Below are 57,671 nucleotides of genomic sequence, written 5' to 3' on the forward strand. Positions count from 1 at the left end.
CTGACCCGTTCGACGCTCGTGCGGATTCTCAAGGAATCAGGGCGGCTGGAAGAGTTCTTCGTGGACCCGCAGCGGTTCATGGACGCCGTGGCCGCGATCATCAAGCACGAGCTGCATCGGCTGCTTGTGGACGGCATCAAGTACGAGAAGCTTCCGGGCAGCGGGGCCGACGCTGAGTGGGAGATGATGCTTTTCAAGAACGAGGAACTCATCAACTACCTGACGGCGCTCCAGGTGACCCATTCGGTCTACGAATACGTCGTGTACGACTCCGAGGTCGAGCGCGAGTTCGCCCGCAAGCTCGATCAGCGCGAGGACATCAAGCTCTTCGTCAAGCTCCCGAACTGGTTCGAGATCGACACCCCCGTCGGCAAGTACAATCCGGACTGGGCCATCGTCAAGCAGGACGGCGCCGCGTTGTACCTCGCCCGTGAGACGAAGGGCACAAAGGACTTCCTGAAGCTCCGCACGTCCGAGGCGGACAAGGTTCGCTGCGGACAGAAGCACTTCGAGACTCTCGGCGTGCCATTTGCCGTTGTGGTTTCGGCGGATGAGGTTTAACCCGTCAAATGCCCGCACACTTCCTCGACGAGCTCGCGGTTGCACCGGTGTCCGCCATCGCGAATGCGACGGCGGAGCTGGGCGCGATACTGGGCGATCGAGTGGGACCGATTGTGGAGTACGAGTTCTACCGGCGCAATGGCGGCAGCCACCTGCCGCGACTGTCGGATCACACCCAGTCACGCATCGCGCATCAAATCGCCCGCGTTCTTGACGGCAATACCGCGCCCGCGGTGAATCACAGCCTTCAAGCAGTGGCCGCCGACGTGATCGGGATTCCGGTGGAGCTGGGACGCGACACCGCGTGGACTGCGTTCCTCAAGCGCGCCGAACTGATCGCCCGCGCGGTCGGGTTCGCAGACTCCGTTGCGGCCGGGCTCATCGGTGCGATCCACGAGCTTGCCGACAACGTGATCCAGCACAGCGAAGCCCCGACCCCCGGGGTCGCGGCCTTCGCCAGGACGGCATCTTCGTTCGAGTACGTCGTCGCCGACTCGGGTATCGGCATGCTGGCCAGCTTGCGAAGGGCATCCGAGTTCCGATCGCTACGGGACGACCTGGAGGCGCTCCCGCTGGCGGTGACGCCCGGGGTCTCAAGGCACGGCCGCGGCGTGGGGTACGGCTATGGCTACCGGGCAGTGTTTCTGCCCCTCAAAGCCGCACACGGCACCGTTCGCCTTCGATCGGGACATGCCGTGTTGGAGATAGTGGGGGCCGGCCCCCGCCCGGATCAAGGCCGTTGCTCGCAGAGGCCGCACCATCAAGGGGTAGTGGTCTCAGTGGAAATCTCCCCAACCGCCAGCATCGGGGCTTGACAGGCTCCCCGCGGTCGCTATTCTTCATTCGTTCACATGAAGGTCTGCGGAACCATCCCGGTCTCAGAACTCGCCCGGTCAGCCGACCTCGCCGGCGCCGCCGACGGTGCCGTCTGGCTTCAAGCGGGAAGGCAGCGTGTTGACGCCGCTCAGGCCGGGCTGCACGGCATCGACTTTTCCGGCGTGCGGATCGCAACCGTGAGTTGGCTACGCGAAGGCATCCTGGCGTTGCTCAAGTACGCGGTTGCGGTGCGGCCAGACCTTCGTTTCGTGGCGACCGGCCTGTCGGAGATTGTCCGGGAGGAGCTGGAAGTCGCCTTGGAGGCAACCGGCGGCGTCCTGATCGCCGCCGACATCAGCCCGGACCGGGTTCTGACCGCTCCGATCGTACTGGGTCGGCTCGATCCCGCGCTCCATGACACCTTGCAGGCTGTTGAAGGCCAGCTTGAGTTCGACGCCACATTCGTGTCACGGGCAATTCCCGGCGTCGGCCTGTCCGCCGCGAATAACCGACTCGCCGCATTGGAATCGAAGGGCATTCTTGTGTCCGAACGCCGTGGCCGGTCACGGCACTATCGGCCTCTCTTGGAGAATCTCCGCTATGGGTACCGAAATGATCGCCAAGGCGACGGACAGCTTCGAGCGCAAGCAGCGGAGATGCCTGGACCTGCTTGACGAACCCACACTCTTTACCGGCGTGCCGAAGCTCTCTCTTGCGCTTGTCGCGACGCCACGAGAAGGCCACGCGTTCAGTGTCGGCGACGAGTGCCGCCTCGCGCTCGATGCGAACCGCCGTTTGCTCGTGGTGCAGGGCGTGACGGTGGTGGGCCACGTGGAAAACCCTCCATCAAGCGTCATCGACATGATGCAGGGACCATGCCCAAGCGCGTTCGGACAGGTGAGCAGGATGTTCACCCTCACTGGCAAGGCGGAAGTGCAGCTGGAGTAGCCATGAACCAACCGCAAATCGCAACGCCGCTGACTGTGCGCGGGAAGAGGCTTGCCGACCCGTCGCTTTGGCATCAGCCCGGCGAGGAGATCAAGCTCGGCTGTTCAACCTGCCCGGAGCTCCGGCACTGCGGCGGTTTGAGCATCACCGCTCCCGCGTTCAGTTGCATGGACTTGTGCTGTGGCCAACCTGCGAACTGTCGCCGGTATGTTTGTCCCAAGCAACGACGCTACAGCACGCTCGTCAACGAGGCCGGCGGACTGGAATTGCGCCCATACAAGGGGCGTGTTACGCCCATGCTGGCGCTACCCGAGCATGTTCCCTGCATCTTGGACGCGGGAGATTTGGCGGGCCCGCTGCCGCTCTCCGTCGTCGCGCTCTCCCTCTACGCGATGATCGACAGCAAGTCCGGCCTTCCTCGCTTCGATTCCCGACAGGACCTCCTCGCGAGGTTCAAGATCAGTCCGGACGCCCGAATCGTGATCACCGCCACCGGCAAGGATCGCGATGTCGAACGGTTCTGGCATGTGTTCCGGGCGAAGAAGACCGCTGAGATCCTTCGGCTGCTGCGGCCCGCCCTGATCGCAACCCCGAACTTCTCAATGCACGCCGACACGGTGCGCCACGACAATCTTGTGAGCATGGCTCGAATCGCGTCATGCTTCGAGGAGTTTGCGGCGGCCGGCCTGCCGACCGCCGTGCATGTCAACGGACGAACGCCGCACGATTTCGCTCGCTGGATCGCCTACCTGAACGCATCGCCGTCAATCTATGCAGTGTCGTACGAGATGGGGACGATGGGACGCTCGGCTCCGCGTCGTGCATGGCACGCGGCCCAGCTCGCTGAGCTGGCACGCTCGGTTCAACGCCCGTTGAGCCTGTTGCTGCGAGGCGGGTTCCAGCACATTCCAGAGCTGTCCGAAGCCTTTGCCCGGGTGATCGTCGTAGATACGTCCGCCAACATGAAGGCAAAGATGCGCCAGAGTGCCCGCCGTGTCGGAGGCCGACTGGTTTGGAGTGCGAATCCGACCCCCGCAGGTCAGCCGATTGACGAGCTTCTTCTGCACAACGTCCGCGTATGCGGCCGATCGGTTCGGCAGTCCGCCCGTTCCCAAGTACAGAGTCCCGCCGCCGCCTACTCGTTTGCGAAAGCAGCCCCGGCGTTTAACAACTGACCTGGTTGATGAAGCGGGAGACGCGGCCCCTCTCCCGCTCCAAACCTCACCCTCTACCCCCCACGAGCAGGGTTGGGTCCGCGGCCGCGGAGGAGAAAGGCCTTGCCCGACGAGCTACCAACAAGCATGGAATCCCTGTTCGCCGAGCTGCGCAAGCAGACCGAGGCCAGCCAGGAGACGCACAAGGCGGTCGTCGAAGCTCCGGAATACCGAGCGGAGCTGGCCCGACTGGATCGTCTCATGTTCGACTTCATTGCGACGCTTCGCTTGTGCTGGTTTGCCACGACCAGAGCGGGCGATTGGGTCGACAAGTCACTGTTCATGCGCAGCATTGACGACCTCATGCAATCGGCCGTCCTGGTCCGAATGGCGGTCCATGAAGGGGCTCGGAACTCCGCTCGGCGCGAGTTGCGCTACATGATCGAACTGGCCATCAAGGCCCTCTTTGTCGATCAGAAAATGCCCACATCCCCGCTTGAGCATCGCCTTGTCTTCTTCGACCGGAAGTTGGATCCTGCCTCCATCACGCCCGTCAAGGAGCTGTCGTTCCACAACCTCACAGCTCCCGACGCTGAGCGGGTGGTCAAGAAACTGTTGGCCGCCTATTCCCGTGCGTGTGAATACGTCCACCCATCTGTCCGCCAGATCGAGGAGCGATTGGAACTGGCCGCCAAAGGCGTCAGTCCTGGGTTCGAGACGGCGGCCGAGCTACGCCAGTCAAATGACGAAGTGTTCGAGGGCTACTCCCTCGTCCTCGTCCTTTTGTTTGAGGCAATCGGCAGTTCCTTCGCGGGCGATATATGGGAAGCCGGCGGGCTTAGCGACCGAGAAGACTGGGTCTTTCACGGTCACCCGCTTGTCGCGGAAATTGACGCGTACTTCGACTACAAGGCCGAAAGGCAGGAGCGACTCCAAGTCATCAAGGACCGCCGAGCTAATCGTCTGGCTTATGCTAAGGCGGTTGATTGGCCGGTACTCAAGAGTCGTGATGCTCGCGGACCTTCAGATGGAAGGTCTTCCGAGGCAGCCGATAGACGGCAATCGCCATGACCCCTGCTCAGGCGTCCCTGAGCAATCGGGGGGGTCGCTATCCGCGTTTCACGGTTTCACGGCCGAGCAGACCCTTGATTCCGGGCTCCCAGGCCCGAATTCCCTCCACGAAGAGTTCAACTGGCGTACTGTCGCCCCGACTCCTCACTCGAAACGGAAGGCCACAAGGCCTTCCGTTTCTTCGTTTCGTCATCGGGTCTCCGCAGCCGAGACGCTGCAATCGAACCTCAGCGGCGAAACTCGCAGGCTCCGCTGCGCAGCGTCTCGTCTGCGCGGATGGGCCTCGGGCCCGCTCGCTGAAGGCGGAGCGCCTTCGCTCGCGATCCCATCGGCCCCTCCGCAGGATCTGGATCGCGGGGCTTGCGCCCCGGCGATGGCAAATCCTGTCGCCCCGACTTTCAGGACAAGGAAGATCCACTTGATGCACGCATCGAGTGGGTTTTCATTGCACCCGTCCGATTGGGATCGGTTCAAAACGATCGCACATGTTTCGAACATCGCGCGTTCAACCATTGAGATTGGCGCGGAATCGCGGACTCAGGAGTTCAAATCCTGTCACTCGCTTCGCGTTTGGCGTGCCGACGCGTGACATTGTCTGCAATGGCTCCGGGGATAGGACATACAAACCGGCACTTCTAGTTGCCCTCGCGCTTGAACTCGAAGCGCCGCGGGGTGCCGCCCTTGGTGAAGCCGATCGTGGCGGTCAGGGAACCCTCGGCAGAAAGTTCGTACACGATGCGCTTCGGGTAGTCGTGGCGCGGGTTGTCGAACACGGCGCGCGTGCCGCCCAGTTCCGTAAGCACGAATTCGGTCGGCTTCGCCCCGCCGGGCTGCGCGATGTAGACCAGCCCGCCGTCGTGCTCGATGATGCGCAGATACTCGAACGCGCCCATCTTGCCGCCCTTGACCGTGCGCGACACGGCGAGCATCGCGCCTCCCAGCGGCGGAGTCCATCGCTCCTCGATCGATATCGCGCCCCCCTCGCCCCGCGTTCCAACCCAAGCGCCGGCCAGCCAGAACAAGTCGCCAATCGTCGCCTTGGCCGGCGTGGGCAGCGGGATGTCCTGCGCGTGGCGGTAGAGCCCAACCGATTCAAACGGCAGAGTTGATTCGAACGACCCGGTCGACTCGTACGCAGAGCGAACGAGCAGTCCGTCGGTCGTCATGCGGAAATCCCGCCGGATAAGCCCGTCGGGCGCCTTGTCCGGCCCGCGCACGAACTCGATCTGATATTCGAACGTGCCGTCCTTCCATGAGCCGCGGTAGCGAGCGCTCCTTTCGGACTCCGCGATCTCAGTGACCGAACCGTCGAGCGCGACGCGCACATCGCGGCGCTGACCGCCATGGCCCCACACCAGGATGACCGCGCCCTCCTCGACGCTCAGCGTGAACGCGTTGCTCATGGGTGGCCCCAACTGCTCGAGGGTGCGGCCCTCCGTGCGGTCCTCCAAGTAGATCCACTCGCCGTCCAACGCGCGCAAGCCGTCGGCTTGGGCCGTCTGCGTCGAAGGCGAACTCGAGGCCTGCGTGGGGGCCGCGTCCGAGGCCATCGCAGTCGAGAGCGCGTCGACGATTCCGAGGGTTGCGAGAAATGCGAGTGCTGTGACGAGCGAAGTGAGCAAGCGCATGGAGGAATCTCCTATCGAGTCGCGAGTCGTGCGAACGGCGCACCTGCGTTGCGGCGAACTCGAGCCGCGCGTGGCTGCCTGCTAAGTGGCGCAATGTACCCGCCGGGCGGCGATCTGAAGCCCCCGGAGGCGGCTTCAGCGCCCCCGGGTGGGCGGGCCGATTGGATCACTCGACCATCGACATCAGCCGCTCAAGTTCAAGAACCTCAATTTCAGCGCAGGAACGCAGGAAAAGTTCAACTGGAGTCCACTCACCCCGATTCAGAGGAGTTATGGCTTCGGCAAGCGCCGGTGTCTGTGTCCCTGTGCGTTAAGGCGGTAGGCTACCGGATATGGCGACCAAAGATCCGCGCGTCGATGCGTATATCGAACAAGCGAACGACTTCGCCAAACCCATTCTGGTGAAGCTGCGGGCGATGGTGCATCAGGGCTGTCCCGACGTCGTCGAGACCATCAAGTGGGGCGCGCCGGCCTTCGAGTACAAGGGCCCGTTCTGCGGCATGGCGGCGTTCAAGAAGCACTGCGCATGCGGATTCTGGAAGTCCGAGCTGATCTTCAAGAACAGGAACTCCAGCGCCGCGAAGTTCGGCGACAAACTGAGCTGGGGAGTCAAGGTAAAGGACCCGGCCGCTGCGCGCATCACGGATGTCAAGGACCTCCCCTCAGATGCGGTGCTGCTGAGGATCATCAAAGAGGCCAGGAAACTCAATGACGAGGGCGTCCGGTTGCCGCCGCACAATCCCAGGCCCACGCCCCCGCCTCTGCCGAAGGACTTCAATGCCGCGCTGAAGAAGTCGAAGCAGGCCACCGCGAACTTCGAGGCGTTCTCACCCAGTCACAAGCGTGAGTACATCGAGTGGATCACCGGCGCCAAGCGCGTGGAGACGCGCCGGTCCCGCATCGCCACCGCAGTGGAGTGGATAACGGAAGGTAAGTCGCGGAATTGGAAGTACCAAAGGACATAGTCGTCCGCCAATGTGCACCCGTCGGGTTATCCCGGTGGAACGCCTTCACGGTTTCACGGCAGAAAAATCGGCGATTCTGGCCCCCAGGAGCGGATTCCCTGCACGAAAAGTTCTATTTGCGTACTGTCACCCCGATTTCACGGCTGTCCGGGTTGTGGCACACGACTTGCTGAGTCGTTCGCACTCAGAGCATCAGTATCGAGGGATCGCGAGCCGTCGTGTCATGGGCGTCTCTCCTGACTTCTTTGTCGCGCTCGGAGTCAGAGGTGCAGCAGCAACTTGGCGGTGGTGAAGTAAATCAGCAGGCCGGTGATATCCACCACAGTGGTCAGCGCCGGTGTGGAAACGACCGCTGGGTCCAACCGGAGGGCCTTGGCCAACATCGGCAGCCCCGCTCCGACGATCGTCGAGATCACGGTTTGGATCGAGAGCGCCACGGAGATGACCCAGGCAAGCTGCATCAGCGTGTACCCGGCGGGGAGTTCGGTGCCCCCGGAGAGGAAGAGAACCTTGCCGAACGCCAGAGCGCCCAGCAGCGTGCAGAGCATCAGCCCGATCGCGGCTTCCTTGAGAACCACCCGCCACCAGTCGCGAGCCGTCACCTCGCCGACCGCCAGGGCCCGCACGACCACTGTTGCAGCTTGACTGCCGACATTGCCCCCGGTGTCTGCGACCATCGGCATGTAGAACGCCAGGATCACCAGCGTTGTGAGCGCGTCCTCAAACCCGTGGATGACCATTCCCGAGATCAGTCCTGCGGCCGCCAGTCCCACGACCCAATAGACGCGCCGGTTGAAGTGCCTCCAGGCGGGCGTGGTCATGTACGACTCGTCGCCCTTTGGCGGCGCGACTGCGCCAATTCGGGCGAAGTCCTCCGTGACCTCGCGGCGGACGGCGTCGGCCACATCGTCGTGCGTCACGATCCCGACGATTCTGCCGTCGGAGTCCACGACGGGGAGCGCCAGCAGGTTGTACTCCTCAACGATCTGGGCGGCCCTTTCCTCGGAGTCGCTCGCGGTGACGCGGAGCACATCCTCGTGCATCACTTCGCTGATGCGCGCTGCGGGCGGAGCAAGAATCAGGTCCTTGAGTGAGACGAAGCCGATGAGCCGCCCAGCGCCATCGGTCACATAGGCGTAGTAGATGGTCTCCTTGCGCGGGGCCTGCACGCGAAGTTCCGCCAGGGCATCCGCCACCGTCATGTCCGGGCGAAGCGCAGCGAAATCCGTGCTCATGATCGCGCCCACAGTGCCCGGCGTCTGGGCGAGAAGCCTTCGCACATCTTCGCGGGCCGCCTTGTTGAGCAGGGGCAGCAGCTCTTCGCGTGCATACTCGCTCAAACGACCGATCAGATCGGCGCGATCGTCGGGCGGCATGCGCTCCAGGATGGCGGCGACATCGCGTCGGTCGGCCTGGTCGACCAGTTCATCCTGTACGGGCGGCTCCATCTCTGCGACCACCGCCGCGCGGGCGTCAATCGGCAGGGCCGCTAGCACCCGCCAGCGCTCCGCCGGGTCCAGGTCGCCGACGCAGTCCGCTACGGTGCGCGGATGCGTGTCGCGCGCCACCGCCGCCAACGCGGAGAGGTCGTTGGCCTGCAGCATCTCGCGAATTTCAGGAGTGAGAAGAGGGTTCCGCATGCCTGCCTCCTTCCGACGCGCCGGTCGGACGAAGGGCATACCTTGCGGCCGAACTCGGAGTCAGACCAGTTCGGGTCGATTCCTGTCGCTCATGGTCTGTGTGATGGCCGGAGCTTCACTGACGATCGAACTTTTTGGCCATTGGGGAATCAGACTGTCAACCAACACTCAATGCCCCGCCGAGGGGCAGATCAAGGGCTCTTGATCGTCCGCCCATCGGCTCACCCGGGTTCCACGGCATGCCGGCTCACCGGATCCCGGACATCGGGCTCACAAGCCCGAACGCCGGCGTGACAGAGCACCACCGGTGCATGATTGCCCCGACCATGTTCGAAGTGCCGCCGTGCGGCGGGCGAGCGCGGCTCGAATCCGGCCGTCTGGCCTCTCAGTTCGCGGTGGCCCAAGACCGATGCGCCAGCTGGGCTATGTGCCCGAACCCGCCCCAGCGGCTTGCGGGGTTGGGAAGGCCGATCGGTCCCGTCAGATGGTCCACCCCATCGCGCGGCAGAGCAGATCAAGCACGAGAAGCATCACACCCACCGCCATGATGAAGAGTGCGCTGCCGACCCTGGCACGCTTGTCGGGTCCTTGAAGGCGGCCCATCCTGTGGCCCAGGAACAGACTTGTTCCTGGGCCAAGGACGAGGACCCCCGCCATCACGAGATTCCATGCGGACGGAACCATCACCAGATGCACCCGATGGCGCAGAGAGCCAGCGCCAGATTCATTCGAGCGACATAGGCCGCGAAGCACGCGCCCAGCACCGTCGCAAGCGCGATTCCAGTCGCCGTGGCAACGGTCGCCAGGCACGCAGCGACACAGGGCACCCAGCCGGGACCGGTCAACAGGCACGCGAGCGCGCACGCCGCGACCACGGCCGCCTCGGCGAATGTGGCAGCTCCGATGCAGATCAGAAGCGCGGTGAAGGCGGGCCCATGGGCAAGAGCGACGCAGGTCTTGAAGCAGGTCGAGAAGGCGCTCTGCGTCCACGCCGTGCGGAGCGAGGCCGCATCGACAGCCATCTTCAGAAGAAGCGCGTCGGCGGCGGCGATCGCGGCCGATGCCGACGGCGTCTCATCAACCAGCATGAACTCGGTTGACTTGTGGACCTGCGGCGCGTCTGAACTGAGATCGATCGAGACCTCGGACTGCAGGCCATAGCCGAATCTGAAGCCGGCCCGCTCGGGGTTGATGATGGCCACCGCAGCCACCTGCAGGGTGCTCGAGATCCGCAAGTCACCGCGCTCACCCGGGTGGATCGACGCGAGCGAGAGACTCGCCCCCGCAGGCTGCCAGCGCTCCGGCACCGGGCCGCTCCAGAGAACCAAGGTCACCTCGTCCGAAGCAGGCTGCGGCGCAGCGGCCTCGTGCGAGGTGACGGTTGAGGTCGGGAACGACGGGTCCACCGTCGAGTCGCCGTGCCACCACTCTGAGGGAGTCGCCACGGGCGACGCTGACGGGGCGGGCGCGGGCATCGGACTCCCCCGGGAAAACGACGGGAATGCGAGCGAAAGAAGACCAGCAATCAGGGCATGGACAAGGACGAACCTCGATGGACTGACCTGCTGCATGATTCACCTCCGGAAGTGTGAAGCGTGGCACCCGACACTCGGACGCCTGCGGCGGAATTGAACCGTGCAGGTTGCGTTGGCTTGACTCAAGCTCCCGAAATTCTGCGACGCAACTGGAGCGAAACAGCGCTCTGGTAGATTCCATCGGGCCCCCAGCCGTGCTGGTTCGTCCCCGCTCGGGGCCGCTCCAAGCGGCCGAGACGGAAGTCAGCACATCCAGCCCGCCATTCAAGCCCGCACTCCACGCCACGCACCAATGAACACCGACGCCAGCTCGTCAGGCCCCGCGCGAACGAGCACCGACGACGCCTCCTGCTGCCTTGGATTTCGCGATCTCTTTTTGCTTGCGAGGAGGAGAGCGTGGACGCCCGACGAAGTGCGTCTCTTCGCCTCACTGACCCAGCCCGAGCGGAATGAGTGGGTCAGGCGATTGGCCAACGAAGCCGGCTGCATTGCCACCGAAGATCGCCTTGGCAGCGATGGCGTCATCTACACCGCCTTCTGGATCGACCGGACCAACTCGCCACATTCTCAGGACCCACTCCCATGCAGCTCGGCAATTTCTCGGTGAGCCTCGCCGTCAAGGACCTCGCGCTCTCTCGCGCGTTCTACAAGAAGCTCGGCTTTCGCGAGGTTGGTGGCGACGCTTCGCAGGGGTGGCTCATTCTGCAGAACGACACGGCGACGATCGGCCTCTTCCACGGCATGTTCGAACGCAACATCCTCACCTTCAATCCGGGCTGGGATCGCCATTGCCAGGAACTTCCGAACTTCGAGGATGTGCGCGACATCGAGCGACGGGTGCGCGAGTCGGGCATCGAGCCCGTCAATGGCGCCGATCCATCGTCGACTGGCCCTGCCAGCTTCGTGATCGTTGATCCCGACGGGAACCCCATTCTCGTTGATCAACATGTGCCGCGACCCGGCGCGTGAGGCCGTGTGTGGCACCGACGCGCGAACACGACAAGGCACTGCCGCCGGCAGACGCGTCGGCACCGCACAAGGAGCCCACACCGTCGAAGGGCACGCTCGCCGAGGTGATCGGCGCGTTTCTAAGACTCGGGTGCATCAGCTTCGGAGGTCCGGTGGCGCACCTCGGCTACTTCCACGCGGAGTTCGTGCGGAAGCGCCGCTGGATTTCCGAACAGGCCTTCGCCGATCTCATTGCGCTCTGCCAGTTCCTGCCGGGGCCGGCCAGCAGTCAGGCGGTCTTTGCCCTCGGTCAGATGCGAGCGGGCTTCGCGGGCGCGATGGCCGCGTCGCTCTGCTTCATGCTTCCAAGCGCCATTCTGATGGTCGCCTTCGCCTATGGCGTCTCGTCCATGACAACCGTCGAGGGAGCGGGCTGGGTGCATGGACTCAAGCTGGCCGCGGTGGCGGTGGTCGCGCATGCACTTTGGAGCATGTGGCTGAAGCTGTGTCCCGATTTTCCACGCAGGGCGCTTGCCATTGCAGCGGCCGCGGCGCTCCTCCTTGCGCCCGGCGCATGGATGCAGGTCGCCGTGATCGCCGCAGGCGCGCTCGCCGGGTGGTGCATCTTCCGCCGGGTCGTTCATCCACCGGCGACGGACACCCACGAGGCGATCGGCGGCCATCGAGCGGCGATCGCAGCGCTTCTACTCTTTGGGTTGTTGCTCGTCGGGGCACCGCTTCTTGCCGCATCAACCGCATCGCGCGAAGTCTCCATCTTCGATGCGTTCTATCGCTCGGGCTCCCTGGTCTTCGGCGGAGGTCATGTGGTGCTGCCGCTCCTCCGCGCCGAAGTGGTCCCCAATGGCTGGGTCGGCGATGACGCCTTTCTTGCGGGCTACGGCGCGGCGCAGGCGGTTCCCGGGCCGCTCTTCACCTTCGCGGGCTATCTCGGTGCCATGATCGAAACGAGTTGGCCTCGCTGGGTCGGTGGTGCGTTGGCGCTCGTGGCGATCTTCCTTCCAGCGTGGCTCCTGATCGGCGGTGCGCTGCCCTTCTGGCATCAGCTTCGCGCCAGGGTGTGGGCACAGTCAGCGCTGCGAGGGGCGAACGCCGCGGTCGTCGGCATCCTGGCCGCGGCGCTCTATGCGCCCATGATCACCGACAGCATTCGAGGCGCGGGCGATGTCGTGGTCACCGTTGGAGCGTTTGCCCTGCTCCAGTTCGCGCGAGTACCTCCGTGGGCCGTGGTGGCACTCGCGGCCGTGGCAGGGCAATGGGTTCTTGCTGCGCGGCTTGGTGCGTGACCCCCGATGTCGCAGATGGTCGAGCGAGCACCGCCGCGCCCATCGATATCGCAGGTGGTCAAGCAAGCACCGCCGCGCGCATGGATATCGCAAGTGGTCAAGCAAGCACCGCCGCGTCCTGCTGACCGCCGGCGCTTCGGCACCGGAGCGCCGTGGGGATCGCATCGACTCCGCGCACAATCACTCAACGCGCATCGGCCCGCGCGCGTTCAACCGCCTCGAATCGACTGCACCGCGGCGATTGACAGGAACGCCAGGTAGGAGAGAAGCAGGCCGCCGCCCTCGATACGCGAGATGGTTCTGCTACCCATTCGGCTGATGGGAATGAGCGCGATGCCGAGCATGACCATGTAGATGAGCGAGATGTGCAGCGAACCATCGGCGACTGGCGGCTCGATCACACCGACGAGCCCGAAGACGGCGCCCGTGTTGAAGAGACAGGAGCCGATCACATTGCCCATCGCGAGGTCGGTTGCGCCACGCCGCTGCGCGACGATGCTCGTAACCAGTTCCGGCAGCGTGGTGCCGATCGAAACGATCGTGACGCCGACGATCGCCGCGGGAATGCCTAGCGCCAACGCGATCGCGGTTGCGCCGTCACTCGCCAGCGATCCGCCTCCCGTCAGGAGCGCAAGGCCCACCACGAACGAGAGGATGATGAGCGCCCACGACATCGGCGGGCGCTCATGGGTGGCCAGATCCTCGGAGCCCGGGAGTGTGACCGTATTCTTCGCGGCCGTCCCGCTGCGGGCCTCGCGCTGGGCGCCGTAGATGGTCCACGCGCTGTAGACAACGAATCCGCCGAGCAGGATCGCCGCGCTCCACCGGTCGACTTCGAAGATGAGTGCGAGCGCGCTGAGCGCGGCCAGTGCCACCGCGTTAAGCCAGACCTCGATTCGAACAAGCCGCTCCTCGACGATCAACGGTCGGATGAGCGCGCAGATCCCGATGACGAGCGCCATGTTGCAGATGTTGGCACCGACGACATTGCCGACGGCCAGATCGCTGCGCCCCTTGGCCGCCGAGATCAGATTGAGCGCCATCTCTGGCGCCGAGGTGCCCCATGCAACGAGGGTCAGGCCGATGAGCAGCGGTGATACATTCAGCCGACGCGCCGCGTCCACCGCTCCACTGACAAGCAGGCGCCCGCCAAGGAGGAGCAGCACAAGGCCGCCAGCGAGTTGGAGAACGGCCGTGAGCATGGGGCGATGTGGAAGCGTCGGGGCCGGAGCCTGGTGCGCCCGTCAGCGCCCGCGGACTTCGAACTCAACCGGCACATTGCCGCGCGTGGCGTGGGAGTAGGGGCAGACCTTCTCATGCGCTTCATGGACAAGCGCTTCAAGATCCGCCTGCGGCAGCGTGCCATCCTCCACGGTCATCTTCACCGAGACACCGAAGCCGCCCTTGTCCCGCGGGCCGACCGAAGTTGAACAGGTGATCTTCGCCTTGCTGGCATCCTTGTTGTGCTGCTTCGCCACGAAGTCAACGGCCCCGCCGAAGCAGGCGGCGTAGCCCGCGGCGAAGAGATGCTCTGGCGTGGTGGTGCCGGGCTTGCCCGGGCCGCCCATTTCCTTGGCGACCGAGAGGTCGAGCTTGATCACGCCGTCGTTGGATTCGGCATGTCCGTTCCGGCCGCCGACGACGGTGGCCTTGGCGGTGAGAAGAGGCTTGATGGTGTCCATGGCCCGATCGTAGCCGAGGCGAAGGTGGCGGTGAATCGACGGAATCAACGCCACCCGCACGCCGGGCTACAGTGCGTGCATGAGCGATGCCACTCCTTTCGAAACCCGCAACGACCTCTCCGCGACCATCAGGACCCGCAGCGTGGTCCTTCTCCAGGCGATTCTTGCCGACAGCCTCGATCTCGCCTCGCAGGTGAAGCACGCTCACTGGAATGTGAAGGGCCCGCACTTCATGCCGTTGCATGAGCTCTTCGACACCCTCCACGAGGAACTCGAAGGCGAAGTCGATGACATTGCCGAGCGTCTCACCGCGCTCGGCGGCCATGCGCGCGGCACGGCGCGGGAGGCTGCGAAGGCATCACGACTCCCCGAGTTCCCGCCTGATGCGGTCGACGGCTCGGCGCACCTGAAGGCGCTCGCCGACCGCTATGCGGCGCTCGGCCGAAGCACGCGGCAGGCGATCGCCGCCGCCGATGACGCGGGTGACGCGGCAACGGCCGATCTCTTCACGCAGCTCGTCCGACGGCTCGACAAGCACCTCTGGTTCATCGAGGCGCATCTCCAGCGATAGCCACGCCTCAACGGGATTCCCCATGTGCAGACTCAACACTCGTGAACGAGCTGATTCGTGCGGTCGGGTCGACAGGCGCCGCAGCCCGGGGGGGCGACGACAGATCGCTTGTGTTCCAAATGGCCTGTGGAGCGGCGTGCTCTTCGCCCTGGCGGTCACGGCGCTTGCCGGACCATCGCGTGCGATATCGAGCGCGAGTGCCGCACAGGAGAGCGCACCATCGTCGCCTCCGCCGCGCAGCGTGGAGCGCATCGATTCAGTGGCGGCATCAGTCCGGGGCGCTTCTGACCTGCCGGGCCTTGGTGTTGCCGTGGTGGGTGTCAACGGCGCCGAGGCGATCGGTGTTGACGGGCTTCGCCAGCGTGGCGGCGATGAGCCGCTTCTGGTGAGCGATCGGGTTCACCTTGGTTCCTGCGCCAAGGCGATGAGTGCGACGCTCGCGGCGGTCCTGGTTCGCGACGGCGCGATTCGTTGGGACTCGACCGTGCGCGAGGTGCTGGGTAAGTCGGTTGAGTCCATCGACCCGTCGTGGAACGACATCACGCTGATCGATCTTCTGCGCCACGAGGGCGGTGCGCCCGCGAACCCGCCCCCCGAGGCATGGGCCGCGGCGTGGCAGTGCACCGATGCTCCCCGCGACTGCCGACTCGCTTTCGTTCGCGCGCTTCTCGAGTCGGCGACCTCGCAACCGCGCGGCTCGTTCACCTACTCGAATCAGGGCTACACGATTGCCGGCGCCATGCTCGAAGCGGCGACAGGTCGTGACTTCGAGTCGTTGATGATCGAGCGGCTCCTGACGCCCCTCGGGATCTCGAGCGCGGGCTTCGGCCCGACGCCCGAGGCACACGGTCACCGACCCAACGGGGATGTTGCCAACATCGACAATCCGCGTGTCATCGCACCGGCGACTGGCGTCTACATGACCCTTGAGGATTGGGGGAAGTTCGTCGCACTCCACCTTCGCGGCGATGGCGGAGCGGCGATTCCACTTCGATCGGCCGACTTCGATCTGCTGCATGGCATCCCCGAGTCAGCACCGCACGGCGAGGGTGCAAACTCCGGTGCCGCGGAGTCGCAGGAGCGACGCGCGCTCGGCTGGATGGCGGCGGAGCGTCCGTGGGGCGGTCGAGTCCTCATGCACGCCGGTTCGAACACCGTGTGGTTCTGTGTCGCATGGCTCGCGCCTGAGCGCGGCTTCGCGCTGCTCGCAGTCACAAACCAGGGCGGATCGAAGTCGGCGGAGGCGTGCGACAAGGCGGTGGGTGCAGCGCTCGAGTGGCATGCACAGCGCGGCGCGGAAGCGAAGAGTCAGCCTTCGTCGCCCTGAGGCTTCAGATTGTCCTCCGCAGGGACCGCGCGCGGAACCGGCGGGAGCGGTTCAATCAGTTCGAGCACGATGTTGACGCCATCGGTCATCGGCGCCATGGACAGGGGCGTTCCGAATGCTCGAACGCCCAAGGGCACCCGAACCTGGAGACGACGCTCTCCGCGATCGTGCTCGACCACGCACTCGGGCGGCAGCGCCGCAATCTTCGAGTGTCCGCTGGTGGCTTCGATGATCCGCATCTGGACATCATCTGGAAGAGGATGGGGCCACTCGACGCTTCCGGCCACTTCGAGGCGCAGTTGCATCATCACCTGGTCGCTGCGAGCGCTGTGGTAGTCGAGGTAGCGGGCCTGCGCAAGCATGAAGTCTTCGCCCGGCGCGCCGCGGAGCAGGGGGCGTCCGACGAAGCGAACTCGGGTGAGCGAGTTGCTTGGCCCCTGGTCTCGCAGGAGGAGCGCGCGCAGGCGCTGCGGTGCTGCATCGGCGAAGGGTGCCCACGCCGGATCGCCAAAGACGATCATTGCTGCTGCCTGTCTTCGACGATGCTCCCGACCCTCACCGACCCGTCGGCGCTCCGCCACCGGGGTCAGCCGAAGCGGCTCAGGAGCGAACTCAAGAACGAGCCGGTCAATCATCGCCTTTTGCGCAGCGCCGAGAGAGAGTCCCCCATCAAGGAGATGCATGGTCATCCGACTCGCGAGCGGCCCATGCCAGGGATCAAGCCCCGAGATGTAGGCCGCGGCGCCGCTCTCGAGGATGGCGAGCGCCACACTCTCGCCGGTTGGAGTCGGCGGTTGCTCGGCGTATCCGCGCGGCGAAAGGCTCCACCATCGCCCGGGCGCACCATTCCAACAGGCGCAGTTCACGACCACCGCGCCCGGAAGCCGAACGCCCCACTCGCGGAACTGGGCGCCGGTGAAGCACCCCTCGAATCGATCGGGGTGGCCATGAGAGAAGAGCAGGAGCAGATCAAGGTCCTTCGCCGAGGTGAGAGTCTCGCGGGTCCGGGCGAGCCGTCGCTCCTCCGGGTCCGAGGCGAGCACGAACTCGGCGCGTGCATCGAAGCCCTGCATGGCGAGCGCCGAGAGCGGTGATTGCGGAGGCAGCGAGGCGCCCTCCCATGTGCCGAACATCAGCGCCTTGCGGGAGGCGGGACGGCGGCGCGCCGCTTCAATCGCCTCGACGAAGCGCTCCGCGGCGGCACCATCACGACCGGTGATGAACGCAAACCGAACATCGAGGAAGGGATCGTCATCGAGCGCGACCAGTCGTTCGAGGAGATCCTGCGAGAACTGCATGTCGATCGAGCTGGGCCGCATGACGAAGGCGACATGCTCGGGGGGCTCTCGTCGAAGGCGCGCTTGCAGCGCGTCCAGATCGCCGGGATCGAAGAGTTCGACGGGCGCCTGGTGCAGCCCGGCGAGCCGCTCCGCGGCGGGGCGCAACTCCGCTTCGGCGCTTCGCTCGAGCATGACCAGGTAGCCCGGCGCGCTCGAAGGAGTGTCATCGACTGCTGCGGGAGACAGCAGCACGCTCAGCAGGCACGACACGATGAGTGGTGACATGAGATTCTCTTCGGGATTGAGAGCGCGCCTGCGCCCGACGAGTCAAGTGTGAGCCGGCCCTGCGGCATCGTCAATCGCCAACGACACGAATCCGCGAGGTGGCCCGCGAGAGGAGGCGCCGTGGCTGATTCGATGACTGGCGCTCCGAGGCGGCTCCTGCAACACCGCCGGGTCTGCGGCCGTGAACAGGAACGGCATTCTCAAAGTCGGTGCTTGATTCGTGGGCGAGCAACAGCGAACATGATGCCGTTGTTCCGGCGCCTGCTGCCGAATGAAGCCGACGATCGTGTCAGGAGGCCTCCGATGCATCGATTGATCCAGATCGCGACGATTGCCTTGGTCGCGCTGTTCGGCGCGTCGGCCATCACCGCTGACTTCACTGTCGACTGGGCCACCGTTGATGGCGGTGGTGGCGATTCGTCGGGTGGAGGGTTTGTGCTCGCGGGCACCATCGGCCAGCCCGATGTCGGCACGATGTCCGGTGGTGGCTACACGCTCACGGGTGGATATTGGGCTGGCGTGACAGCCGCGCCCGCGCCGCCTTGTCCGGCGGACCTCACCGGCGACGGCGTCGTGAATGGCGCCGACATCGCGCTGGTCCTTGGATCGTGGGGGCCTTGCGTCGGCTGCCCGGCGGACCTGACCGGCGATGGTGTGGTGAACGGAGCCGACATCTCCACTGTGCTGGGCGCGTGGGGACCCTGCCCGGAGTAAGGCGCTCGGAGCGCACTCGTCCAACTGACACCAGCGTCTCGCACTCGCAGGCGTGCGTTCCGAAAGAATGCGCCGACGAGCGCGTGTGCAGTCCATCGCCCGCGCCGACGGGCGCCGCGCCTAGCGTCACCGATGGTCTAGCGCCCCGCGCCGCCGACCAGTTCCGCGCTCCGCGAAGATCGCCGCGACTGCGGGAGCAGGCGCTCGGCAATCTGCACCGCGTTGAGTGCGGCACCCTTGCGAATCTGGTCACCGGCCACGAAGAGATTGAGCCCCACGCCAGCAGGCTGACTGAGATCGGCGCGGATCCGCCCCACGAGGACCGGATCTCGTCCAGATGCGAGAAGCGGCTCCGGGAAGCGGTTCGCAGCGCGATCGTCGATCACCTCGACACCCGGCGCACGCGTGAGGAGCTCGCGCGCTTCGTCCTCGCCGAGCGGTGTCTCGAACGAAAGATTGATGCTCTCGCAGTGCGCCCTCAGCGTCGGGACCCGCACGCATGTGGCCGTGATCGCCACCGTCGGATCATTCCAGATCCTGCGGCTCTCAAGCAGGAGCTTGGTCTCTTCCTCGTTGTAGCCGTCGCCGCCGACAGTCGAGTTGTGACTGAAGCAGTTGAAGAGATACTGGCGTCCGAAGATCTCGCTCTGGAGCGGCCGGCCCTCGGCGAAGTCCCGCGCCTGTTGCTCGAGTTCGGCCATCGCCCTGGCGCCCGCACCCGAGGCGGCCTGATAGGTGCTGACCACCATGCGCTTCACCTTGGCGCGCTGGTGCAGTGGATGCACGGCCACGAGCGCAATGATCGTGGAGCAGTTCGGGTTCGCAATGATCGCCGGTCGCTCGATCCGGTCGAGCAACTCGCCGTTCACCTCGGGCACCACCAGCGGGCACTCGGGGGCCATGCGGAAGGCGCTTGAGTTGTCCACGACGACCGCACCCGCGGCGAGCGCCGCGGGCGCAAAGGCCTTCGACACCGACTTGCCCGCGGAGAAGAAGACGAGATCGAAGCCTGCGAGCGAGCCCTCTTCAAGGGGCATCACCGGCAGCTCGTGCGCACGGCCGTCCCGGGTGAATGTCACGCGCGCACCAGCCGATCGCGCGGAGGCGAAGAGCGTCAGTTCCGCCATGGGGAAGTGGCGCTGCGCAAGGACGCGGAGGAACTCATGCCCCACGGCGCCCGTGGCCCCCACCATCGCGACGCGCGGTTCACTGGGAAGTCGGAAGCTCATTGGTCACCTCGATCATCAGAAGACCGCGAGCAGGTTTCTCCCTGCCGCCCACTCCGCCACACGGGTCCGCGTCAATTCAAGTCGCGGGACCCACCAGATAGAAGCGCTTGATTCGCGCATCAAAGGCAGAGCCATCCTCGCGCTCCATCACGAACGAGCCTTCCATGGTGCCCCAACTCGTGTTCAGGGGGCAGAAGCTCGAGTACTCGAAGCGCTCCCCCGGCTTCAGATCCGGATGGTGTCCCACCACGCCCATGCCCTGCACTTCGTGGCGCTCGCCGTCGGCATCCACGATCGCCCACTGGCGGCTTCGAAGCTTCGCGCGCTTCGTGCCCTCGTTGGTGATGGTCACATGGTAGGCGAACAGGAAACGACCATTCGCGGGATCGGAATGCGTGGGGAGGTAGCTGGGCACCACCTTGACACGGATTCCATCCGTGATGCACTCTGATCCGAGCGTGGCCTGCGTGGTGGTGGTCATGACCGAAGCTAAGGATAGAACGGAGCCGGTGCACGGGCAAAGGAGACTCTCGATGTTCGCATGAGAAGGTGGGAGAGGTTCCACCAACTCCGGCCTGCCGGGCCCCGATCAGCCTGAAAGGAGCGTTTGGAGCGCCTGGCCCGGATCGGGCTGGCGCATCAGGTGCTCGCCGACCAGCGCGATCCGAACGCCGTGCTCGCGCAACCGGCGCAGATCCTCGGCCGATGTGATTCCGGACTCACTCACCAGGATGCGCCGATCCTCGACCAGGTCGACCATGCGCAGGGTGTGCGCGAGGTCGGTCTTCATGGTGCGCAGGTCACGATTGTTGATGCCGAGCAGCGAGTACCCCGGGTGCGGAAAGCCCACATGATTGATGGCCCGATAGAGGCTCTCGACATCGTGGACTTCAAGCAGCGTGGTCATGCTCAACTCGGTCGCGAGGATCTGGAAGTCGATGATGTCCCGCTCGTTCAGGCACTCGGCGATCAGCAGCACCGCATCGGCGCCATGGGCTCGGGCCTCCCAGATCTGGTAGGCGTCGATGATGAAGTCCTTCCGCAGAACCGGCAGGGGCACGGCATCGCGGATGAGGTGGATGAACTCGAGGCTGCCGCCGAAGTCCTCGGTGTCGGTCAGGCAACTGATCGCGGCGGCCCCGCCTTGGTGATACTGTCGGGCAATGACCACCGGGTCGAAGTCACTGCGAAGCATGCCGCCAGAGGGACTTTGGCGCTTGATCTCCGCGATGATGCGGGTGCGATCCAGCGGCGGTGCATCGACCACGGCGCGGAAGAAGTTCCTGGGGCGACCGAGTTCGGAGATTCGGTCACGAAGTTCGTCCAAGGGGACGCGCTGCTTCGCCTCGGAGACCTCCCGGCGCTTGCGTTGCACGATCTGGTCCAGCACCGATGGGGTGCGACTCATGGCGCTGATCCTTCCGCTCCTGGTGGTGCAAGTTATAGCGTCGTCGGGTGCGGCTGCGGCAGTTCCCACGGCGGGAACCGTTGGGGGAGTCGCGGGGGGCACCGCGGCGGGCGCCGTCATTGAGCGGTCGAGCGTGTTCATGGCGGCGGCACGGATCGCTGCGTCGTCTACGACCGCGCCAATTTCGGCCGCAGACACTGAGAGCGCAGAAGAACCCGTGGTGGCGACAGCTGGCGCTGCACGGCAAGACCCGAACCCGGCCAGCGCCGAGCGGGCCGCCACGACGCAGCCGAAGTCCGGTGGCGGGTGGTTCGCTCTCCTGTTGATGGTGCTCTGGGGAAGCGCCTCGGTCGCCCTCTTGGTGGGATGGCGCGGTTGGCGACCGGGGCCACTTGACGGCCCGGCATGGCGTCCCACCGTTCCGGGCGGTCTGGCGGCGGCGGTCGTACTCATTCTCTCGGGAGCCTTTGGCGCGGCATTGCTGCGCGTGGCGCTCGGATCCGAGGTGGAGTCGTCGTGGCTCACGGCGGCGGCGCTTGGAGCGCAGTGCATCGCCGTGGCGGCGCTCATGGCCACGCGGCATCTCTGGATGACTCGGAGCGAGTGTCACCCGAGTAGCGCGTGGTGGTCCCTCGCGGGCGGTGTGTTCGGTCTGTTCGTGGCTTGGCCGCTGGTGCAGTTTGCATCGATGGCTGGCGCGACCCTGCAGTCAATCCTCGGCGCGGGAAGCGCACCAGTCGTGGCGCATGAGACGCTCCGCAAGATGGAGCAGGGCGGCTTCTCGTTCGAGACGGCGCTGCTCGTGATCGGTGCCGTCGTCATTGCACCGGTGGTCGAAGAGGTGCTCTATCGCGGCGTGCTTCAGCAGACTCTGCGGCGCGCCGGGGCAAGTGCACGCGGGGCCATCCTGATCACCACGACGCTCTTCACCATCATGCACCTCGGCGATGGAGCGATCGACCAGGAGAGTGCGTGGACCGCGCTGCCCGCGCTCTTCGTGCTGGGGCTTCTCTTCGGAGTTCTCTATGAACGAAGTGGCCGGCTGGCCGCGCCAATCGCCGCGCATGCGCTCTTCAACCTGGTGAATGTGCTGGTCATGCTGCTTAGGGCTGCGCCAGCCGAGGCGGGGGTGTGAGCGAGGTTCGACGAGCGCCGACCTGTGACGACGGGTGTGCATGCGGGGGCGTGCGAAGGACGCATGTGAGGGCGTTGATGGCTCGCGGGAAGTGACCGTGGCGGCGTGAGGTGTCGGGAGGCGCCAGGGCGTGTGGCGGGAGTGACCGATCGACCATCGCCGCGGCGTTTCCCCGTACGCTTCCACCCCCATGGCAACGCCTGAGCCCTTGAAGTCCGCTGTATCGAGCGACCCATCCCGCACCACTGCCGCGCCGGGCACGGGCGCAGCGGGCCGACCGCGCATCCTCACCGGCGATACGCCGACGGGACGACTGCATCTCGGTCACTGGGTCGGCAGTGTGAAGCGGCGCGTGGAGCTTCAGTCGACGCACGACTGCTACTTCATCATCGCGAACTATCACGCATTCACCACGCGCGTCGATCAGAGCAGGGAGATCCGCGCCGACACGCTCGAGATCGTGCGCGATTACCTCGCCATGGGCATCGATCCCGAGCGAGCCACGATCTTCGTGCAGAGCGAGATCCCCGCGATCCACGAACTCTGCTTCCTCTTTGCCATGCTGCTGCCCTTCAACCGCGTCATGCGCAATCCCACGCTGAAGGACGAGATCAAGGTCAAGGGCCTCGGCGAGAACTACAGCTTCGGATTCCCGCTCTATGCGGTCGGACAGACCTCGGACATCCTGAGTTTCCGGCCGGTCGGTGTGCCGGTGGGCGAGGACCAGGTGCCGCACCTTGAACTCACGCGCGAGGTGGCGCGGCGATTCAATCAGGTCTTCTGCGGTGTCCCGACGGACATCGAAGACGATGACCATGTGCGGCACGGCGGAGTGTTTCCCATCCCCCGTGCGGATGTCGGCAAGGTCGGCCGGCTGGTGGGGATCGACGGCGTCAACAAGATGTCGAAGAGCCTCGGCAACGCGGTCTTCATCTCCGACACACCGAAGGAAGTGGAGAAGAAGATCATGAAGATCTTCACCGGCCGGCAGTCGCCGACGGAACCGGGCGATGTGAATAATGCGCTCTTCCAGTGGGTGGACGCCTTCATTCCGGACACGGCGCGGGTGGCGGAGCTCAAGGAGCGCTACGCGAAGGGTGACAACATCGGCGATGGCCATGTGAAGAAGGAGCTCGCCGAGCATGTGAATGCACTGCTCGAGCCGATGCGGAAGCGCCGCGCCGAGCTCGAAGGCAACGACGACCTGGTGCTGGATGTGCTCAAGCGCGGCTGCGCGCGGGCGAATGAGATCGCCGAGCGGACGCTGGAGCTGGCGCGGAAGGCCGCTGGGCTGCACTTCTTCGACCGTCGTGTGAGTTACTGACGCGCGTTTGGCGCGCGTGGAACAGGGCCGTGGCGAGCCCGCCGTCGCGCGACTGCGCTGCGAGGCGACCGCGCTCATGGCCACCGCGCCGCGTCGCAACCGCGCGTGGCGACCGCGCCCCCGCGAACTCTGCGGTCGCCGGCGAGTGGTGCGAGCCAAGGAGCCTCCGAATCCGCACGGGCTTCGACCAGCCACGGGCTTCCAGCACGGCTTCGAGCATCGCCCGACGGCTTCTCTGAGGTCAATCGCGCGCGCCTCGTGCCGAGTGTCATGACACGGCTCCTCACGGCTCGGTCTCGGCGACTCGGCGGTGAGGAAACACTCACCTATGCTCGTGGCTGTGAGGCGGGCGATCGTCTTTGTCGGCGCACTCCTCGTCCTCGCCGTGGCCAGCGCGGTGGGCACGGCGTGGCTCGCTGCTGGTGTCGTGCATCTGTCGATCGGCGGCAGGAAATTCATCAATGAAGTCGATCTTTGGGGCGCACGACGAGTCGGGCCGTGGTGGGTCATGGCCAAAGAGCGTTGGCTCGCGCAAATTTGGATCGTAAGCCTTCATACCGGGTCTCCACCGCCGGGGGCGATGAACATCCCCCAACCTCCGAAGTGGAGCCGGGTATGGCGAGAAGCGCCGAGCTTTGCAACAAGCCGAGTTTGGGTCGAGAGTGAGTTCGGATGGCCTTGGCCTTGGTTGTTTGTCTCATGCGAGGACACGCGGTGGGACTCACTCCAGGATCGAGGGGAGTTGGTGGAGCGCGGGATCGCCATCGACCCGCTGTCCTTCCCCGAGAGCCAAAGGGGCGTGGTGCAAGCTCAGCGCGGAGTTCGGACGGAGTTCGCTTGGAGCACTGCGGCTCTGCCGCTTGGCATTCAGATCGACCGGGGCGCCATCACCGGTGGTGCCTGGGCTCTTGCTTGGCTTGGCATCTTCGCAGTGGCCCGGCTTCCAGGTGTCATACGAGATCGATGGCGGCGACGCCGTCAGCGTTGCCGGTCATGCGGTCACCAGCTCTTCGATGACGAGTCCTACGCGGAAGCGAGAGTGATCTGCCCCGAGTGCGGTTGCCTCGCGTTCAAGAGAAAGCCACTCATCTCACGACGGCTGACATCCACCGCCGTGTGGATGGCGCTGCTCGTGGTGATCTTCGATGGAGCGTTCGCCGCCTATCTTGTCGGGCGTCGCACCGCGCCCCCGGCCTTGCACCGGGCGGCGTGGCGGGGAGACCTGACGACGATCGATCGCGAGATTGCGCGTGGCGTCTCTCCCGACCTCGAGGACAGTTCAGGCTACTGGTCGGATACAACCGCGCTCATGTTTGCCGCCCGCGCGGGGCAGGCAGCCGCCGTGGAGCGCCTGCTTCAGCATGGTGCCAACGCTGGTCACTCAGGAGCGACCGCTGATGGAGGTCGGAGTCGGCTGCCCGCTGTTTCGTGGGCGGCGATCGGCGGTTCGGTTGAAGTCCTCCGGATCCTGATCGATGCGGGCGCGATGTCGGGTCAGCCAAAGAGCCCTCAGGCGATAGTGACACCGATCCACCTCGTTTCGACTGCCGCGCAGCGGGGGCACACGGAAGCCTTCAAGTGGCTTGTTGATCGATTCGGGACTGAAGCGCTCTTCTCGGCGAATGGTCAACCCATCTCGATCGCATTGGCTGTTCAGGCAGGTGAACTCGACCATCTCCGCGCCGTCCTCGACGCATCCGAGTCGCATCTCGGATCGCGGGACGCGCTCGCGGAGCTCATCCTGAAGTGGTTTGCGAACGACTGGGACTATCTTCTCATTGCGGCGGTGGCGCGAGGTCGAGGTGAAGTGCTGCAGGAGATCACCGAACGGTATGCCTCGGGCGATGAGTGGAACTTCCTCGTTCGCGTGGCCATCGAGGCGTCGCGTGATGATTTGGTTCCCCATCTGATCGAGTTCGGGATCCAACCTCGATGCACCGAGCTGCGCATCGCAATCGGAGACGGGGCGAGCCATCTCATCCCCAGCCTGCTGGCGGCGGGCGCCGATCCAAATGAGCCGAGATGCAGGGGCAATTCACCGCTCATGATGGCGATTCGCAGGAACAATCTCGCGGCGGCGGTCATGCTTGTCGATGCAGGCGCCGCGATCGGGCCGAGTGAGCTCGAGTGGCACGGCACCATGAATGAGATCAACTGGGCCGACATCGATTCGGCGCTCGTCGACATGGTGATCGAGCTCGGCGGAGACTTGAATCGTCGTGACACCGACGGCCGGACCATCCTGATGCGAGCTGCCCGAGCGGGAAGTGTGCATTGGGTTCGGACACTGCTTGATCGCGGCGCGGATCCAGATGCCACCGACCATGTTCAAGCGCAGGCGATCAACTTCGCAGGCGATCCGGAGATCAGGGACATGCTCAAGGCCGCGATGAAGCGTGAGCGATGAGCCAAGCATGACGATGATCCGGTCCAACATCACCGCCCGGCTCGGCTCTCGATGGGTGTCTGGATTTCCAGTGATGTCGAAGTCCAGCGACCCGGTCATCCTTGATTGGAGGCTGCATTGAACCGGAGGTCCTCTTTGAACCAGCAAAGTGCCGGCAATGACGGGGCTCGTGTTGTCGCCAAGCTCTTCGAAACTCATGGCGATCGCCTTCATGCGCTCGCTCGGCGCCTCTGTGGTCATCGCGCTGATGCCGAGGACATGGTTCAGGAGGTCTTCATGAAGGCGCTTCGGAAGTGGCACACTTTCAAAGGCACTGCCTCTCCGGGGACCTGGCTCTTTGCGATTGCGGCGCGCTCGTGCAAGGCAAGGACACGACGCAAGGGTGGAGTCGATCGCCGGGTCCCGGCGTTCTCGCAGCTTCTGCCCTGGCATGAGAGGTGCGTCATGGAGATCGCCGCCGAGCCCACTGGAATCGAGAGTGGTGCCGAGCGAAAGGAAGCGGTCGAACGGGTGCAGGCAGCGATTGTCCAGCTTCCGGAGCACCTGCGCCTGCCGGTGATCTTCAAGGATGTGCTTGAACTTGGCTTGAACGAGACTGCCCAAGCCCTCAATCTCCATGCCGGAACTGTCAAGACACGACTGCACCGAGCGCGGCTCGCGCTACGAAAGGCGATGCGAGCGCGGTCCTCCCAGATTCCAGCGCCGGTGCCGATCTACGGGAAGCAGGTCTGTCTCGACCTGCTCAGAGCCAAGCTCGACGCAATGGATCGAGGAGATGATCCGCTGCGGGTCCCTGTTCCAAAGGCCGAGCTCTGTGCACGGTGCGGAGCTGTCTTCCGCGAGCTCGACCTTGTGCAGGAGGCATGCGCCGAACTGTCAGAGGGCAGGATGCCGCCAGCTCTCAGGGCGCGCATCCGGGGACTGATCGAACATCAGGAGCGAACACGCCGAGCGATCTCATCTGAACCGCGTCGCGGTCGTCGACCCTTGACGGCCGCTGGCGCGTCAAAGGTGAAGGCAAAGGGGTGATCGCGGGCCGAGCCGAGCGCGGGGGCTGCCGCGCAGTCACGGTGCTCTGGGCGAGCAAGTCAATGCAAATGTCTGGCCGAGTTCATTCCGTTGCCGGTGAACCCGATCGCCCCTGGCAGTGTTCGAGCGCCGCAGCGACCACCGTCGCATAGGTGTAGACAGGACCACCACCCATCATGGCAGCGACTCCGGCGCTGTCCATGATCTCGCGTGCGGTCGCGCCGTTCTTCAAGCACTTCTCGACATGCGTGTAGATGCAGGCATCGCATCGGGCGGCGATGCCCACGGCGAGGGCGATCAGTTCCTTGTGCTTTGCGTCGAGGCCTCCTTCGCCAGAGGTGTCCTTCATGATGGTCTGGAAGAAGGGAGCAAACGCCTTGCCGATCTCGGCCCCGCCCGGGAGTGCTTTCATGGCACTCATGGCCGTGGGCCATCGTCGATAGAACTCTGAAGCGTTGTGATTCATGGTGGTTTGGCTCCGGTGAGGTCACGGTCCGCAGCGATCGGAGGTGCAGGAGGCGGGCCGGGGCGTGATGCGGTTCCACGGCATCCAGCCGACCACCGTTGCAAGCGCACATGTGCCCGAGGCACCGGCGAAGATGAGGCCGGCGCCGAAGAACGCCGGGATGACCATGAACCGAGGATCAATCAACCACGCGAGCGCCGAACCGCTCAGCACGCACACGCCGATCACCAGTTGCACCTGTCGCATCACGCTGATCATCGATGATCCGGAGCCGCCCTCGACGGGGAGCGACTCCTTCTTCCACGCCTCGATCCCGCCGGTCATGTTCACGATCGCGGCGCCGCGCTCGATGAGAGGTGTCGCGAGACGACAGGCATCCTGCGATCGTCGGCCGCTTCGGCAGTGGATGACGATCCTCTGGCCCCCGGCGGCAAGTGCGGCGAGTTGGCCTGGATCGAACCGAGAAAGCGGAGTCAATCGTGCACCGGCAATCCGCTCCCGCGCGTGCTCATCGGGTTCGCGCACATCAACGAGAATCGCCTCGCCGGACTGAAGCCACTCCCGAACCTGCCGAGGGGTCGCTTCCAAGGGTGATCGGGCGCAGGATGAAGCCTGGGGAGTCGGAGTTTCTGGAGTGGAGGGGGGCATGGGTGGTTGCTCCTGAGAGTCCCGAGTGGTGGATCGACGCAGGATCCGCGACCTCTTGGAGGCTGCTGGTCCAAGTCAGGTTCCAAATGGCTTCAGACGATTTCGCCTGATGGGGCCTGGCTGGCGCATTGCGGCAGACGCGCCTGGAGATTGCGGATCGAGGACCCGGACACCAGAACGCAACAGTACACCCCGGTGGAAGCCAGGGCGGTCGGCGCGTCGACGGACGCGGGATTCAGAATCACGCTCGACCAGATGATCGCTTCGAGCGAGTACTGGAAGACGCTGGCGAAGTTGACGCCGTCAGTGCTCCAGAAGCTGGCGAAGTCAGCCGGGCCGGTGCCGCTGCGGGGCTGGCTCAAGCCGAACTCGATGGCCTCGGCGCCCACCGTCGTGGTGGTGAACTGTTGGTAGGTGCTCGATCTCGTTGGTCGCCGTGCTGAAGTGCCACGGTGGTCGAGAACCACCGCCAATCACGCATGCGGCCGCTTCGGCGGCGCTGGTCGGGCCATGCACTCAGGGTCGGGGCGAGGGCTGCGGCGCATCGCGCGGTGGGGAACGCCCACCCCCATTCAACGAGGATGAAGATGGTGGCCTGTCCCTCGAGCGTGAGCGTGCCGGTGGCGTCGATGCCCCACATCGAATCGGGACGATCGGTGATGATCGAGCCGTCGTGAGTGTGCGGAAGCCGGGCGCTCGGCGCGACGCTGCGAGCAGACGCCGCGCATGATCCGGAGCACGCGCCGCGTCGAGTGCGGATGCCTGCGTGGCGGAGATAGGGCCCAGACCTTGTGGTGGCCCCTCCGACCCATGGCGATTCCTGGAGCGCGCCGCGGATGGCGGCGAGATTCGTTCGTCGGTGAGCGCAAGCGGCGTGGGCCGCGGCGAGCCGCGACGGGTGGCGTCTGCTGGACTTGCCGTCGGCGGAGGAGCGCGCGGTCGGCTGCGGGAGCTTCCAGACTCGGCAGACGCGAGCGAGGCCGTAGGGACGATTCGCGGAGGGAGAGCTGGCCTCGCTGCTCATGACGAGCTTCCGCGGCGGAGGGCGGAGACCGTCCTCCAGGTGCTCGATCTTAGTGCTCGGCGTTAATTGATCGTCATATCTGGTCGCCAAGCTGCGGCCTTGAGATCGTGGATGAGCGTGTCGCGCTCGTCCGGACTTCGGCTCTGGAGACCGGACTGTCCGGCGGCGAGGAAGTCATCGCGCCATTGGGAGAGGCGTGCGGTCGAGACGCCGACTTCGGTGTGGGAGAGCGTGTTTGCTGCTTCGCCCTTCAGCAGGCGCAGGACGAGCTGGCTTTCTTTGGACGCGAACTCCATCGGCCCTGCTGGCGCTGCTCGCCACGCTGCGGTCGGCTGCGCCCTGCTTCGCGTCCGGTGAGGATCTGCGGTGGTGTCGTGGCATCGGGGCATTCTCCTTCGAAGCCCCAATCGTGTGTCCAAGGAGATCGAGCACCTACCCATCCGCCGAGTGACGCTTCCTGGCCATGACCGTAAACTCCCAGATCCAGGCCGAAGACTATCGGCCCGACTGGACCTGTCTCAGGGGGGAAAGTCAATGAAGCGCGGCAAGTACGCTTCCCGCCGTCAGATTTCAGAGTGACCCACTACCGATCTCTGCGCTGGCACCTGGATAGACTCGGGTTCGCGAAATGGCGGAGTATCAGTACATGAAGGGACAGGAAGATATGGGCGCATCGCGATCCAGTTTTGACACGGTCACTGCATGTGATGCTCGCAGCACGAACGGCATCGTCCAATTCCGCCAACTGGCGCGGCGTTGGGGAGGATTGGCTCGCCTCGTGATTTTGGTTGGAACCGTGTCACTGCCCGGCCTGGCCGCCCATGGCGACTTGATCCGCGTGTCGGGGCGTGTGCAACGCACGGATGGCCGTCCCATTTCCAATGCAGTCGTCTTCACGGAGTTCGGTGGCCACTCGGAGTGCCGTACGAACGGCACTTTTGAGCTTCGCGTTGATGTGCCGACGGGCGTTCGCCGTGTACGGATCACCGGCGTCACATCCACTGATGAAGGCTCCCTCTCGGGGAGCCGAGAACTGGCGATCGAGGGTCAAACTGGAGACATTGAAGCTGGCGTCATCACTTTAAGTGCATCGCAGCTCTGTGATCCTTCGTGGCTTCCCTCATTCGGAGGCATTGCAGGCGTCACTGGCACGGTTCGTGCCCTCGCCGTGTTTGATGATGGATCCGGCAGAGGACCGGCACTGTACATTGGTGGGGACTTTACGATCGCGGGGGGGGTCCTCGCCAACCGAGTTGTTCGATGGGATGGATCGGGCTGGTCATCGCTCGGGAGTGGCGCGAACCTGGCGGTTCGCGCACTAGCCGTGTATGACGATGGCTTGGGTGGTGGTCCTGCGCTCTATGCGGCCGGCAGTTTCACGACGATCGGCGGCGTCGCGGCCAATCGCATCGCAAAGTGGAACGGATCAAGCTGGTCGGCACTGGGGCTGGGGGTCGGCGGCTCTGACGGTCAGATCGAGGCGCTCGCCGTATACGACAGTGGTACCGGGCCGGCGCTCTACGCCGGGGGGGGCTTCACGATCGCCGGCGGCTCACCAGCGAACAGGGTTGCCAGATGGGACGGAGCCAATTGGACACCGCTCGGCAGTGGCGTCAGTGATGTCGTGTTTGCATTCGTGATTCACGACGAAGGACCAGGCAACGGTTCCTCGCTCTTCGTTGGCGGTGGCTTTGTCTCCGCCGGAGGTGTGCCGGCCAACCGCATTGCAAGGTGGAACGGGATCGCGTGGTCGGCGCTCGGCACCGGAGTCAACAATGCTGTGAGGGCGCTCGAGGTGTTCGACGATGGTCTCGGCGGCAAGCCGATGCTGTACGCGGCGGGGAGCTTCACAATGGCGGGAGGGGCTCCCGCATCTCGCGTTGCTCGATGGGATGGCACCTCTTGGTCAGCCCTCGGACCGGGTCTCAACGACACGGTCAATGCGCTAAAGAGCCTGGATGATGACTCGGGCCCCCTTCTCTATGCGACGGGAGCATTTTCGAGTGCTGGCGGAACGGCTACGAGTCGCATCGCGCGTTGGAACGGTTCTCGTACTTCTGTATAGTGAGCTTCCCGGTTATCAAAGTGCTGGCCTCCATCAAACTCGAGGGCGAGTCATCTCCGAGGCTGGCAGTCGGAGGTGATTTTTCGATTGCAGGAGGACTTCCCGCTCTGCGGCTGGCGCTCTGGAGCGGCTCCGAATGGTCTCTGCTGGACCACGGGTTTAACAACTCTGTATGGACCACTCTCGTCTTTGATGACGGTACTGGTGGAGGACCGGCGCTCTTCGTCGCCGGTGGATTCGTGGCGATCGGAGATCAGTCCCTCAACAGAATTGCCAAGTGGGACGGAACGCAGTGGCTCCCCCTTGGGAGCGGCCTCAATGGACTCGTCTATGCGCTCGCCACACTGGGAAGCGGACCGGGGGGCGCACTTGAACTCTATGCTGGTGGTGAATTCACCACTGCGGGCGGTGTAAGCGCCAATCATATTGCCCGTTGGACAGGCTCGCAGTGGCTGCCGCTCGGCGCCGGTACCAGCGGAATCGTGACCGCGATGGCTGCTCACGCGCCATCTCCAGGCGCTCCGAAGCAACTCTATGTGGGCGGGCAGTTTGCATTCGCTGGCGGACTGTTCTCGCAGGTGATTGCAAGCTGGACAGGTTCCCAATGGGTTGCGGTCGGAGGTCTTGGCGGCCCCACCGCGAACATCCATGACTTTGCACATTTCGACGACGGGAGTGGTGTTGGACCTCAGCTCTACGCTGCGGGGTCCTTTCAGATCGCGGGCGGTGCTCCAGCGAACTTCATCGCCAAGAGAACGCCCACCGGCTGGGTGCCCGTTGGCGGCGGTACCAACGGAGTTATCTCTGCGCTCCTTGTGCATGATGATGGCTTTGGACTGGGATCGGCGCTCTACGCCGCCGGTAGCTTCACCCTTGCAGGTGCTGTGCCGGCGAATGGGATCGCGAAGTGGAATGGAGCGCAGTGGTCTGCGCTCGGCGAAGGACTGACGGCGGGCAGCTTTCAGACATCGGTTGAGACACTGGCGTCATTCGACGACGGTCAAGGAGATGGCCCGGCGCTCTTCGCTGGAGGCGATTTCACAGTGGCCGGCGGAAAGCCTGCCGCTTTCATCGCACGATGGGGCGGTCGCTCATGCAACACTTGGTCTGCGCTGCCGGGCATACTCAATGACCGAGTTCTGACACTTGCGGCCTACGAAACGGGCGGAGCCCGTGGACTGATTGCCGGAGGCTCTTTCAGGGCTAGTCCCGCTGCCGACAGTTACCTAGCGCGATTCGGGGGCTGTCCGTCGCTTGAGTGCCTACCGGAAGACTTTAACTGCGATGGACTTGTAAACGGCTTTGAATTGGGGACCCTTCTTGGTCTATGGGGCCCCTGCGACAATTGTGTTGCTGATCTCGACTGCAACGGCATTGTGGATGCTGCCGACCTCGAGTTGCTCCTCAGAAACTGGGGCATCGCTGCGACTTCTTGATGAGCCGCCGGGAACGTCCACCCCGTCCCTGACCTTCCCCCCCGGAAACAGGTCCAGTCGGAGCGAACTCGGACGACGCGACGGTGGAGTTCAGAACGCCAGGACCGCGTCGAGGATCTGCGCGATGATGCCCTTGTCGGCGGCATCCTTCACGAAGCCGGTGTTCATTTTTTCGATCTTCAGATCGTGAATCTGGTTCGAGAGCACGGTGTTGCCCGAGGTGATGTCTTCGGGTCGGCAGCGGCCGGTGAGCTTGATCGAGCTCACCTCCTTGTCGTTCTGGATCGTCGTGCGTGCTTCGAGAATGAGGTTCCCATTCGGGAGCACCTCGATGACTTCCGCAGTCATGCGTGTGACGAACTCATCGCTCCGGTCGTAGTCACCCTCGCCCTTGAGTCGCTTGCGGCCGATCGCCTCAAAGACAGGTGCGTTGTGTTGCCCCGACTGCGTGGCCACTCCGGGCTGGCCGAAGGCGTCGAAGGAGAAGTTGCCCCAGGCGACCTCGGCGGCAACGCTGTAGTTCTTCTTCGTGTCAAGCGTCTGCCCGCTCTTCGCTCGGCTTGCCTCGCGAACGACGATTTGGACAAGATCGTGTCGTGCGAACTTCCGCTGTTCCGGGCTTCGCACGGCGAACATGCTCATGGCCTCGATCGAGCCGGGCGCCACGGGCTGCTTGTCGAAGCGTGCCGGCCGCGACAGCGCCACCGCCAGGAGCGAGGCGTTGCTTCGCACAACCGGTTCGGGTGGTCCGGGCGGCTCCTCGAAGGTGGCGGCAAGGGCAACCGAGACCGCCGCAGGTGGAAGCGCGGCGCCGCTTGGGGATGCTGCGCCGCTGGCGATCGCACCCGGCTGTGCAGCGCCGGAAGCGGCACTCAACGCCGCTCGGCCAGCCGTACCAGCCGCCGAATTCGCACCCGTGGCCGCGCCCGTCGATGCGGTGCCGGTGCCAGCCGCGCTTGCGGCGCTTGGCGCGACAGCGGCACCCGAGGGGCTCGTGGCGCCGGGAGCTGGCGCCTGCGCTGCGACCGCCGGAGTCATCATCAAGGCGCCGCCCAGGGCGAGAAGCGACAGCGCAGTCACACCCGTGACTGAGTTGGCGCGAGGCGCATGCACGACGCGGTCGCGAGCGCCGCCGATGTACGACCGAGTGGAGGACACCTGCACGGCGCTGGGGCGTTGAACTTCCGAGGACCCAACGGCCAAGCCCGCGGCCATCGCCTGCGCGGCATCAGCGCGAAGGGCAGCCGAACTCTCCCAGTCTGCGCGAGTGGTCGTTGGCTCCATTCCCTCGGAGCCAGCAGCGCCAAGTTGATGGGCGGTGAACTCCGGGGCACCAGTCTCTGCCGGGCCGAACATTGTGGAGCGAGCGTTGCGTCGGGTCATGATGTGTGCACCTTGGTCGAGAAGTCGGGCCCCGCGTCAACTGGCGCGCTGGCGCTGGGCAAGGACGGCTTCGCCTCGCCCGGTCACGGTGGCCGAGATGGTCGAGCGCTGGCGCTGACCCGAGACCACGCGAACAAGTTCGATCACTTCGCCCTCGCGGCCGTCGCTCTGGGCGATCGCATCGACGCTGAGTGCGAGCGAGCCGACGACCGAGCGCACCACGACGCGATCGCCTCGACGCACGAGGAGCTGACGCTCAAACTGCGAGTCGAAGATCGGTTCGCCTGCGCGGACGCTCGATGCGAGCACGCGGCCACCCACCGCACCCGGGCGCACGATTCGGAGTCGCTCGCTGGGCCTGACCCACACGAGGGCTCCGTCAACATCGCCATCGCCCGGCTGATCGCCCTTGCGCAGGTCGCGCGACGCGACGGTCGCAAGCCGCGCGACTTCAGCAAACGCAGAGAGATTCGTTCGTCGCTCGACGCGTCCCTCGCGCCACCAGCGCACCGCGAACTCGGCGCGATCGCCGTCGAGCAGCCCGATCGGTTCAATCTCGATTCGAAGGTGGTTCGGAACTTCCGCGAGCGTCGCCGCATCGAGTCCCTCGAACGAAATGCGAACGGAGTCCGATGGTTCATTCAGAGCGCGACCGATGGCGTCGGCGACCAGCGCTCGCACCGATCGTTCATCGCTCACGGCAGAAGCCAGCACCGGATCACTGCTTCCGCGTCGGCCTGCGCGACGGGGATCGATTCGCCGAGGCTCCATGCGTTGGGTCCCGTCGGCAGCAATCCCCCGGCCATCGCCGGCAGTGCCGGTCGGGCCGTCGGCGGCGCCCGAACGGCCGCTCGCCGCGCCGGAATCACCTGCACCGTCGCTTCGCCCGGTCCCCTTGGGAGCGATCGAGATTGGCGCATTTGCGCCAAGCGCGCCCGCGGCTTCGCTCAGGCGCGGGCGGATGACGACACGACGGCCTTCAAGATCGATGCGCGCCCAGTTCGCGCCAGCCTGTTCGAGACGGCGGCGAATCTCTTCGACGGTGACCTCTCGGGCCGGAGCGCCCGATGGAACGGTCGCGATGACCAGATCGCCGAAGCGCGACACCTCGCTCCCCTGCAACTCCGCGACATCGCGCAGGAGCACCGCTCCATCATCACTTCGCGCACGCACCGCGCTGCGCAGGATGATCGAATCGGCGCCCGCCGCAACCGCAAGGAGCCACGGCAGCGCGAGCGCCGCGTGGCGCGCAGGCCACCACCGGCGGTGGGGTGATCGGCTCGGCAAATGCGACGGAGCGTGCGTGGGCATCATGGTCTCACCGAGGGGTCAGCGACTCAGTAGCGCCAGAGGCTGTTGATGGTCTGCCAGTTCGAGTTGGCGGCCTGGATGACCTGACTGTTCATCTCGAACGCGCGCTGCGTCTGGATGAGTTGCACAAGCTGAGTCACGGGATCGACATTCGAGCTTTCGAGTGCACCCTGAAGGATGCTGCCATTGCCATCTTCAAGAGGGTCGTTCAGGATCGGCTCGCCGCTGGCCTGCGTCTCGATGTAGAGGTTGTTGCCGACGGGCAGAAGACCGGCCGGATTGATGAATCGAGCCAACTGAATGACGCCGAGCTGCGTCTGCTGCCCGGTCTGGAAGGTGGCCGTGACGACACCGTCAAGCGTCACCGTGACACCGATCGCCTCCTGTGGAATCACGATGTCAGGAATCAGCGGCAGGCCCTGGCCATTCGCGAGGACGAGTTGTCCCTCGTTGTTCGGAATGAAGGTGCCCAGCCGCGTGTAGGCGATGCCGCCGCCGAGATCGTCGTTCGTCTCGATCTGGAAGAACCCTTCGCCCTGAACGCAGAAGTCGAAGGGCTGCCCTGTGGTGCGCGGCGACCCCTGCTGGAAGTTCTGCTGAATGCCCGAGACGCGCGTGCCCAGGCCCACCGAAATGCCGATCGGGCTGTACTGCCCGGAGACATTCTCGACACCCGGCTGCTGCTTCTGCATGTAGAGCAGGTCGGCGAAGTTCGCGCGGCTCGCCTTGAAGGCGTCGGTGTCGACATTGGCGAGGTTGTTCGCGATGACTTCAAGCTGCGTGGTCAGCGCGCTCAGTCCGGTCGCCGAGGTGTTGAGTGCGGTGGAGCTCATGGGTGAGGTCTGTGGGCGTGGGGTGCGAGAGAGGGCTCAAACTCATGTCGCGTTCGAGCGCTCGCGGGTTCAGGCGAAGCGACCGAATGCCTCCATCGATCGACGCGTGATCTGGTCCTGCTGGCGGATGAGATTGGTGCCGGCCTCGAAGGCGCGGGTGGACTTCATGACCGAAACGAGTTCGGAGATGGGATCGACCGCGCTCTCCTCGACGGCGGACTGCACGATCGTGGCCGAGGCCTCGGGAAGCGGCGGCAGACCGTTGCGACGGATGACGGAGTTCAGGGCGTCGGCCGTGTAGAGACCATCACCGCGCTTGCGCAGCGCCTGCGACGCCACATCGACCAGCGCAAGCTGTGAGAGTGTTCCCTCGCCCTGCGAGATGGTCCCATCTTCAAACACCGTGATGGGGCGCGATCGATCGATCACGATCGGATCGCCGTCGCGGTTGAGCACCGTGGCGCCGGAGTTGGCCATGACCAATCGCCCCGTGGCGTCGAGTTCGAGGCGACCATCGCGCGTCAACGCGAGCGCGCCCTGGCGATCGCGCACGACCATGAACCCGGCACCGTTGAGGGCGAGGTCAAGAGGTTTTGAAGTCGTCCGAAAGCCGCCCTGGCGGAAGTCGGTGCGCGTCGGATTGATCTGAATGCCTCCCCCGAGGCGCTCGAGAATTGGCTGAGGTGGCGCCCCGGGCACGCTGCCGGTCAGTCGCTCCGGGGAGCGCTCGCGAGCGATGACCCAGTCAGGCTTGAAGGCCGTGGTCGTCGCGTTCGCGAGGTTGTTCGCCGCCACATCAAGGCGGTGCATGCTGGTGAGGACGCCCGCGGCGGAGAGCGTTGTGCCGTAGTTCATGGCGCGCTCCTTCGGTCTCGCGCGGCCCCCTTGGGCGTGATCACTCCCGACGGTGGAACTGATGAGGCTCGGGGTGAAGTGCGGCCGGCGCCCGCAGCAAGGTCACCGTCACCGGCGCCATGGGTCGATCGAACGCGGTGGAGCATTGCCGCCACCCGGGCATAGCCAAGCAGGTCGAGGCCGATGCCCGCGATCGAGAGCGGCGCTGGCGCGAAGAGGTGAGAGGGCCGGTTGGAGGGCATGGCCGAGGGGCTAAGGCAAGCGCCGTGCCGGACTCGGAATGAGTTCAATGGCTTGACTCTGAAGCCGCCAGCGGGCTTGTGGCGCAGAAACCGCGCGAATGATGGTCTCGAAGTGCGCCGACCGTGCGCGGCCAATAACCGCTTGGGGGTGCCTTTCGAGCGGGGTTTGATTCAGTTCAGGTTTTGACTGTCAGCACCAAGGTGGCCCTCCGCTCCTGCAAGAGGTCAATAAGCAAACTTGTGCCCAAGTCAATGGAAATCAGTGACTTCGGCTCAAGTCGTCCACTGGATATCCACAACCACTCTCGCTATCTTTGCAGCCCTTCGCGCCCGGGGACCGATGCTCACCAGCACGGTCCCGCAGTGCGGATCGACACGATGGTCTCTCCAGCCCCACGCGGTTCGGCACGCAGCGAGTGCCCACACATCGATCGCAACGATCATCGGTGCGCAAGCCGATTTTCGCTGGGCTCCATCGATTCGATGTTCCACTTCTGCTGCGGCGGTCAGCACGGTTGCCCGGTCTTCCACCGGATCAACATGGAGCTTGCCCATGCGGAGTGCTCGTCCCAATCCGGCCCGCTCATCGGTCGCGGAAGCACCGTTGCCATCTCGGTCGGTGGCGAAGCGCTCCTCCGGCAAGCGGTCTGAATCTCAAAGGTCAGAATCGCCGGGATCTGCCTCGCCCATGGGGCTGGCGGTTCGTGACTTCATGATGTTCGCCAGGGTCGAGGCGGGGCTCTCCAAGGCGACAATCGAAGCCTATTCACGCGATCTCGTGGACTTCGTTCGCGATATCGATCCAAAATCAGACAAAGAGCCGGGCACCATTACTTACGATGATGTCGCCGGTCACCTGAGGCATCTCGCCAAGGACCGAGATCTTGATCCGGCGTCGATCGTGCGTCATCTGGCGACAATTCGCGTATTCTTCAGATATCTTCACGCCAACCGGCGAATCGAGCGAGATCCTGCAAGGCTGGTTGAACGGCCGATCCGGTGGCGCCGGATCCCCAATGTCCTGATTCCGAGCCAGATGCGGAAGCTGGTCGAAGCGCCAAGTGCCGAGTGGGGCGGACTTTGGCTACGGGACCGGGCGATGCTCGAACTGATGTACGCCGCTGGCCTTCGGGCGAGTGAGGTGGGGGCCCTCAAGCTCAACGACCTGAACGAGACCCTCGCGTGCTTGGTCATCACCGGAAAGGGGCAGAAGCAGCGCGTTGTTCCGATTGGGACGCCCGCCCTGAACTGGACCCGCCGCTACCTGAGCGAACTCCGTCCACTCCTGGCCCGATGGCCCGATGGCCGCGATCGCTTCCGCCTGATCCTCTCCTTCAGCGGTAGGCCGATCGAACGGGTGGCGGTGTGGCAGATCGTTCGCCGAGCGGCGGCTCGTGCAGGACTCGACCATGTTCACCCTCACGCGCTCAGGCACAGTTTCGCGACCCACATGGTGGGTGGAGGCGCAGACCTCCGAGTGGTGCAGGAGCTCCTCGGTCACGCCGACATCGGGACGACGCAGATCTACACGCAGGTCGATCGGACCCGCCTTCGAGATGTGCTGAAGCGCTTCCATCCGCGCGAAGGGTGAGCACGCTGCTGGTGAGATCCGCTTCGGACGCTCGTCATGTGAAGAGTCGCCGCGCCATTGCCGCCGCAAGTCACTCACTTCAAGCGATCCACACAAGAGGCGGGAGTCGCCACTCGGCCGCATGGAGCGACGCCCACGGAGTTGAACTGCGAGCCGAGCCGCCCCAACAAAGTTGGGAGTCGCCACTCCGCGTGGAATGGCGACTCCCGAGTGATGCGACTTGGAGGGGCCGTGCCCCATCCAATCCCGTGCCGCAGAAGCGTGTCAGGGAAGCTGGCCGATCAGCGTCGGCGCCGCATGCCAACCACGCCCGCAAGCCCCAGGAGCGCCAATGCGCCGGGCGCGGGGATCAGGTTGCCGGTGACGCCCACGGCCACCAGGTCTGGGCCATTCATGCCGTTGGCGGCTTCGAATCGGAAGCCGATGATGTTCTGCCACGACGCATCGAGGCTGATGCCGACGCCGAAGACCTGCTGCGCGCCGCTGATCTCGACCGTGTCGAGCGTCCAGCCTGCCGCGCCCATGTCACCCCGCAGGGCCATGATCGAATCGGTGACTGAACCATCGGATCGAATGCCGCGAATGCGCAGATCGCTGTTCCCGCCGCGCTCGAGGATGGCGAGCTCAACGGAGTTCGAATCGCCATCGGCGTTCAGGATCTGGCCATTCGCAAGGAAGAGGTCCAGCGTCCATGCGCCGTTGTCCTCGCCGTCGATGATCCACGACATGTTCTTGTAGCCGTTGAAGCTGCCGAAGACTTCGCCGATCGTGCCGGTCCCCGAACCCTCGCCGGCGAACGGCGAGGCGTTGTCGGCGCGATCCGGGTTCCCGGAGTATGCGTTGCCGCTCGAGTTCATGTCGCGCGGAACGGCGTCAAGCCAGCCGAAGGTGCCGACATTGTTCGTGAACGATCCATCGCCCCACTTCAGAAAGTTCGAGCCGTTCCAGAGATCGGTCGAGCTGATGAACCCAAGCGAGGTCAGTTCACGGTCGCCTCCGTGAAGGACCGTGCTGGTGCTCGATGAAGCAACCTTATGGAAGGTGGTCGAACTCCACGCGGGAGCCAACAGGGTGAGCGAGGCGCCAAGACCAACGACGATGGTGCAACGAGCGTGCATGAGTGAACTTCTCCTCTTGCCGGTGTGGTGAATGACCCGGACCACACCACCATGCGTTGTCCCGGGCGTTGTGCTGAGACGAACCTTTCACTTGCTCGCGAATTCAACGCTCTGGGACGCCTGCGCCCGCCCATGAAGGACCGCGAAGTGTGCAAGGTCCCGTAGGCTGCGGGTGTGAACACCGATCCATGCATCCTCGTCATCCTCGGCGCCTCGGGCGACCTCGCGAAGCGGAAGCTCATTCCCTCCATGGCGGAGATGTCGCGCCTCGGTCTGCTCAATCCGAAGACAGTTATCGTCGGTGTCAGCCGCACGCCCAAGCGCGATGACGAGTGGCGCGATGAACTCCTGCCGTGGGTGCGCGAACATGCGAGCGGCTTTGATGAGCACGCCTGGTCGGAGCTGGCGCGACGGATCTTCTATCACGCCGGAGATGCGACGAAGCCGGAGGTGTATCCCGGTCTCACGGCCCAACTCGATGAACTCGCGCGCGAACATGGCACGCACGGGAACATCCTCTTCTATCTCAGCGTGGCTCCCGAGCTCTACGAGCCGATCGTCTCCCGTATCGATGAAGCGGGACTCGTGACCGAGGGGCGGCGGTGGTGTTCGGTCGATCCCTCGTCGCGCTCCTGGCAGCGCATCGTGGTCGAGAAGCCCTTCGGCTCCGACGACGAAAGCGCCGCGAGCCTCAATCGGGCGCTTGGTCGAGTCTTCGATGAGGAGGCGATCTATCGCATCGATCACTATCTCGGCAAGGGTGTCGTGCAGGGTCTCCTTGCGCTGCGCTTCGCCAACACCATCTTCGAGCCGGTGTGGAACCAGCGCTACATCGATCATGTCCAGATCACGGCGGCGGAGACGGTCGGAGTCGGACAACGCATCGGCTTCTACGACGGCACCGGTGCCATCCGCGACATGATTCAGTCGCACCTGCTCCAGATCCTCACCTTCGTGGCGATGGAGCCACCCACGCTCTTCCGCGCCGAGCACATCCGCGCAGAGAAGGTGAAGGTCGTCGATGCGATCAAGATGCCGCCGAGAGAGCGACTGGGTGAGTTCGGTGCGCTTGGCCAGTATGGCGCCGGTGGTGGCGAGCCCGCCTATCACCTGGAGCAGGGTGTCGATCCGCAATCACGGACGGAGACCTTCGCGGCCATCAAGCTGATCTTCGATAACTGGCGCTGGGCCGGCACGCCGTTCTATCTCCGCACGGGCAAGAAGATGGCGGCGAAGCGCACGGAGATCGTCGTGCAGTTCAAGCCGCCCGCCGCGAATCTCTTTCGCGAGGTGATCCCGGCGCCGCCCGAGGCCAATCGCATGATCATCGAGATTGCACCGCACGAGCGATTCCGGCTTCGATTTGAAGGGAAGGAGCCCGGCCAGGGCTTCAAGCTGACGCCGATGGAGCTCATCATGGATTATCGCGAGCAGTTCAATGTTGAACCGCTCGAGGCATATGGCCCGCTCATCATCGACGCCATGCGCGGCGATCAGAGTCTCTACAAACATCGCATGGAAGTTGAAGGCGCATGGCGCGCCGTCATGCCGTTCATCGGTCCGGAGAGTGAGCCGCTGCGCCGCTCGATTCACGCCAATTACGCGCCCGGAAGCTGGGGACCGGAGACGGCCGACGCGATGCTTGCGCGCGACGGTCGACGCTGGCACAACCCGCGGTGAGGGTGATGGTGACGGGGTCGCTCTCATCGGTCCACCCCGTGTGAGAGTGTGAGATTGGTACCTGTCCCCTGCGGTCGCAATCTTCCGCAACCGGCGGACTTCCGCGCGACGCTGCGGCCGAGCGTCAGCCCTTCGACGCTGACGGTCGCCAGAATCGTTCGTGCAGCGCCAGAAGCCTCGAGTAGTCCCCTGTATCTGCGAGCTTCACTGCGGTGAGGTACTCGCCGCGAACAACGCTGGAGGTGCCGATTGTCGACTCGGGCCACTCGACTGGCTCGGCGCCATGGCGCATGAGCCAGATGTTCGCGAGCATTCGCGCCCACCGTCCGTTGCCGTTCGCGAAGGGATGAATGCGAACGGCGCGATGGTGAAGCCTGACCGCCTGTTCGAGGAGCGGCATGCTCGATTCCTGCCACGCAGCGAGATCTGCCCGCAGCTCGTGGAGTTCGACCTCGATGTTGCGAGGGAGCGAACCGATGTTGGTCTCGTGCGTGCGACGATTCCCTGCCCAGGTCCAGACATCGCCGAACATCTCTTGGTGGAGCCTGAGCATCCACGCGACATCGAAGGGTGCCGCACGGCTCGTCGGCCTTGAGGCCAGGTACTTCACGATCGCCTTGCGGATGTTCTCGGCTTCAACCGCGTTGAGAGCGGCCTTCGTGGTGATGCCCTGGACGCGAAGACCCGAGAGGTCGTCGAGTGGCGTTTCGCCGGGGATCGGTTCCTCATCAACCATCAATCGGACCAGAGCCTTCGCTTCGGTCCCGCGAGCAACTCGTGGAACGATCGCTCGACGATACGGTTGTAGGTGGCTGCATCCACTGCCTGACTCTCCAGCGCACTCGTCCCTTGCACCAGGCGCGCGATTCGCTCAGCCTTCGATCGAGCCTGACGCCGACGGAACTCGTCGATGTCCGTCTCCGCGAGGCCGATAGGAGCGCCGAGCACATCGGCGACCTTCGCCACATTGACGAACGAAGCTTCGGCGAGGTGCCCGCGCAGGATGCGCCGCACGGTGGGCAGAGAGACACCGCTTCTCTGCGCGATCGCCACGAGGCTCATTCCGAGGTCTCGTCGTCGTTGGTCGAGGCGGTCCCCCGTGACGGCGGCGATTGCGTTCATCGGCATACAGTATCATATACGACTCTTTTCACACACTAATAGAGTCATACATGAGGTCTTGCTTCAGAAGCGAGCCCTATAACTGTTAGAACGAGCGACTTCTGCTGCACGGTGGCGGCGAGCACCCCCTCCCACCAACCGCGCTCTTCTGGAGCGCCGCTCCAGATTTGCAAGGATCGGGGCCGGAGCGCCCACCAACTGGCGACAGGAAGTGGATGCGAAACATCCGAAGTTCGGATGTTTAACTTCCGGATCGACTTGTGCCTGACCGGTCGACCAAGCCCCTCAACTCGCCGCAGTGACGGAACCCCGGCGCTCCACAGCTCTGCGGGAAGCGCCGTGGCCCACACCCTCATCCTGTCGCGCGGTGCGAAAGCTTCTGCTCCTGCCGAAGTCGATCGGCGAGAAAGGTCTTGAGCAGCGACTGGTACGGAACATCGCGCTGATTGGCCAGGACCTTGAGCTCATCGATCATGCTCTGCGGCAAGCGCAGCGAGATCGTCGCCGTCGAGGGCTGAAGGTTGGGGAATCGCGCGCGGCCGGCGCCGGCCCAGTCGAGGTAGGCGACCGAGTCATGCGACTGCCAGAAGCGCCGCTCGGCGGCTTCACTCCTGAACTTCGGGATCCGCTTGAGACTCCGCTTTCCTTGCTTCTTCGTCATAGATGCTGCGCTGCCGTCGACTCATGGGCCGCGCCGACACGATCACCGGGGAGTGTATGTCCGCCACTCACGGAGTCAGGCTGCTGGCTGAACTGCCGACGCACCCCTCCCCACCGCCTTGTCGAAGAGCTCGTCGGGGACGGCGTTGGCGTAGTGGCGACCGCTCACCTCGATGCTGTGGCCGATCCACTTGCTCACCGCGAACTGCGGGAAGCGCATCGCCCATTCCTTATCGCAGCTCGAGCGCAGCGTCTGCCAGAGGCGCTGCCACGGTTCCACTCCGGCCCGCGCGCAGATGCGTCGCACCGGTCGAATCAACGCTCCCTTGCCGCGCATGGCAATGAGCCGCTCCTCGCCTTCGGGGCATGACTCGAACCTCGCCTGCAGCAGCGCCATGAGAGGCGCCGTGATCGGCACCACGCGTTCACCGTGACCGGCCCAGCGCTCGGTCTTCGGGCTGCGGACCGTGAGTCGCCCGCGATCGAAGTCGACATGTGCCCAGGTCAGAATGTGCGACTCGCTGGCCACGCGAAGACCCGCGTATCGCGCGAGGCCGAAGAGCAAGCGCCACTCGTCGTCGGGACAGGCGTCGATCACGCGCGCGATCTCGTCCGGCGTGATGTAGCGGCGATAGTTGCTCGCCGTGACTCCCGACGCGAGCGCGGCGAACGGATTCGCGTCGACCGCGCCGCGGCGCACGGCGTCGGCCACGATCGACTTCACATTGCCGCAGTGCGTGCGGACCGTCGCCTCGGAGAGGTCGAGCTCCTTGAGCCACCTCCGCCACGCGGTCGCATCCTCCGGCGTGATCTTCCGGATCGCTGTCTTCGGACGAAGAACGCGAAGAGCTTGATGCCCGTCTGCCGCAGCTTCTTGAGGCTGCCGATCTTGCGTTGATCCTCACGCTCGGCGATGTAGCGGTTGACCTGTTCTTCGAGCGTGGTTCCGCGCCGCGGCGCCGCAAGTTCGACTGCGACCAGTTTGTCATAAAGGCGATCGTCGATGCCCGCGAGCCATCGCGCGGTTTCGTCACTCGGCGCGTGCCGCACGAATGTCGCGGTCACGAGGTCCTCGACCCTGACCTTCAGCGCGTCGGCGTATCGCTTCGGCACCTGGCCGAGCGTGATGTGCCGGTACGCACCCGACGCGCTTCTGAATGAAATGAAGCGGCTGCCATTCGATCGGGTCGTGATGCTTGCCAATCTGATCGCTCCGTAGCGCCCTCGGGGCGCACACTCGCTTCCTTGCATGTCGCGCCGGGTTGGCCGGTGCACCCCGACACACTCAGCCAACTCCGGGCCGGAACCTCAAGTCGTGCCGACGGGAATGGCGGCTGCGGCGCTGGGGGAGGTCGCGTTGGCGCTGGCAGTGGCCCCCGCGTCCGACACTGACGGAACTGACGGAACCTCGACCGAGTCCGCGGAATCGGTCGCCTCCGTCGCGCCGTTCGCGGAAGTGGGCGCGATGTGGGCCGCCCCCGCCGCGACAGGGCCACCGTGTTGGGCCGTGGGCGTAGTTCCGTCGGAAGTGGCAGCCCAGCCGGTCAGCGCGAAGCGCGCCGTGGGTTGGCCACCCTTTGGCCCGGGTGGCGCGCGGTGCCATTCGCCGATTCCGGCTGCGGCCATGCGGTCCAACTCAGCCCGCGCCTCGCGCACCGTGTCGAGCGATCGAATCCGCTGCCAGTCGCGCGCCGTGACTGGCTTGCCCTGTCGCGCGAGCAGGTCGACCAGGCGCTGCTCTTCCTGCTCCGCCTCATCCGCCGCGAGCATCGCGTAGACGCGCCGCGCTTCGACCGCGAACCAGCGCGAGAGCCGAACGCCTGAGGCAATGCTCGCCGCGTCGACGACCTCTGCGTCAGCGAGCGCGGCCTCCTCCGCAGCCGCGCGGACAAGGTGCACGATCAGAGCCAGCCGCGCCGCGTACCCCTCGAGCTTGCTCCATGCCGCCGCCTCGTCGCCCACCAGCGCGAGCTGCTCTTCGCCGTGCTCGTTCACGAAGTCGACCCACACCTGCTTCGCCCGCGCGTCGAGTCGCAGGTGGCGCGGCGCGGGGTCACCCTCGGCAGTGCGATCCGCCTCAAGCTCGTAGAGGCGGTCGAAGAGAAGCGTCACTGCGTTCTCAGTGAACGAATCAACCTCCGCCTCGCTCCAGCGCTTGGCGCGTCGCGGCGGATACGCAAGCAGCAGTCGCGCCAGCAGACCGTTCTGGCGGTGCTGTTCACCGAGAGCCCGATGCAAGATCGCCGGTTGAACGCCGCCTGCGAGCGCGACCGCTGCATTGGGCACATAGGTCGTTCCGCTCGTCTTGCGATCGACGATCAGCGGATCGGCGTCGAACATCTGGAGCCAGCGGGCGACATCGTCGGCGCCGCCGCCGTTCTTGTACTGACCGAAGCTGAACCAGCCGGAGAGCTCGCTTCGGCAAGTGAGCAGGCCGCGCGGGTTCTCCTGGAGGAGCGTGGCGAGCGCCTCGGTGGTGCAATCCTCGATCCAGGTGCGCGGACAGATCGGCCGCTCGGGTGAGGCGGGAGGCTGCGCGACGGGATGCTGCGCGGCGAGAGTCTCCGCGGCGCGTGGCAGTGAGGGGCAGGACTCCGGGACGAGCTGCTCCGCGGCGCCGAGATGCCTGTCCGCTTCGACGCCCGCGTCAGCCTCGGTCCTGCGCCGCTTCGTGTTCGTGGCTTCCTTCTTCCACTTGGCGAGCGCGATCTCGTGGAGCTTCATCTCTCCTTCCCATCGCTCGACCGCGTCCCGATGTTCCTTCATCTGCCGATGCTGTCGCGCGTGCGCGGGCCTCAGCGAGTAGCGGAACGCCGGCGACTTCTGCGTGCCGCTTTCGCCGATGATCGCGGTCCAGATCACTGCCGGTTCCGACCAGCCGCGCTTCAACTGGATGCGTCGAGTGTTGCCGACGGCGCCGGCGAGCGCGGAGAAGAGCGGTAGCGCGATGAACGACGCGTCGCAGCCGATGGCGGCAGCGCCCTCGGCGACGAAGGCTCGCAGCGGATCGGGCAGCGCGTCGACGGGGAATGGTCGGTACGGTGGAATGCTCGACCCACCGCGTTTCTCCGAGGGCTCGGGCTCAGCGGCCTCCGCCAGCCCGTCGATCCGCTCATGCACGCTCTCTGCGTCACCGCCGTCGAGCTCGAGCACATCGACGATGTCGCCCGCCTCGGGAAGCTGCGGCCAGTGTTCGCAGAGGCGGAGCACTCGGACTTGCTTGGCACCCGCAGCACGGCAGAGCGCGGTCACCGCGTCGGCGTACTCCTCGCCGGGCTCGTCGTTGTCGGGAAGGACGACCACGAACTTGTCGCGGAGCGGCGACCAATCAGTTTGCGTGGGCGCTCCCGAACCGCCCGCGGAGCAGGTGGCCATGAAGCCGATCGCTCTCGCCGCATGCGCGGCCTTCTCGCCCTCGCAGACATAGACCCATGTGTCCGCTGGCAGCGCGAGAAGCTCGGGCAGATTCCATAGCGGCCGCGGCGCGGGCATGGCCCTGTTGACCCACTGCCCGTCGATCAGCGAGAAGGGAAGGATGGTCTTCGAGGGCTTGGCGCCGGGCCGAGCGCCGGGCGCTGGGGGCCTGTCCCAGCGCACAATCACGCCGACCGGGCCACCGCGCGAGTCGTGGTAGGTCCAGCGATCGCACGCGGGTCCGATCTTGCGTTCGAAAGTGGCGATGAGCGCGTCGGGCGATGGCGCGCGAGCGGGCTCCGCATTGCTCGCTGGTGCGCGGGTGATCGTCGGCGCGGGGCCGGTCGCTTGAGCGCGATCGGGGTGACGCGCGAACATTGGCCCGGCACTGGCCGGCATCAGGTCGCGCATGGTCAGCCCGATGGCGGCGACGACGGAGTCCGTCGTGCACCCAGCATGACAGGTGATGAGCGCGCGACCATCGACGCCAGCTCCGATCGAGAGGGACGGCGAGCGGTCCTCGTGCGCCGGGCATCGGCAGGACCAGCCGCTGCCACTGCGCTTCGGCGTGAGGCCGTGAGCGCGGAGACCATTCAGCACGCGATCGAGGGCCTCGGAGGGAAGCGTGCTCACGCGGCGCCTCCCTGCTTTGATCGCTCGATGAAGAAGCAGAGATCAGCCGGGTCGATCCGCACGCTGCGACCGAAGCGGACGACGGGCAGCGCGCCGCGATTGACGAGCGACCAGATGGTGCGCTCGGTGACACCGAGCACCTTCGCGGCCTGGCGATAGGTGAGTAGCGCGGGGACGAGTGCAACATCCTGCTCGGAGTGCCCGGTCACGCCGCACCCCCACTCGTGCCGTCGCTCTCGCGCTGTTCCTGTCGCGCTCGCGCGAGGAGGATCCTGGCAATGGTGTAGACATCGACGAGCACGACGCGGCCCGCGCGAAGCGCGGGAAGGCGTCCGGCGTCAATCTGTTCTCGCAGCAAGCGCGCCGGCACGCGCAGGCAGCGTGCGGCGACATTGAGCGGCACCGGTTCCGATGGGTAGTGCGTTCCGTGCATGGAACGAACCATCGGGCACGGTCCGGAACCCAAGCGGAAGCCAAGGTGCAATCAAGAGGCAATCATCCGCAGCAGTGCAAGGCCGCCTCACGAGCTTCGTCAGCGGTCACTCCGCAATGCGGCGAGCGAGTCGACGGCCGGCGATGGTGAGCCGCACACCGCTTCGCTCACCTTGTGGTCGCTCGGCGAGCCCAAGCTCGATCAATCGCCGAAGGATGGTGACGATTGATCGCTCGGACACGCGCTCGCTCGGATCGATCGCGCTCTCGACTCGCGCGGCAGAGGCAAGCTCCGATGCGTCGAACGTGGCGAGCGCGCGCAACACGCGCAGTTCGGTCGGCGTCAATGCTGGCGGCGCACTCTCCTCAATCACGGCGCCACTGCTGGAGTTCGTTCGTGACGGCGACACCTGCGTTGCTGCACCTTCCGTTCCGGCGTGGTGGGTCAGCCGCGCCTTCATCTTCTGCCGATCGATCCACGCCATCGCAACCGCGTGGACATCGGCGTAGGTGAAGTTGCCGGCGCGAATCGTCTTGAAGGGCATCTCGACGATGCGAGCCAGGTGTTCCCACTCCTCGATCGATCGCGGAGGCTCGAAGCCCGCGGCGCCGAGGTCATCGCCAGATGTGCGGAGAGCTTCCTGCATCGCCTCGGCGAACTCGCGGGCGGCGTGCTCCCGTTCATCTGCGGACGCGGTGCGGATTCGAGCCCAGATCTCTGCGACGACGCGGAGGCGGGCACTCGCCCGCTCCCAAGCGGCTCGGGTCGCGGGGTCGGTCTCGAGCGCTCGCGCGAACGCTGCGCCTGCGGACGATCGATGCGGCTCGCTCATCTCGGCCTCCTACCCACCGAGTACCTCGATCAACTCGGCGATGACGGCGACGTCTTGCTCGTCGTCCACCTCGAGCACAATCGGCTCGAAGTCGCGGTTGAACGGTTCGAGGATGACCTGAACGTGGCGCCACGAACCGTCCTCTGTGGCGACCTTTTCACTGCGATACCGCTTGACCGTGTAGCGGCCACCGTGCTCCGGGTCGCTGATGCCGTGGTGCTGGGCAAGAACGATCCGGCCGTTGCGGGAGCCCTCGGGCCGGAAGCGGAAGAGTCCGTAGGCACCGTCTGGGATCCTCGTCTCCATCGATCGCCCGACGATCTGAGCGACGAACATCCCCGCGGCGAGCTTCCGATCACCGTTCGGCTCGACCCAGTCGTCGTACTCGACATCCTGCGACTCGCCGAACGCGCCAGCCGCCGCCGCGAGCGAGAGAAGGGGTACGCAGGTGCGGTACCGATCGCCTTCCTGTGGGGTGACCCGGCGGAACGGCAGCGAGGGCGGCGCTTCCATGGCCGCGTGACCCGCGTCGAACCAGCCGCGCTGGTCGCGAAGTCTCGATCGAAGCTCCGACTCGTTGAGGTAGCCGGCGAGCCGGCGGAAGTGCTGCTGCATCTTCGCGCTGTCGTAGAGATCCGAGGCGGCGATCTCGATCACTTCGAAGCCGTTGTTGCGGAGCCAGGATCGGATCTCTCGATCGCGAGCCGCCGTCGCCGCATGCCCGTGCAGGTGCCCCGAGAGCCCGTCGAGGTACACGCACACTCCCTCACCCGCCTCGTGATCGGCGGCGCGATAGATGATGTCGGGTGTCGTGCTTCCCAGCACACGGTCGAGCCGAAGCTGCTCGCCCCGCACGCCGTCGGAGAAGCCGGCCGCGAGGAGCAATTCCTTCAGCAACCGCTCCGCCTGATTGACCGGCAACGCTTCACCACCACTCTCCGAGGGACTCGGCAGGCGCGGCGGAATCTCGTGCGTCACCGTCACCCGATCTCCCCACGCGCGCAGGCGCTCGGCTGCGACATTCCGATCAAGGTGCGCGTGGTAGAACGAGTTCCGGTAGGTCTGAAGACAGTCGATGCACGAGCGGTCGCATGCGGCCGGGCAGTGCTCGACGAGATCGAGAGCAGTCGCGACGATCTGAGGGAACATCTCGACAATGCGAGCAGGCAGTCCCGATCCGCCGGGCATCGGATCCCACAGGAGCCCGTCCACCTCATCGCGATCGACATGGCCAACCACGAGGATCTGGAGGTCGTCGAGGATCATGTCCAGTCGCTCCGCCGCAGCGAGCCGCAGCGCTTCGAGCACGCTGTACGCCTCCTCGCGCGACAGGCATGCTGGGAGGGAGATCGCATCGGCGACGGTCTCCGTGAAAAAGCCGATGAGCTGGACGTCACGGCCGCACCGCTGCTTGTGGTCGTCGGCGAAGTGTTGGCGCTGGCGATCCGACGACAACGGAGAGACGCTCTGCCCGCAGACCGTGCAGACGGGATAGCCATAGCGGTCGTGCTGGCGGATCGCCTGATTGGCGCCGACGTTCACGAGCGTCAGATGCACGCCCCGCCGCAGGTGTAGTGCTCGCTCGCCCCATTTGAATGCCGCGCCGCCGTTGTGCAGTCCCTTCTCCCGCCCATAGACCGACACCCCCATTTGGAAGCGGTACTCCTCCTCGTCCGAGATATGGGAGGAGTGCGTCAGGTCGACATCGGAAATGGCCACTGCTGGCAGAACGATCGACGCGACACTCGACGTGGCGGCGGCGAGGTTGGTCTCCTTCACCGCCTCGCGCTCGCTCGACACCTCGAAGTGCGGCAGGTCAATCGTGCGCTCGTCGGCTTCGAGGCGGAACTGCCGCGCGACGAACTTGTTCCCGTTGGCGTAGATGAGATTGCCCGGCACGTACTCGCGGATCGCCATTGACGGCGGTCGCGGCAGCACGAAGTCTCGCGGACCTTCGATCCAGAACGGAATTTCTGCGAAGCCAACCACCTGGCCTGACTCAAGGCCGTAGCCGGGGAGAAAGCCTTCTCGAGCAAGAACGCCGAAGGTGTAGACGTCCTCGTATCCCTCGGGGTCTTGCCGACGGCGGCGAGTGGTCCCCTTCATTTTCTTGATCATCCGGTCGCATCGCCGGAACTGCGAGTCCTCCTCTGGGTTGAGATCGCCCTGCGTCTCCCGGATGCGATTGAGCCGCCTGATCTGCTCCATCGCCCAGAGCAGGCGCCGTCGCAGACGGGTCACGACCTTCTCGAGCTCGCCCGGCATCTGGCGAACATGCTGCTCGATCGCTGCTCGCTCGACCACTGCTGTGTCGTCTGCCGGCCAACCTTGCTGAAATGCGTGCATGGCATTGTCGACGAGATCCGCTTCACGCTCGCCACTGACCGCACGGAACGATGCAGCCTCGAAGCTGCCCGCGCGCACCGATCCGGTCTCATCGAACAGATACGACGTGATCGTCGTGGGGAAGGTCTCCTTGACCACCTGGGCGATGCAGGTCCGCTCTGATTCGGGCAGCGTCGATCCCCGCGCGAGCTGGCCGAGGCGCGTGAGCACGGTCGCATGCACGTGCTTGGCCACCATCACCTCATTGCGAAGGTTGAAGGCCGGCGGATCAACCCGGCCTGCGAGCATCTTGAGCGGATCGTGGTAGTACGCGTGGTCGTGGCTCGATGCTTGGCAATAGGTGATGTCGACAGCCATGCGGTGCCGTCGCCCTGCGCGCCCAGCACGCTGCCAGTAGTTGGCCGGCAGCGGCGGAACGTTGCGCATGAGCACGGCGTCGAGCGCGCCGATGTCCACACCGAGCTCGAGGGTCGGCGTGCAGACCAGGCAGTTCACCGCATCCGAGTCGGGGTTCTTGAACTGGCGCTCGATCCGCTCCCGGTCCTCGTGCGGCACCATCGCCGTGTGCTCTTCCGGCCGGATCATCGAGTAGCCCTCGTCGAGGAGCTGAAGGTCGTAGTTGTCGCGCTGCTCGCGGATGAACTCGAGCGTGCCTTCGCACCGATAGCCCGGACAGGCGAGATGCGGAGTTCGGCGCGCCACCAGCCGCCGACAGCGACGGCAGCGCCACGCACCCCGGTGCGAGAGAAGCGACATTCGATCGGCATTGACCTGATAGAGGCCGGAAGAGCCCGGAAGGCGGTTGCCGTGCCAGCCGGTGAGCGGCGCGGGGACGAGGATCTTGACGGCGTCTGCCTTGAGGAACTCGAAGAGCTCGGCAAGGAAGTCGTTGACGTGCTCTGCGTCGAGTCCCCACTTGCGGACCATGTTTTGAAAGTTCGTCTCGCCACCGGAGCCGATCCAGCGCCGCGTCTGACACGGGCCTTCCTCGATCTCGCCACTCAGTTTGGTGCCGACGGGTGAACCATACTGCGGCAGATAGCCCTGCATGATCTCGAGGTCGCCGTCGCCCCAGTACTTCGAGAACGTCCGCGTGTCGGGATCGAAAAGCACGCGACTGCGCCGGAGGTAGTCGAGCAGCGTCGCGATGCCATCGCGCAGGTCGTCCGCGGGAACGCCGAGCGCGTCGGCATAGCGTTGAATGAGCGGCGCCGTTGATGCAAGTCCGATGTAGTCGACGCGCAAGCGACCCCATGGCTCGAGGCCGATCACCTGCCGGGGCGAGAGCACCAGCTCGCGAACGATCTGCATGCGGAGGAACTTGCGGCGCTCCTGCCGGTGGCGTTGGCCAGTGCCTTCCTTGCGCGCGACCCGCCAGACCTCGGGCGCGAGCGCCTTCGACAGCGCGTCGTCCGCTTCAAAGCGATCGTCAAGCGCATGCGTGAGGTCGCCGATGGACACGCCTCCGGCCGCGAGCCCCTCGGCCATCAGCGCGCGGAGGCGGAACCGGCGCGAGTGGTCCTTCATCCACCCGGCCTGGAACGCCGCCTCCTGCCGGTTGTCCGCGAAGATCAAGAGCCGCGGTCGTTCCGCGTGGTGGACCATGTCCTGCCCGAGCACGTGAACGTCGGCGACAGTCGTCGCGCGCACGGGTCGTGCGGGCTCCCGGTAGCCGTTGCCCCATCGGCGCCCGCTCGCCTTGCATGCGAGGCAGCTCGTGAGGAAGCCGGGGTTCTCCTTCTTCTGTCGGATCGCGTGCAGCGCGACAGGCTCGCCGCTCATGCCGCAGCCAAAGCACCGCGCGAATGCCACCGGGTGCGCTGCGCCGCAGTGGCGGCAGAAGTGCAGTACAGCCGTTCGGTCGGCAGGCGGCCCATCGTCGTCGTCCTCGGCACCGACCAGTGCATCGACGAGAACCACTCGCTTGCCACCGCTCGATTCATCCAGCGGCTCCCAGAACATCGTCGAGCCCTGAGCCGTGCCACCAGAAGGTGCGCGCCCCGCGAACTCGAAGTCCTTCAACCACGCGACGAAGTAGTGCTGCCCGCAGGTCGTGCAGGTGGTGAGCGGCAAGCGCAGGCGCGAGCCATCGTCGCCCGTGGCCTCGATCTCGTCTTCGGCGGCGAGCCAGAGCTTCGGGCCTTCGTGGTCCTCCGGAAAGGTGACCACCGCGCCTGCAATGCCGCGAACGAAGCCGTGCACCACCGGACGCAGCAAAGGTCGGCCGTCGCGGCGCGCAGCGGCACCAAGGGTCAGCCACGCGAGCAACTCCTCCTCGGTGACCGTTCGCCCAACTCGCTTCGCGATCTCGTCGAGCAGTTCGGCGAGCGGGCGTGGCGTCGCCAGCGCTTCGTTCACCCTGTACACCAGCTCGTTGCCCGACATCGCCTCGTGCAACAACTCGCTCCACTCCCCAGCAGGCAAGCCGGCGCCAGCGAGCGCCCGGTAGGCCGCGCGGACAGCGTCCTCCGGATCGGAGGCATCCACCGCATCGAGGCAGCGCTCGAGCGCGCGTGCGGCGCCTTCCGCTGGGGCTGGCGGAACGGTCCGTGTTGGTTTCCACACCTGCGCCTCGTACGCCTCGTTCACCGTCTCGACCCGGTCCTCCGGAACGCCGAAGAATCGCGACGCGAACTTCCGCGCCGCGTCCGGATCGCGCTCATCGACGATCGTCGCGGAAGTGGCCACGCACACCGTGTCCCGCTCGCTGCGCCCGCAGAACTGGCGCAGGCGGCGGATGAGGCAGGCGGTCTCGGCGCCCTGTGCCCCGCTGAACGTGTGGGCTTCGTCGAAGACGAGGAAGTCGAGCCGCGCATCGGCGAAGAGCTCGACATCGAGCTGGCGCGTCAGCAGCAACTCCAGCTGCTTGATGTTGGTGAGCAGGATCCGGGGTTGACGACCCGCGGTGCGCATCACCTCGCGCGAGCAGACTTCCTCCGGCGGATGCACCGCTACGCCGCGCCCTTCGCGCTGCACTTCCTCGAGGCGCGCCTCGTAGTCGGCACGGGACGCGTTCGCTGGCAGCCGCACGCCGACTACATCCCGCTCGTGCTGCGGCGTGCTGCCGACATACATGCCGAAGGGAATGCCGGTTCCCGCCAGAAGGCCGCGAAGTCGGCCAAGCTGATCCTCGGCGAGCGCATTCATCGGATAGACCACGACAGCGCAGATGCCCGTCGCGGCGCGCTCATCGCGCAGGCGCAGGCAACGGCTGATCACCGGGTAAAGGAAGCACTCGGTCTTTCCCGAGCCGGTGCCGCTCGACACGAGCGTAGTGCGCCCGTCGTGGATCGCCCGCAGCGCCTGCTCCTGGTGGCCGTAGACATGCGCGAACGGGATGAGTTGCTTCAGGTGCGGGTGGAGCACGCCGTCGGCGACGAGTGAGTCAACCGACGCACCCTGTCGGAACGGGCGCGAGAGCGAAATGTAAGGCCCCTTGAGCAGCGGCGTCTGGCGCGTCGCCTCGAGCGAGAGCAGCGCCCGCATCTGCGCGTGCAGGCGCTCGTCGGCGAAGGGATACGCCGTCACCTGATACTTGAGGAAGCTGGCGACGATCTTCTCGGTGTAGGTGATGGGGTTGAGAGCCATGACTCAGGAGCCTTTCGACCGATGCTGGCGAACATTCTGTGCTTTCCACTGAAGCATCGGCTGCAACGCGATGCGAGACTGCATCTCCGGATCGGGGTGAAGCAGCGCCGCGTCGATCCGCCCTTGGTCATGGAGAAGGTCGAGGAACTCGCGCTCCGCCGTGGTCCAGTTCAGCAGTCGGGCAGACACGCCGTCGAGGGATGCGGCGAGCCTCGCATGAAGGGCACTGGAGTCGATGGTCTCCCCGCCGTGATCCTGCAATACGGGCACGAGTTGCTGTTCGAGTGCCAGCCTGGTGGGAACCGAGTCCCGGGGCTTCATGCCGCGTGGATCACGGCGTGCACCCGCCATGAAGCAGACGAACGCCAAGCGGAATTCCGAATCCTCAAGCAGATGAGGTGCTTGGTCGAGCAGTCCTGCCGCGTCGAATGCATCGCGGGGGACCGTGCGATGCAGGAGGGCAGTGAACTTACCAGCCGCCAGTTCCTTCAGACTCAGCGTCGCCACTGGGACGGGATGTTCGGGGGGAAACCGTGTCGGGCGCGTCTCGGTTCCGAGCACGGGCACGCGCGCCACATAGTTGACATCGATCTCCAGGTTTTGCAGTCCACCGAGCACGCTGGCATATCGCAGGCGAAACTTCCCGCCGGCGTGTTCCGCTGGAGCGCGGGCGATCTCGCTGCCTTCTCGCTGGCAGACCGCTGCCAGCGCCCCCTCGAATGCTGGGCGCATGGCCGCCACTGCTTCGCGATCGGGGGCTCCGATGAAGTTCAGGTCGATGTCCACTGACATCCGCGGCACATCGAGGTGCAGCAGGTTCAACGCCGTCCCACCCTTGAGCAGCCACTGATTCGCTGTCGTCGGATGGCTGTTCAATCGCTCGAGGATGCGAACAAGGCGCATCACCTTCTCCACTATCAACGGTCGAAAGCCCGCCTGCCGGGCCACTCGCTCGATGTCCGCACGGAGGATCAATTGTTGAGCCCCCTGCTCGGCTCGGTGAGCTCGCGGGGCACGATCACTCGCCACCGAGGCTCGCACTCGCCACCGAGGCGGCGCTCCATGAACACCGGCTGGAGCGGTGCCATCTCGCGCAGGCTTCGGAGTGTCGACTCCGGCACGGCGAGCTCCTCGCGTCGCGAGTCGAGGTAGTAACCCACGCGAGCCGCGACTCGTGCGCTGCCGAGGCGATGGACATACGCGAGCAGGGCAACCGGATCGATGGCCGGCACGCTGCGCAGGGATCTCCAGACCTCTTCGATGCCACCGGAGATGTCGGGACGATCAAGCACATCGACAATCGTGCGCTCGATGCTCGTGACCCGCAGGACGAGTCCGTCGTGTTCGCGCCGTTCGATCCACGGCTCGCCGCCGTCCGTTCGAAGCGCAGCTCGCGGCCGAACAGGAACGATTCGACGGCCGCGAAATGCGACCGCCTTTACTCGCGACCATGTGACGCAACTGAAGCGTTCGAAGGCGCTCTGGGCGCACCCGAACACCTCAAGTGCCGTGTGGTATGCCGCCGCCGCGTCCGGCGCAAGGCGAGCTGCGATCAGCGCGAAGTCTGGAAGGAGATCGCCCGCGCCGTCGAGGCGGACATAGAGCCCCCGCTTGACCGGCTCGATCCTTCCTTCGGCTCGCCATCGAGTGAGCGTCCGTTCAACGGTCGCCACGGCACGCTTGGGATCCGAGTCGATCAATTCATGGCGGGTGAACACGCGGTGCAGAGAGAGGAATCGCTCGGGGGTCACTGTGCACGATCTCCAAAACTGGCTATTTCATACCAGTTTCGGAGATCCCGTGCAATGGCGAGCCTCAGTCTGTCCCCAAGTAGCTCCACCTCCGCCGAGGGTGGCAAACAAATCCCGACGGAACCGGCTTGAAGTGGTCACTCGGCTGCGGCCAAGACCTTGCGCGAGACTGAAACTCACGAAGCGGACCTGGATCGACTTCGACCATGACAAACCCATCGTGCAGACCGCCCCTGATCCTTGCCAGATCGCGAAGGTGGTCCTCTCTCGCCGGCGAGCGAACCCGCGAATCACCGTAGCTGCGATTGTTGACATACGCCACGAAGGCGTGAACATCGAGCGCTGCCGACTCAACGAGTGCGGAGAAGGTTCCAAGGTCCCTGTTCCAGGAGGGAACCGCCAATGCATCGACCCACCCGCGGAGTATCGCCCGACGATGGATGTCCTGGAGCTCGGAACAGACAAGGACGCCGAACACAATCCCATGGTGCTCGTAGACTCGGCACCACTCGGACCGATTGGGAACTCGCCAAGTTCTGCCGTGGACTCGGAGCAGCTCAAACTCCTCGCCTACCGCGGGTCCGGCTTTCGGCTGGTCGATCCGAAGAGGTGCGGTGAAACCAAGTCGATCGTCAAGAAGGTGCAGGAGGGCGTGCGATCGGACTTCCGATGACGGATAGTGCCGATACTCCAGCCCGGCGATCAGATTGACGCCGGAATCGCTGAGCCGCCGAGTCAGGCTCGAGCACCATGCCTCCGGAAGCGAGAGCTCCGGGAGGATGAGGTAGTCGGGCCGGGGTCGCTTGCGAAGGATGTCGTTCACCAGCTCGGCGAGCTGCTGATACCGTGCGAGCGTGAGCATGGGGGTCCCTGCGGCTGACGCAGCCCATGCGGTGTCCTCTGTCCGGAGGTTCGCCAGCGCGATTCGCACTGCTCGAGGAGCTTGCTTGATGCCGACCCGAATCCACTCTGGCCGGTCGCCCTCAGCATGAGAGGCGCCTTCGCCGCCGGAGCCGGCCGTATTGGGAGGCGCGGCACCCTGCTCCTCCGGTGACGCGGCAGACTCACCCACCCAAACCCCACGAAAGGCGCGTGCGTAGCGGCGCCATCTTGAGATGTCCTGGATACAGCGGGGATCGATAGCTGGGAATTCGTCGAAGCGAAAGGGCCGTGTTGGAAACAGGAACGGGCGCAGATCGGCGGGCTGAGGTGTCAGCGGGGCCAGCGACTCAGACCCGGGGGAGTGCTTAACGACGAGCCGGAGGAATTCCCGTATGTC

General features: G+C 65.2%; 53 protein-coding genes (1 of these 53 running past the window's edge). 20 read left to right on the forward strand and 33 right to left on the reverse strand.

The window, feature by feature from the left end:
* From KF724_11415 to KF724_11440, 6 genes are all read left to right on the forward strand, one after another.
* Nucleotides 1–561: hypothetical protein (locus KF724_11415; protein MBX3356291.1), on the forward strand; the 561-nt coding region annotated here is incomplete at its 5' end.
* An 8-nt stretch (nt 562–569) separates the two neighbouring features.
* Nucleotides 570–1,376 carry a hypothetical protein gene (locus KF724_11420; GenBank protein ID MBX3356292.1) on the forward strand — a complete coding sequence of 269 codons (807 nt, stop codon included), beginning with the start codon at nt 570–572 and terminating at the stop codon, nt 1,374–1,376.
* A gap of 36 nt (nt 1,377–1,412) precedes the next feature.
* Nucleotides 1,413–2,051 carry a hypothetical protein gene (locus KF724_11425; GenBank protein MBX3356293.1) on the forward strand — a complete coding sequence of 213 codons (639 nt, stop codon included), beginning with the start codon at nt 1,413–1,415 and terminating at the stop codon, nt 2,049–2,051.
* Nucleotides 1,990–2,325, forward strand: coding sequence for a hypothetical protein (locus tag KF724_11430; GenBank protein MBX3356294.1), 336 nt, complete (start codon nt 1,990–1,992; stop codon nt 2,323–2,325). Before KF724_11425 ends, KF724_11430 begins: the two co-directional genes overlap by 62 nt.
* A gap of 2 nt (nt 2,326–2,327) precedes the next feature.
* On the forward strand, nt 2,328–3,500 hold the full coding sequence (locus KF724_11435) for a DUF4417 domain-containing protein (GenBank protein ID MBX3356295.1): 1,173 nt from the start codon (nt 2,328–2,330) through the stop codon (nt 3,498–3,500).
* Between the two features lie 126 nt (nt 3,501–3,626).
* Entirely contained in the window at nt 3,627–4,550 is a 924-nt protein-coding gene (locus KF724_11440) for a hypothetical protein (GenBank protein MBX3356296.1), read from the forward strand.
* Nucleotides 4,551–5,185: 635 nt separating this feature from the next.
* Here the strand turns inward: KF724_11440 and KF724_11445 are convergent.
* Complete coding sequence (locus KF724_11445) at nt 5,186–6,172, reverse strand: hypothetical protein (GenBank protein ID MBX3356297.1); 987 nt, start codon at nt 6,170–6,172, stop codon at nt 5,186–5,188.
* Between the two features lie 338 nt (nt 6,173–6,510).
* Between KF724_11445 and KF724_11450 the strand changes: the two genes are divergently transcribed.
* Nucleotides 6,511–7,143, forward strand: a complete 633-nt coding sequence (locus KF724_11450) for a YdeI/OmpD-associated family protein (protein MBX3356298.1) — start codon at nt 6,511–6,513, stop codon at nt 7,141–7,143.
* A 260-nt stretch (nt 7,144–7,403) separates the two neighbouring features.
* Here KF724_11450 and mgtE read toward each other — a convergent pair whose 3' ends face one another.
* The 3 genes from mgtE to KF724_11465 all read right to left on the reverse strand — a co-directional run bounded on the left by mgtE (nt 7,404) and on the right by KF724_11465 (nt 10,354).
* Entirely contained in the window at nt 7,404–8,783 is a 1,380-nt protein-coding gene (gene mgtE, locus KF724_11455) for a magnesium transporter (protein ID MBX3356299.1), read from the reverse strand.
* A gap of 480 nt (nt 8,784–9,263) precedes the next feature.
* Complete coding sequence (locus KF724_11460) at nt 9,264–9,467, reverse strand: hypothetical protein (GenBank protein MBX3356300.1); 204 nt, start codon at nt 9,465–9,467, stop codon at nt 9,264–9,266.
* Complete coding sequence (locus tag KF724_11465) at nt 9,467–10,354, reverse strand: hypothetical protein (protein ID MBX3356301.1); 888 nt, start codon at nt 10,352–10,354, stop codon at nt 9,467–9,469. Before KF724_11465 ends, KF724_11460 begins: the two co-directional genes overlap by 1 nt.
* 546 nt (nt 10,355–10,900) lie before the next feature.
* Here KF724_11465 and KF724_11470 point away from each other — a divergent pair.
* Both KF724_11470 and chrA read left to right on the forward strand, forming a co-directional pair.
* Complete coding sequence (locus KF724_11470; GenBank protein ID MBX3356302.1) at nt 10,901–11,287, forward strand: VOC family protein; 387 nt, start codon at nt 10,901–10,903, stop codon at nt 11,285–11,287.
* A gap of 8 nt (nt 11,288–11,295) precedes the next feature.
* Nucleotides 11,296–12,570 (forward strand): chromate efflux transporter, encoded by a 1,275-nt coding sequence (chrA, locus tag KF724_11475; GenBank protein MBX3356303.1) that lies wholly within the window; start codon nt 11,296–11,298, stop codon nt 12,568–12,570.
* A 209-nt stretch (nt 12,571–12,779) separates the two neighbouring features.
* Here chrA and KF724_11480 read toward each other — a convergent pair whose 3' ends face one another.
* Both KF724_11480 and KF724_11485 read right to left on the reverse strand, forming a co-directional pair.
* Nucleotides 12,780–13,772 (reverse strand): calcium/sodium antiporter, encoded by a 993-nt coding sequence (locus tag KF724_11480; GenBank protein ID MBX3356304.1) that lies wholly within the window; start codon nt 13,770–13,772, stop codon nt 12,780–12,782.
* Nucleotides 13,773–13,814: 42 nt separating this feature from the next.
* Nucleotides 13,815–14,252 carry an organic hydroperoxide resistance protein gene (locus tag KF724_11485; GenBank protein MBX3356305.1) on the reverse strand — a complete coding sequence of 146 codons (438 nt, stop codon included), beginning with the start codon at nt 14,250–14,252 and terminating at the stop codon, nt 13,815–13,817.
* A 79-nt stretch (nt 14,253–14,331) separates the two neighbouring features.
* Here KF724_11485 and dps point away from each other — a divergent pair, with 79 nt between their 5' ends.
* Together dps and KF724_11495 are read left to right on the forward strand one after the other, a co-directional pair.
* Complete coding sequence (gene dps / locus KF724_11490; GenBank protein MBX3356306.1) at nt 14,332–14,823, forward strand: DNA starvation/stationary phase protection protein Dps; 492 nt, start codon at nt 14,332–14,334, stop codon at nt 14,821–14,823.
* 136 nt (nt 14,824–14,959) lie between these two features.
* A complete protein-coding gene (locus KF724_11495) occupies nt 14,960–16,150 on the forward strand; it encodes a beta-lactamase family protein (protein MBX3356307.1) in 1,191 nt (396 codons plus the stop codon).
* On the opposite strand, the gene KF724_11500 is transcribed toward KF724_11495, so the two are convergent.
* Complete coding sequence (locus tag KF724_11500; GenBank protein MBX3356308.1) at nt 16,132–17,715, reverse strand: hypothetical protein; 1,584 nt, start codon at nt 17,713–17,715, stop codon at nt 16,132–16,134. The two genes, KF724_11495 and KF724_11500, sit on opposite strands and share 19 nt — an antisense overlap.
* A gap of 303 nt (nt 17,716–18,018) precedes the next feature.
* Between KF724_11500 and KF724_11505 the strand changes: the two genes are divergently transcribed.
* Nucleotides 18,019–18,429 carry a hypothetical protein gene (locus KF724_11505; GenBank protein ID MBX3356309.1) on the forward strand — a complete coding sequence of 137 codons (411 nt, stop codon included), beginning with the start codon at nt 18,019–18,021 and terminating at the stop codon, nt 18,427–18,429.
* A gap of 137 nt (nt 18,430–18,566) precedes the next feature.
* Here the strand turns inward: KF724_11505 and KF724_11510 are convergent, their stop codons facing one another.
* From KF724_11510 to trpC, 3 genes are all read right to left on the reverse strand, one after another.
* Nucleotides 18,567–19,658 (reverse strand): aspartate-semialdehyde dehydrogenase, encoded by a 1,092-nt coding sequence (locus tag KF724_11510; GenBank protein ID MBX3356310.1) that lies wholly within the window; start codon nt 19,656–19,658, stop codon nt 18,567–18,569.
* Nucleotides 19,659–19,734: 76 nt separating this feature from the next.
* Entirely contained in the window at nt 19,735–20,139 is a 405-nt protein-coding gene (gene apaG, locus KF724_11515; protein ID MBX3356311.1) for a Co2+/Mg2+ efflux protein ApaG, read from the reverse strand.
* Nucleotides 20,140–20,247: 108 nt separating this feature from the next.
* Nucleotides 20,248–21,066, reverse strand: coding sequence for an indole-3-glycerol phosphate synthase TrpC (gene trpC, locus KF724_11520; GenBank protein ID MBX3356312.1), 819 nt, complete (start codon nt 21,064–21,066; stop codon nt 20,248–20,250).
* Here trpC and KF724_11525 point away from each other — a divergent pair.
* The 4 genes from KF724_11525 to KF724_11540 all read left to right on the forward strand — a co-directional run bounded on the left by KF724_11525 (nt 21,065) and on the right by KF724_11540 (nt 26,961).
* Nucleotides 21,065–22,201 carry a CPBP family intramembrane metalloprotease gene (locus KF724_11525; GenBank protein ID MBX3356313.1) on the forward strand — a complete coding sequence of 379 codons (1,137 nt, stop codon included), beginning with the start codon at nt 21,065–21,067 and terminating at the stop codon, nt 22,199–22,201. The genes trpC and KF724_11525 overlap by 2 nt on opposite strands.
* A 190-nt stretch (nt 22,202–22,391) precedes the next feature.
* The gene (gene trpS, locus KF724_11530) at nt 22,392–23,525 is read left to right on the forward strand and encodes a tryptophan--tRNA ligase (protein MBX3356314.1); all 1,134 of its coding nucleotides are present in this window, start codon (nt 22,392–22,394) and stop codon (nt 23,523–23,525) included.
* Nucleotides 23,526–24,645: 1,120 nt separating this feature from the next.
* On the forward strand, nt 24,646–25,932 hold the full coding sequence (locus tag KF724_11535) for an ankyrin repeat domain-containing protein (protein ID MBX3356315.1): 1,287 nt from the start codon (nt 24,646–24,648) through the stop codon (nt 25,930–25,932).
* A gap of 135 nt (nt 25,933–26,067) precedes the next feature.
* Nucleotides 26,068–26,961: an RNA polymerase sigma factor gene (locus tag KF724_11540; protein ID MBX3356316.1), complete on the forward strand. Its 894-nt coding sequence runs from the start codon at nt 26,068–26,070 to the stop codon at nt 26,959–26,961.
* Between the two features lie 82 nt (nt 26,962–27,043).
* Here KF724_11540 and KF724_11545 read toward each other — a convergent pair whose 3' ends face one another.
* The 4 genes from KF724_11545 to KF724_11560 form a co-directional block, all read right to left on the reverse strand.
* Nucleotides 27,044–27,382: a carboxymuconolactone decarboxylase family protein gene (locus KF724_11545; protein ID MBX3356317.1), complete on the reverse strand. Its 339-nt coding sequence runs from the start codon at nt 27,380–27,382 to the stop codon at nt 27,044–27,046.
* 66 nt (nt 27,383–27,448) lie between these two features.
* Nucleotides 27,449–28,015 carry a rhodanese family protein gene (locus tag KF724_11550; protein MBX3356318.1) on the reverse strand — a complete coding sequence of 189 codons (567 nt, stop codon included), beginning with the start codon at nt 28,013–28,015 and terminating at the stop codon, nt 27,449–27,451.
* Nucleotides 28,016–28,167: 152 nt separating this feature from the next.
* The gene (locus tag KF724_11555; GenBank protein ID MBX3356319.1) at nt 28,168–28,464 is read right to left on the reverse strand and encodes a hypothetical protein; all 297 of its coding nucleotides are present in this window, start codon (nt 28,462–28,464) and stop codon (nt 28,168–28,170) included.
* Between the two features lie 697 nt (nt 28,465–29,161).
* Nucleotides 29,162–29,395: a hypothetical protein gene (locus KF724_11560; GenBank protein MBX3356320.1), complete on the reverse strand. Its 234-nt coding sequence runs from the start codon at nt 29,393–29,395 to the stop codon at nt 29,162–29,164.
* Between the two features lie 500 nt (nt 29,396–29,895).
* Between KF724_11560 and KF724_11565 the strand changes: the two genes are divergently transcribed.
* Both KF724_11565 and KF724_11570 read left to right on the forward strand, forming a co-directional pair.
* Nucleotides 29,896–31,164, forward strand: coding sequence for a hypothetical protein (locus KF724_11565; GenBank protein ID MBX3356321.1), 1,269 nt, complete (start codon nt 29,896–29,898; stop codon nt 31,162–31,164).
* The gene (locus KF724_11570; protein MBX3356322.1) at nt 31,164–32,600 is read left to right on the forward strand and encodes a hypothetical protein; all 1,437 of its coding nucleotides are present in this window, start codon (nt 31,164–31,166) and stop codon (nt 32,598–32,600) included. The genes KF724_11565 and KF724_11570 overlap by 1 nt, the downstream gene beginning before the upstream one ends.
* Nucleotides 32,601–32,690: 90 nt before the next feature.
* On the opposite strand, the gene KF724_11575 is transcribed toward KF724_11570, so the two are convergent.
* The 5 genes from KF724_11575 to KF724_11595 all read right to left on the reverse strand — a co-directional run bounded on the left by KF724_11575 (nt 32,691) and on the right by KF724_11595 (nt 37,779).
* A complete protein-coding gene (locus tag KF724_11575; protein MBX3356323.1) occupies nt 32,691–33,983 on the reverse strand; it encodes a flagellar basal body L-ring protein FlgH in 1,293 nt (430 codons plus the stop codon).
* Nucleotides 33,984–34,019: 36 nt separating this feature from the next.
* On the reverse strand, nt 34,020–35,294 hold the full coding sequence (flgA, locus tag KF724_11580; GenBank protein MBX3356324.1) for a flagellar basal body P-ring formation protein FlgA: 1,275 nt from the start codon (nt 35,292–35,294) through the stop codon (nt 34,020–34,022).
* A 26-nt stretch (nt 35,295–35,320) separates the two neighbouring features.
* Nucleotides 35,321–36,127: a flagellar basal-body rod protein FlgG gene (flgG, locus tag KF724_11585; protein ID MBX3356325.1), complete on the reverse strand. Its 807-nt coding sequence runs from the start codon at nt 36,125–36,127 to the stop codon at nt 35,321–35,323.
* Between the two features lie 69 nt (nt 36,128–36,196).
* Complete coding sequence (locus KF724_11590; GenBank protein MBX3356326.1) at nt 36,197–36,982, reverse strand: flagellar hook basal-body protein; 786 nt, start codon at nt 36,980–36,982, stop codon at nt 36,197–36,199.
* A 515-nt stretch (nt 36,983–37,497) separates the two neighbouring features.
* Complete coding sequence (locus tag KF724_11595) at nt 37,498–37,779, reverse strand: hypothetical protein (protein MBX3356327.1); 282 nt, start codon at nt 37,777–37,779, stop codon at nt 37,498–37,500.
* A gap of 133 nt (nt 37,780–37,912) precedes the next feature.
* Here KF724_11595 and KF724_11600 point away from each other — a divergent pair, with 133 nt between their 5' ends.
* On the forward strand, nt 37,913–38,815 hold the full coding sequence (locus tag KF724_11600; protein MBX3356328.1) for a tyrosine recombinase: 903 nt from the start codon (nt 37,913–37,915) through the stop codon (nt 38,813–38,815).
* A gap of 281 nt (nt 38,816–39,096) precedes the next feature.
* On the opposite strand, the gene KF724_11605 is transcribed toward KF724_11600, so the two are convergent.
* Complete coding sequence (locus KF724_11605; GenBank protein ID MBX3356329.1) at nt 39,097–39,933, reverse strand: hypothetical protein; 837 nt, start codon at nt 39,931–39,933, stop codon at nt 39,097–39,099.
* 174 nt (nt 39,934–40,107) lie between these two features.
* Here KF724_11605 and zwf point away from each other — a divergent pair, with 174 nt between their 5' ends.
* Complete coding sequence (gene zwf / locus KF724_11610) at nt 40,108–41,613, forward strand: glucose-6-phosphate dehydrogenase (GenBank protein ID MBX3356330.1); 1,506 nt, start codon at nt 40,108–40,110, stop codon at nt 41,611–41,613.
* Between the two features lie 124 nt (nt 41,614–41,737).
* On the opposite strand, the gene KF724_11615 is transcribed toward zwf, so the two are convergent.
* The 13 genes from KF724_11615 to KF724_11675 all read right to left on the reverse strand — a co-directional run.
* The gene (locus KF724_11615; GenBank protein ID MBX3356331.1) at nt 41,738–42,349 is read right to left on the reverse strand and encodes a mobile mystery protein B; all 612 of its coding nucleotides are present in this window, start codon (nt 42,347–42,349) and stop codon (nt 41,738–41,740) included.
* The gene (locus KF724_11620; GenBank protein MBX3356332.1) at nt 42,349–42,735 is read right to left on the reverse strand and encodes a helix-turn-helix domain-containing protein; all 387 of its coding nucleotides are present in this window, start codon (nt 42,733–42,735) and stop codon (nt 42,349–42,351) included. The genes KF724_11615 and KF724_11620 overlap by 1 nt, the downstream gene beginning before the upstream one ends.
* 352 nt (nt 42,736–43,087) lie before the next feature.
* A complete protein-coding gene (locus tag KF724_11625) occupies nt 43,088–43,396 on the reverse strand; it encodes a BrnA antitoxin family protein (GenBank protein ID MBX3356333.1) in 309 nt (102 codons plus the stop codon).
* Between the two features lie 75 nt (nt 43,397–43,471).
* Complete coding sequence (locus KF724_11630; GenBank protein MBX3356334.1) at nt 43,472–44,107, reverse strand: tyrosine-type recombinase/integrase; 636 nt, start codon at nt 44,105–44,107, stop codon at nt 43,472–43,474.
* Between the two features lie 8 nt (nt 44,108–44,115).
* The gene (locus KF724_11635; protein ID MBX3356335.1) at nt 44,116–44,598 is read right to left on the reverse strand and encodes a hypothetical protein; all 483 of its coding nucleotides are present in this window, start codon (nt 44,596–44,598) and stop codon (nt 44,116–44,118) included.
* A 105-nt stretch (nt 44,599–44,703) separates the two neighbouring features.
* The gene (locus KF724_11640; GenBank protein MBX3356336.1) at nt 44,704–47,442 is read right to left on the reverse strand and encodes a DUF3987 domain-containing protein; all 2,739 of its coding nucleotides are present in this window, start codon (nt 47,440–47,442) and stop codon (nt 44,704–44,706) included.
* On the reverse strand, nt 47,439–47,651 hold the full coding sequence (locus tag KF724_11645; protein MBX3356337.1) for a helix-turn-helix domain-containing protein: 213 nt from the start codon (nt 47,649–47,651) through the stop codon (nt 47,439–47,441). The genes KF724_11640 and KF724_11645 overlap by 4 nt, the downstream gene beginning before the upstream one ends.
* Nucleotides 47,648–47,875 (reverse strand): hypothetical protein, encoded by a 228-nt coding sequence (locus tag KF724_11650; protein MBX3356338.1) that lies wholly within the window; start codon nt 47,873–47,875, stop codon nt 47,648–47,650. Before KF724_11650 ends, KF724_11645 begins: the two co-directional genes overlap by 4 nt.
* 106 nt (nt 47,876–47,981) lie before the next feature.
* On the reverse strand, nt 47,982–48,707 hold the full coding sequence (locus KF724_11655; GenBank protein ID MBX3356339.1) for a hypothetical protein: 726 nt from the start codon (nt 48,705–48,707) through the stop codon (nt 47,982–47,984).
* 9 nt (nt 48,708–48,716) lie between these two features.
* Complete coding sequence (locus tag KF724_11660; GenBank protein ID MBX3356340.1) at nt 48,717–54,641, reverse strand: DEAD/DEAH box helicase; 5,925 nt, start codon at nt 54,639–54,641, stop codon at nt 48,717–48,719.
* A gap of 3 nt (nt 54,642–54,644) precedes the next feature.
* Nucleotides 54,645–55,544, reverse strand: coding sequence for a nucleotidyl transferase AbiEii/AbiGii toxin family protein (locus KF724_11665; GenBank protein ID MBX3356341.1), 900 nt, complete (start codon nt 55,542–55,544; stop codon nt 54,645–54,647).
* Nucleotides 55,545–55,612: 68 nt separating this feature from the next.
* Complete coding sequence (locus KF724_11670) at nt 55,613–56,392, reverse strand: hypothetical protein (GenBank protein MBX3356342.1); 780 nt, start codon at nt 56,390–56,392, stop codon at nt 55,613–55,615.
* 64 nt (nt 56,393–56,456) lie between these two features.
* Nucleotides 56,457–57,671, reverse strand: partial view of a hypothetical protein gene (locus KF724_11675; protein ID MBX3356343.1) — the 3' end only. 2,025 nt of this gene lie beyond the right edge of the window; the window shows 1,215 of its 3,240 coding nt (coding positions 2,026–3,240); the start codon falls outside the window, past its right edge; it ends in the stop codon at nt 56,457–56,459.

The sequence above is a fragment of the Phycisphaeraceae bacterium genome (assembly GCA_019636735.1).
Taxonomy (GTDB): domain Bacteria; phylum Planctomycetota; class Phycisphaerae; order Phycisphaerales; family SM1A02; genus VGXK01.

Excerpts from the sequence above, each read along its gene's own strand:
- KF724_11420 (MBX3356292.1), top strand. The coding sequence starts at position 570 with ATGCCCGCACACTTCCTCGACGAGCTCGCGGTTGCACCGGTGTCCGCC.
- KF724_11425 (MBX3356293.1), top strand. The coding sequence starts at position 1,413 with ATGAAGGTCTGCGGAACCATCCCGGTCTCAGAACTCGCCCGGTCAGCC.
- KF724_11430 (MBX3356294.1), top strand. The coding sequence starts at position 1,990 with ATGATCGCCAAGGCGACGGACAGCTTCGAGCGCAAGCAGCGGAGATGC.
- KF724_11435 (MBX3356295.1), top strand. The coding sequence starts at position 2,328 with ATGAACCAACCGCAAATCGCAACGCCGCTGACTGTGCGCGGGAAGAGG.
- KF724_11440 (MBX3356296.1), top strand. The coding sequence starts at position 3,627 with ATGGAATCCCTGTTCGCCGAGCTGCGCAAGCAGACCGAGGCCAGCCAG.
- KF724_11450 (MBX3356298.1), top strand. The coding sequence starts at position 6,511 with ATGGCGACCAAAGATCCGCGCGTCGATGCGTATATCGAACAAGCGAAC.
- mgtE (MBX3356299.1), bottom strand. The coding sequence starts at position 8,783 with ATGCGGAACCCTCTTCTCACTCCTGAAATTCGCGAGATGCTGCAGGCC.
- KF724_11460 (MBX3356300.1), bottom strand. The coding sequence starts at position 9,467 with ATGGTTCCGTCCGCATGGAATCTCGTGATGGCGGGGGTCCTCGTCCTT.
- KF724_11465 (MBX3356301.1), bottom strand. The coding sequence starts at position 10,354 with ATGCAGCAGGTCAGTCCATCGAGGTTCGTCCTTGTCCATGCCCTGATT.
- KF724_11470 (MBX3356302.1), top strand. The coding sequence starts at position 10,901 with ATGCAGCTCGGCAATTTCTCGGTGAGCCTCGCCGTCAAGGACCTCGCG.
- KF724_11480 (MBX3356304.1), bottom strand. The coding sequence starts at position 13,772 with ATGCTCACGGCCGTTCTCCAACTCGCTGGCGGCCTTGTGCTGCTCCTC.
- KF724_11485 (MBX3356305.1), bottom strand. The coding sequence starts at position 14,252 with ATGGACACCATCAAGCCTCTTCTCACCGCCAAGGCCACCGTCGTCGGC.
- dps (MBX3356306.1), top strand. The coding sequence starts at position 14,332 with ATGAGCGATGCCACTCCTTTCGAAACCCGCAACGACCTCTCCGCGACC.
- KF724_11500 (MBX3356308.1), bottom strand. The coding sequence starts at position 17,715 with ATGTCACCACTCATCGTGTCGTGCCTGCTGAGCGTGCTGCTGTCTCCC.
- KF724_11505 (MBX3356309.1), top strand. The coding sequence starts at position 18,019 with ATGCATCGATTGATCCAGATCGCGACGATTGCCTTGGTCGCGCTGTTC.
- KF724_11510 (MBX3356310.1), bottom strand. The coding sequence starts at position 19,658 with ATGAGCTTCCGACTTCCCAGTGAACCGCGCGTCGCGATGGTGGGGGCC.
- apaG (MBX3356311.1), bottom strand. The coding sequence starts at position 20,139 with ATGACCACCACCACGCAGGCCACGCTCGGATCAGAGTGCATCACGGAT.
- KF724_11525 (MBX3356313.1), top strand. The coding sequence starts at position 21,065 with ATGGCGCTGATCCTTCCGCTCCTGGTGGTGCAAGTTATAGCGTCGTCG.
- trpC (MBX3356312.1), bottom strand. The coding sequence starts at position 21,066 with ATGAGTCGCACCCCATCGGTGCTGGACCAGATCGTGCAACGCAAGCGC.
- trpS (MBX3356314.1), top strand. The coding sequence starts at position 22,392 with ATGGCAACGCCTGAGCCCTTGAAGTCCGCTGTATCGAGCGACCCATCC.
- KF724_11535 (MBX3356315.1), top strand. The coding sequence starts at position 24,646 with ATGGCGCTGCTCGTGGTGATCTTCGATGGAGCGTTCGCCGCCTATCTT.
- KF724_11545 (MBX3356317.1), bottom strand. The coding sequence starts at position 27,382 with ATGAGTGCCATGAAAGCACTCCCGGGCGGGGCCGAGATCGGCAAGGCG.
- KF724_11560 (MBX3356320.1), bottom strand. The coding sequence starts at position 29,395 with ATGGAGTTCGCGTCCAAAGAAAGCCAGCTCGTCCTGCGCCTGCTGAAG.
- KF724_11575 (MBX3356323.1), bottom strand. The coding sequence starts at position 33,983 with ATGACCCGACGCAACGCTCGCTCCACAATGTTCGGCCCGGCAGAGACT.
- flgA (MBX3356324.1), bottom strand. The coding sequence starts at position 35,294 with ATGCCCACGCACGCTCCGTCGCATTTGCCGAGCCGATCACCCCACCGC.
- flgG (MBX3356325.1), bottom strand. The coding sequence starts at position 36,127 with ATGAGCTCCACCGCACTCAACACCTCGGCGACCGGACTGAGCGCGCTG.
- KF724_11590 (MBX3356326.1), bottom strand. The coding sequence starts at position 36,982 with ATGAACTACGGCACAACGCTCTCCGCCGCGGGCGTCCTCACCAGCATG.
- KF724_11595 (MBX3356327.1), bottom strand. The coding sequence starts at position 37,779 with ATGGGCAAGCTCCATGTTGATCCGGTGGAAGACCGGGCAACCGTGCTG.
- KF724_11600 (MBX3356328.1), top strand. The coding sequence starts at position 37,913 with ATGGGGCTGGCGGTTCGTGACTTCATGATGTTCGCCAGGGTCGAGGCG.
- KF724_11605 (MBX3356329.1), bottom strand. The coding sequence starts at position 39,933 with ATGCACGCTCGTTGCACCATCGTCGTTGGTCTTGGCGCCTCGCTCACC.
- KF724_11615 (MBX3356331.1), bottom strand. The coding sequence starts at position 42,349 with ATGGTTGATGAGGAACCGATCCCCGGCGAAACGCCACTCGACGACCTC.
- KF724_11620 (MBX3356332.1), bottom strand. The coding sequence starts at position 42,735 with ATGAACGCAATCGCCGCCGTCACGGGGGACCGCCTCGACCAACGACGA.
- KF724_11625 (MBX3356333.1), bottom strand. The coding sequence starts at position 43,396 with ATGACGAAGAAGCAAGGAAAGCGGAGTCTCAAGCGGATCCCGAAGTTC.
- KF724_11650 (MBX3356338.1), bottom strand. The coding sequence starts at position 47,875 with ATGCACGGAACGCACTACCCATCGGAACCGGTGCCGCTCAATGTCGCC.
- KF724_11655 (MBX3356339.1), bottom strand. The coding sequence starts at position 48,707 with ATGAGCGAGCCGCATCGATCGTCCGCAGGCGCAGCGTTCGCGCGAGCG.
- KF724_11660 (MBX3356340.1), bottom strand. The coding sequence starts at position 54,641 with ATGGCTCTCAACCCCATCACCTACACCGAGAAGATCGTCGCCAGCTTC.
- KF724_11665 (MBX3356341.1), bottom strand. The coding sequence starts at position 55,544 with ATGCGCCTTGTTCGCATCCTCGAGCGATTGAACAGCCATCCGACGACA.